The 55,338-nt window shown below is 68.4% G+C and carries 57 protein-coding genes, 1 tRNA gene and 2 pseudogenes (2 of these 60 running past the window's edge); 33 read left to right on the forward strand and 27 right to left on the reverse strand.

Translation table 11 applies throughout. The annotated features are described in order from the left end of the window. Positions 1-1,078, reverse strand: partial view of a trans-acting enoyl reductase family protein gene (locus tag DMC64_RS22690; RefSeq protein ID WP_125735196.1) — the 5' portion only. Its footprint begins 104 nt before the window's first position; the window shows 1,078 of its 1,182 coding nt (coding positions 1-1,078); it begins with the start codon at positions 1,076-1,078; the stop codon falls past the left edge of the window. Between the two features lie 134 nt (positions 1,079-1,212). Here DMC64_RS22690 and DMC64_RS22695 point away from each other — a divergent pair, with 134 nt between their 5' ends. The 4 genes from DMC64_RS22695 to DMC64_RS22710 all read left to right on the forward strand — a co-directional run bounded on the left by DMC64_RS22695 (position 1,213) and on the right by DMC64_RS22710 (position 5,120). Beyond that, positions 1,213-1,722: a TetR/AcrR family transcriptional regulator gene (locus DMC64_RS22695; RefSeq protein ID WP_233629775.1), complete on the forward strand. Its 510-nt coding sequence runs from the start codon at positions 1,213-1,215 to the stop codon at positions 1,720-1,722. Positions 1,723-1,827: 105 nt separating this feature from the next. Next, the gene (locus tag DMC64_RS22700; protein WP_125735197.1) at positions 1,828-2,757 is read left to right on the forward strand and encodes an acetoacetate decarboxylase family protein; all 930 of its coding nucleotides are present in this window, start codon (positions 1,828-1,830) and stop codon (positions 2,755-2,757) included. Positions 2,758-2,764: 7 nt separating this feature from the next. Beyond that, positions 2,765-4,351 (forward strand): succinic semialdehyde dehydrogenase, encoded by a 1,587-nt coding sequence (locus DMC64_RS22705; RefSeq protein ID WP_125735198.1) that lies wholly within the window; start codon positions 2,765-2,767, stop codon positions 4,349-4,351. A 58-nt stretch (positions 4,352-4,409) separates the two neighbouring features. Next, complete coding sequence (locus tag DMC64_RS22710; protein WP_125735199.1) at positions 4,410-5,120, forward strand: type 1 glutamine amidotransferase domain-containing protein; 711 nt, start codon at positions 4,410-4,412, stop codon at positions 5,118-5,120. 67 nt (positions 5,121-5,187) lie between these two features. Here the strand turns inward: DMC64_RS22710 and DMC64_RS22715 are convergent, their stop codons facing one another. Continuing rightward, entirely contained in the window at positions 5,188-6,135 is a 948-nt protein-coding gene (locus DMC64_RS22715) for a LysR family transcriptional regulator (protein ID WP_125735200.1), read from the reverse strand. A gap of 60 nt (positions 6,136-6,195) precedes the next feature. On the opposite strand from DMC64_RS22715, the gene DMC64_RS22720 reads away from it, so the two are divergent. After that, positions 6,196-6,963, forward strand: a complete 768-nt coding sequence (locus DMC64_RS22720; RefSeq protein ID WP_125735201.1) for an SDR family NAD(P)-dependent oxidoreductase — start codon at positions 6,196-6,198, stop codon at positions 6,961-6,963. A gap of 109 nt (positions 6,964-7,072) precedes the next feature. On the opposite strand, the gene sigJ is transcribed toward DMC64_RS22720, so the two are convergent. From sigJ to DMC64_RS22740, 3 genes are all read right to left on the reverse strand, one after another. Then, on the reverse strand, positions 7,073-7,972 hold the full coding sequence (gene sigJ / locus DMC64_RS22725) for an RNA polymerase sigma factor SigJ (RefSeq protein ID WP_125735202.1): 900 nt from the start codon (positions 7,970-7,972) through the stop codon (positions 7,073-7,075). After that, positions 7,969-9,159 carry an NAD(P)/FAD-dependent oxidoreductase gene (locus tag DMC64_RS22730; RefSeq protein WP_125735203.1) on the reverse strand — a complete coding sequence of 397 codons (1,191 nt, stop codon included), beginning with the start codon at positions 9,157-9,159 and terminating at the stop codon, positions 7,969-7,971. Before DMC64_RS22730 ends, sigJ begins: the two co-directional genes overlap by 4 nt. 590 nt (positions 9,160-9,749) lie before the next feature. Then, the gene (locus DMC64_RS22740) at positions 9,750-10,202 is read right to left on the reverse strand and encodes a hypothetical protein (protein WP_125735205.1); all 453 of its coding nucleotides are present in this window, start codon (positions 10,200-10,202) and stop codon (positions 9,750-9,752) included. A gap of 273 nt (positions 10,203-10,475) precedes the next feature. Between DMC64_RS22740 and DMC64_RS22745 the strand changes: the two genes are divergently transcribed. Then, entirely contained in the window at positions 10,476-11,717 is a 1,242-nt protein-coding gene (locus tag DMC64_RS22745; protein WP_125735206.1) for an MFS transporter, read from the forward strand. Positions 11,718-12,277: 560 nt separating this feature from the next. Here DMC64_RS22745 and DMC64_RS22750 read toward each other — a convergent pair. Continuing rightward, complete coding sequence (locus tag DMC64_RS22750) at positions 12,278-12,952, reverse strand: fasciclin domain-containing protein (RefSeq protein ID WP_125735207.1); 675 nt, start codon at positions 12,950-12,952, stop codon at positions 12,278-12,280. Between the two features lie 166 nt (positions 12,953-13,118). Continuing rightward, a pseudogene (locus tag DMC64_RS22755) lies at positions 13,119-13,565 on the reverse strand (ferritin-like domain-containing protein); the annotation flags it as partial. Positions 13,566-13,611: 46 nt separating this feature from the next. Between DMC64_RS22755 and DMC64_RS43540 the strand changes: the two are divergent. The 3 genes from DMC64_RS43540 (at position 13,612) to DMC64_RS22770 (ending at position 15,450) form a co-directional block, all read left to right on the forward strand. Next, complete coding sequence (locus tag DMC64_RS43540; RefSeq protein ID WP_255432686.1) at positions 13,612-13,734, forward strand: hypothetical protein; 123 nt, start codon at positions 13,612-13,614, stop codon at positions 13,732-13,734. 421 nt (positions 13,735-14,155) lie between these two features. Next, complete coding sequence (locus DMC64_RS22765) at positions 14,156-14,902, forward strand: hypothetical protein (RefSeq protein WP_125735208.1); 747 nt, start codon at positions 14,156-14,158, stop codon at positions 14,900-14,902. 56 nt (positions 14,903-14,958) lie between these two features. Beyond that, positions 14,959-15,450, forward strand: a complete 492-nt coding sequence (locus DMC64_RS22770; RefSeq protein WP_125735209.1) for an SRPBCC family protein — start codon at positions 14,959-14,961, stop codon at positions 15,448-15,450. A gap of 63 nt (positions 15,451-15,513) precedes the next feature. Here DMC64_RS22770 and DMC64_RS22775 read toward each other — a convergent pair whose 3' ends face one another. Together DMC64_RS22775 and DMC64_RS22780 are read right to left on the reverse strand one after the other, a co-directional pair. After that, on the reverse strand, positions 15,514-16,503 hold the full coding sequence (locus DMC64_RS22775; RefSeq protein ID WP_125735210.1) for a hypothetical protein: 990 nt from the start codon (positions 16,501-16,503) through the stop codon (positions 15,514-15,516). 151 nt (positions 16,504-16,654) lie between these two features. Continuing rightward, positions 16,655-18,079 (reverse strand): erythromycin esterase family protein, encoded by a 1,425-nt coding sequence (locus DMC64_RS22780; protein ID WP_233629776.1) that lies wholly within the window; start codon positions 18,077-18,079, stop codon positions 16,655-16,657. A 79-nt stretch (positions 18,080-18,158) separates the two neighbouring features. On the opposite strand from DMC64_RS22780, the gene DMC64_RS22785 reads away from it, so the two are divergent. The 5 genes and pseudogenes from DMC64_RS22785 (at position 18,159) to DMC64_RS22810 (ending at position 23,250) form a co-directional block, all read left to right on the forward strand. After that, positions 18,159-19,238, forward strand: a complete 1,080-nt coding sequence (locus DMC64_RS22785) for a serine hydrolase (RefSeq protein ID WP_233629777.1) — start codon at positions 18,159-18,161, stop codon at positions 19,236-19,238. Between the two features lie 741 nt (positions 19,239-19,979). After that, positions 19,980-20,179: pseudogene (locus tag DMC64_RS42995) on the forward strand (transposase); the annotation flags it as partial. Between the two features lie 363 nt (positions 20,180-20,542). Further along, a complete protein-coding gene (locus tag DMC64_RS22800; protein WP_125735211.1) occupies positions 20,543-21,379 on the forward strand; it encodes a CPBP family intramembrane glutamic endopeptidase in 837 nt (278 codons plus the stop codon). Between the two features lie 90 nt (positions 21,380-21,469). Continuing rightward, positions 21,470-22,570, forward strand: coding sequence for a sensor histidine kinase (locus DMC64_RS22805; RefSeq protein ID WP_233629778.1), 1,101 nt, complete (start codon positions 21,470-21,472; stop codon positions 22,568-22,570). Next, positions 22,567-23,250, forward strand: coding sequence for a response regulator transcription factor (locus DMC64_RS22810; protein WP_125735213.1), 684 nt, complete (start codon positions 22,567-22,569; stop codon positions 23,248-23,250). Before DMC64_RS22805 ends, DMC64_RS22810 begins: the two co-directional genes overlap by 4 nt. 619 nt (positions 23,251-23,869) lie before the next feature. Here the strand turns inward: DMC64_RS22810 and DMC64_RS22815 are convergent. Beyond that, a tRNA-Leu gene (locus tag DMC64_RS22815) sits at positions 23,870-23,943 on the reverse strand. Between the two features lie 173 nt (positions 23,944-24,116). On the opposite strand from DMC64_RS22815, the gene DMC64_RS22820 reads away from it, so the two are divergent. Beyond that, on the forward strand, positions 24,117-24,728 hold the full coding sequence (locus DMC64_RS22820; protein ID WP_005157321.1) for an ANTAR domain-containing response regulator: 612 nt from the start codon (positions 24,117-24,119) through the stop codon (positions 24,726-24,728). A 51-nt stretch (positions 24,729-24,779) separates the two neighbouring features. Here the strand turns inward: DMC64_RS22820 and DMC64_RS22825 are convergent, their stop codons facing one another. The 4 genes from DMC64_RS22825 to DMC64_RS22840 are packed head-to-tail and all read right to left on the reverse strand — an operon-like array spanning position 24,780 to position 29,674. Beyond that, a complete protein-coding gene (locus DMC64_RS22825) occupies positions 24,780-25,997 on the reverse strand; it encodes an alkaline phosphatase (protein ID WP_125735214.1) in 1,218 nt (405 codons plus the stop codon). 50 nt (positions 25,998-26,047) lie between these two features. Then, entirely contained in the window at positions 26,048-26,701 is a 654-nt protein-coding gene (locus DMC64_RS22830) for a response regulator transcription factor (RefSeq protein ID WP_037345015.1), read from the reverse strand. Next, positions 26,698-28,212 (reverse strand): sensor histidine kinase, encoded by a 1,515-nt coding sequence (locus DMC64_RS22835; RefSeq protein WP_233629789.1) that lies wholly within the window; start codon positions 28,210-28,212, stop codon positions 26,698-26,700. The genes DMC64_RS22830 and DMC64_RS22835 overlap by 4 nt, the downstream gene beginning before the upstream one ends. A gap of 16 nt (positions 28,213-28,228) precedes the next feature. Beyond that, positions 28,229-29,674 (reverse strand): alpha/beta hydrolase, encoded by a 1,446-nt coding sequence (locus tag DMC64_RS22840; RefSeq protein WP_125735216.1) that lies wholly within the window; start codon positions 29,672-29,674, stop codon positions 28,229-28,231. Between the two features lie 245 nt (positions 29,675-29,919). On the opposite strand from DMC64_RS22840, the gene DMC64_RS22845 reads away from it, so the two are divergent. From DMC64_RS22845 to DMC64_RS22865, 6 genes are read left to right on the forward strand one after another with little or no spacing between them, the layout of a single operon-like run. Continuing rightward, positions 29,920-30,384 (forward strand): Asp23/Gls24 family envelope stress response protein, encoded by a 465-nt coding sequence (locus DMC64_RS22845; RefSeq protein WP_037345013.1) that lies wholly within the window; start codon positions 29,920-29,922, stop codon positions 30,382-30,384. Between the two features lie 41 nt (positions 30,385-30,425). Continuing rightward, positions 30,426-30,602, forward strand: a complete 177-nt coding sequence (locus tag DMC64_RS43000) for a hypothetical protein (RefSeq protein ID WP_016335849.1) — start codon at positions 30,426-30,428, stop codon at positions 30,600-30,602. A gap of 5 nt (positions 30,603-30,607) precedes the next feature. After that, positions 30,608-30,994, forward strand: a complete 387-nt coding sequence (locus tag DMC64_RS22850) for an Asp23/Gls24 family envelope stress response protein (RefSeq protein ID WP_016335850.1) — start codon at positions 30,608-30,610, stop codon at positions 30,992-30,994. Beyond that, complete coding sequence (locus DMC64_RS22855) at positions 30,991-31,518, forward strand: DUF6286 domain-containing protein (protein ID WP_125735217.1); 528 nt, start codon at positions 30,991-30,993, stop codon at positions 31,516-31,518. Before DMC64_RS22850 ends, DMC64_RS22855 begins: the two co-directional genes overlap by 4 nt. Beyond that, complete coding sequence (locus tag DMC64_RS22860) at positions 31,515-32,081, forward strand: alkaline shock response membrane anchor protein AmaP (protein WP_125735218.1); 567 nt, start codon at positions 31,515-31,517, stop codon at positions 32,079-32,081. Before DMC64_RS22855 ends, DMC64_RS22860 begins: the two co-directional genes overlap by 4 nt. 60 nt (positions 32,082-32,141) lie before the next feature. After that, a complete protein-coding gene (locus tag DMC64_RS22865; protein WP_125735219.1) occupies positions 32,142-33,092 on the forward strand; it encodes an SDR family NAD(P)-dependent oxidoreductase in 951 nt (316 codons plus the stop codon). On the opposite strand, the gene DMC64_RS22870 is transcribed toward DMC64_RS22865, so the two are convergent. From DMC64_RS22870 to DMC64_RS22880, 3 genes are all read right to left on the reverse strand, one after another. Then, positions 33,073-33,780 carry an anti-sigma factor domain-containing protein gene (locus DMC64_RS22870; RefSeq protein ID WP_125735220.1) on the reverse strand — a complete coding sequence of 236 codons (708 nt, stop codon included), beginning with the start codon at positions 33,778-33,780 and terminating at the stop codon, positions 33,073-33,075. The genes DMC64_RS22865 and DMC64_RS22870 overlap by 20 nt on opposite strands. Next, positions 33,777-34,373 (reverse strand): ECF RNA polymerase sigma factor SigK, encoded by a 597-nt coding sequence (gene sigK / locus DMC64_RS22875; protein ID WP_016335855.1) that lies wholly within the window; start codon positions 34,371-34,373, stop codon positions 33,777-33,779. The genes DMC64_RS22870 and sigK overlap by 4 nt, the downstream gene beginning before the upstream one ends. Before the next feature lie 94 nt (positions 34,374-34,467). Further along, the gene (locus tag DMC64_RS22880; protein ID WP_125735221.1) at positions 34,468-34,935 is read right to left on the reverse strand and encodes a MarR family winged helix-turn-helix transcriptional regulator; all 468 of its coding nucleotides are present in this window, start codon (positions 34,933-34,935) and stop codon (positions 34,468-34,470) included. Between the two features lie 86 nt (positions 34,936-35,021). On the opposite strand from DMC64_RS22880, the gene DMC64_RS22885 reads away from it, so the two are divergent. Beyond that, on the forward strand, positions 35,022-36,128 hold the full coding sequence (locus tag DMC64_RS22885) for a cytochrome P450 (RefSeq protein ID WP_125735222.1): 1,107 nt from the start codon (positions 35,022-35,024) through the stop codon (positions 36,126-36,128). Positions 36,129-36,173: 45 nt separating this feature from the next. On the opposite strand, the gene DMC64_RS22890 is transcribed toward DMC64_RS22885, so the two are convergent. The 3 genes from DMC64_RS22890 to DMC64_RS22900 all read right to left on the reverse strand — a co-directional run bounded on the left by DMC64_RS22890 (position 36,174) and on the right by DMC64_RS22900 (position 37,863). Further along, the gene (locus DMC64_RS22890; protein WP_016335858.1) at positions 36,174-36,380 is read right to left on the reverse strand and encodes a CsbD family protein; all 207 of its coding nucleotides are present in this window, start codon (positions 36,378-36,380) and stop codon (positions 36,174-36,176) included. Between the two features lie 101 nt (positions 36,381-36,481). Further along, positions 36,482-37,363, reverse strand: coding sequence for an alpha/beta fold hydrolase (locus DMC64_RS22895; protein ID WP_125735223.1), 882 nt, complete (start codon positions 37,361-37,363; stop codon positions 36,482-36,484). Further along, positions 37,363-37,863, reverse strand: coding sequence for a hypothetical protein (locus tag DMC64_RS22900; RefSeq protein WP_037344996.1), 501 nt, complete (start codon positions 37,861-37,863; stop codon positions 37,363-37,365). The genes DMC64_RS22895 and DMC64_RS22900 overlap by 1 nt, the downstream gene beginning before the upstream one ends. Positions 37,864-38,001: 138 nt before the next feature. Between DMC64_RS22900 and DMC64_RS22905 the strand changes: the two genes are divergently transcribed. Together DMC64_RS22905 and DMC64_RS22910 are read left to right on the forward strand one after the other, a co-directional pair. Next, positions 38,002-38,613 carry a LysE family translocator gene (locus tag DMC64_RS22905; RefSeq protein ID WP_037344995.1) on the forward strand — a complete coding sequence of 204 codons (612 nt, stop codon included), beginning with the start codon at positions 38,002-38,004 and terminating at the stop codon, positions 38,611-38,613. A gap of 11 nt (positions 38,614-38,624) precedes the next feature. Beyond that, on the forward strand, positions 38,625-39,272 hold the full coding sequence (locus DMC64_RS22910) for a B3/4 domain-containing protein (protein WP_125735224.1): 648 nt from the start codon (positions 38,625-38,627) through the stop codon (positions 39,270-39,272). On the opposite strand, the gene DMC64_RS22915 is transcribed toward DMC64_RS22910, so the two are convergent. Further along, positions 39,259-40,188: a Ku protein gene (locus tag DMC64_RS22915; RefSeq protein ID WP_125735225.1), complete on the reverse strand. Its 930-nt coding sequence runs from the start codon at positions 40,186-40,188 to the stop codon at positions 39,259-39,261. The genes DMC64_RS22910 and DMC64_RS22915 overlap by 14 nt on opposite strands. A gap of 441 nt (positions 40,189-40,629) precedes the next feature. On the opposite strand from DMC64_RS22915, the gene DMC64_RS22920 reads away from it, so the two are divergent. The 3 genes from DMC64_RS22920 (at position 40,630) to DMC64_RS22925 (ending at position 44,874) form a co-directional block, all read left to right on the forward strand. Next, positions 40,630-43,542, forward strand: a complete 2,913-nt coding sequence (locus DMC64_RS22920; protein ID WP_125735226.1) for a BTAD domain-containing putative transcriptional regulator — start codon at positions 40,630-40,632, stop codon at positions 43,540-43,542. Between the two features lie 81 nt (positions 43,543-43,623). Next, complete coding sequence (locus DMC64_RS43545; RefSeq protein WP_005155025.1) at positions 43,624-43,746, forward strand: hypothetical protein; 123 nt, start codon at positions 43,624-43,626, stop codon at positions 43,744-43,746. A gap of 54 nt (positions 43,747-43,800) precedes the next feature. Beyond that, the gene (locus DMC64_RS22925; RefSeq protein ID WP_125735227.1) at positions 43,801-44,874 is read left to right on the forward strand and encodes a SagB/ThcOx family dehydrogenase; all 1,074 of its coding nucleotides are present in this window, start codon (positions 43,801-43,803) and stop codon (positions 44,872-44,874) included. 145 nt (positions 44,875-45,019) lie between these two features. Here the strand turns inward: DMC64_RS22925 and DMC64_RS22930 are convergent, their stop codons facing one another. From DMC64_RS22930 to DMC64_RS22945, 4 genes are all read right to left on the reverse strand, one after another. Then, entirely contained in the window at positions 45,020-46,201 is a 1,182-nt protein-coding gene (locus DMC64_RS22930) for an HNH endonuclease signature motif containing protein (protein WP_125735373.1), read from the reverse strand. A gap of 218 nt (positions 46,202-46,419) precedes the next feature. After that, positions 46,420-47,007, reverse strand: coding sequence for a DUF305 domain-containing protein (locus DMC64_RS22935; protein WP_125735228.1), 588 nt, complete (start codon positions 47,005-47,007; stop codon positions 46,420-46,422). A gap of 47 nt (positions 47,008-47,054) precedes the next feature. Next, the gene (locus tag DMC64_RS22940; protein WP_125735229.1) at positions 47,055-47,426 is read right to left on the reverse strand and encodes a DUF6153 family protein; all 372 of its coding nucleotides are present in this window, start codon (positions 47,424-47,426) and stop codon (positions 47,055-47,057) included. A gap of 19 nt (positions 47,427-47,445) precedes the next feature. Further along, a complete protein-coding gene (locus DMC64_RS22945) occupies positions 47,446-47,817 on the reverse strand; it encodes a metalloregulator ArsR/SmtB family transcription factor (RefSeq protein ID WP_037344985.1) in 372 nt (123 codons plus the stop codon). Positions 47,818-47,892: 75 nt separating this feature from the next. On the opposite strand from DMC64_RS22945, the gene DMC64_RS22950 reads away from it, so the two are divergent. Together DMC64_RS22950 and DMC64_RS22955 are read left to right on the forward strand one after the other, a co-directional pair. Further along, a complete protein-coding gene (locus tag DMC64_RS22950; protein WP_199755063.1) occupies positions 47,893-48,879 on the forward strand; it encodes a cation diffusion facilitator family transporter in 987 nt (328 codons plus the stop codon). After that, on the forward strand, positions 48,876-49,922 hold the full coding sequence (locus tag DMC64_RS22955; protein ID WP_125735230.1) for a winged helix DNA-binding domain-containing protein: 1,047 nt from the start codon (positions 48,876-48,878) through the stop codon (positions 49,920-49,922). Before DMC64_RS22950 ends, DMC64_RS22955 begins: the two co-directional genes overlap by 4 nt. Here DMC64_RS22955 and DMC64_RS22960 read toward each other — a convergent pair. Further along, positions 49,915-51,072, reverse strand: a complete 1,158-nt coding sequence (locus DMC64_RS22960) for an epoxide hydrolase family protein (protein WP_125735231.1) — start codon at positions 51,070-51,072, stop codon at positions 49,915-49,917. The two genes, DMC64_RS22955 and DMC64_RS22960, sit on opposite strands and share 8 nt — an antisense overlap. 78 nt (positions 51,073-51,150) lie before the next feature. Here DMC64_RS22960 and DMC64_RS22965 point away from each other — a divergent pair, with 78 nt between their 5' ends. Continuing rightward, positions 51,151-51,543, forward strand: a complete 393-nt coding sequence (locus tag DMC64_RS22965; RefSeq protein ID WP_125735232.1) for an NUDIX hydrolase — start codon at positions 51,151-51,153, stop codon at positions 51,541-51,543. Here the strand turns inward: DMC64_RS22965 and DMC64_RS22970 are convergent. Beyond that, positions 51,521-52,726, reverse strand: coding sequence for an MFS transporter (locus tag DMC64_RS22970; RefSeq protein ID WP_125735233.1), 1,206 nt, complete (start codon positions 52,724-52,726; stop codon positions 51,521-51,523). The two genes, DMC64_RS22965 and DMC64_RS22970, sit on opposite strands and share 23 nt — an antisense overlap. Before the next feature lie 80 nt (positions 52,727-52,806). Here DMC64_RS22970 and DMC64_RS22975 point away from each other — a divergent pair, with 80 nt between their 5' ends. The 3 genes from DMC64_RS22975 to DMC64_RS22985 form a co-directional block, all read left to right on the forward strand. Further along, positions 52,807-54,228 (forward strand): PLP-dependent aminotransferase family protein, encoded by a 1,422-nt coding sequence (locus tag DMC64_RS22975; RefSeq protein ID WP_125735234.1) that lies wholly within the window; start codon positions 52,807-52,809, stop codon positions 54,226-54,228. Between the two features lie 155 nt (positions 54,229-54,383). Beyond that, positions 54,384-54,827, forward strand: a complete 444-nt coding sequence (locus tag DMC64_RS22980) for a single-stranded DNA-binding protein (RefSeq protein WP_037344974.1) — start codon at positions 54,384-54,386, stop codon at positions 54,825-54,827. A gap of 84 nt (positions 54,828-54,911) precedes the next feature. Then, on the forward strand, positions 54,912-55,338 hold the 5' portion of the coding sequence (locus DMC64_RS22985; RefSeq protein ID WP_233629780.1) for a polyprenyl synthetase family protein. 602 nt of this gene lie beyond the right edge of the window; 427 of the gene's 1,029 nt are visible here — the first part of the coding sequence; it begins with the start codon at positions 54,912-54,914; the stop codon falls past the right edge of the window.

Raw genomic sequence — 55,338 nt, forward strand, 5'->3', positions numbered from 1 at the left:
CGTCGAAGGCCAGGCACAGCGCCGACTCGGCCAGCATCTTGGCTGTCTCGGTGTAGCCGGGGTCTCCGCCGCTGACCTGGGTGTGCACGGTCTCACCGCCGCCCTCGCCGAGGAAGTCGACGGTGAACCACGTGCGGTCGCGCCGCTCCGCCGACGGCCCCTCGCCTTGCGGGATGCGCCGGCCGATGGCGCGGCGCAGGGGCGGGATCTGTACTGCCGCCAGGGCGGCGGCGAAACCGGCGACCGCGCCGCCGACGGTGGTGGCGCGCCGGACCCCGGCGTAGTGGGAGTAGGTGAAGTCGGGTCCGTAGTCCAGGCGAGCGAGCGCGGACCGCCGGACGACGTCGGGGTCGATCGTGGGCAGCGGGATCAGCCAGGTCCCGAGCACGCGGTCGCGATGGGGGCGGCCGACGCGCGTGCGAACCTGTCGTCCCCGCGGTCGCGGCTCGAGCCGGCGGCGCCGGGCCGCGGCCAGCAGCATGGCGCGCGGTCGCGACAGCTGGCCGAGACCGGAGTGCAGCGTGCCGCCGGAGATGGTGGCGTTCGTGCGGACCACGCCCCGAAGGGTCACCGGCACCCCGGACGGCAATTGCTGGACGGTGAAGAGCGCGCCGAGATCATGCGGGATCGAGTCGAAGCCGCACGCATGGACGATACGAGCGCCGGTCCGCTCGGCCGTCGCGTGGTGCTCGACGTACATCCGGTCGACGAACTCGGGCTCGCCGGTGAGGTCGACGTAGTCCGTGCCGGCCGCGGCACAGGCGGCCACGAGCGGTGCGCCGTACTCCAGGTAGGGGCCGACCGTGGTGATCACGACCCGCGCGGACTCTGCGACGCGGGCCAGGGACCGAGGATCCGAGGAGTCCGCGTGGAGAAGCGCGATGTCCTCCCCCCGCTGGTCGATCCGGAGGAGACGGTTGCGGACGCCCTCCAGCTTGGCCTGGTTGCGCCCGGCGAGCGCGAGCCTCCCTTCGCGAGGGAGACGGGCGGCGAGGTACTCGGCGGTCAGGCCGCCGGTGAAGCCGGTGGCGCCGAAAAGCACGACGTCGAAGGGACGCGGGTTCGTGGGAGCGGACATCGGCCTCGATTCCTCCGGACGCGGTATGTTTACGGTGCTCACAACAGCGTAGGAGGGTGAAGTAAGCGGTGTCAACATCAGGGAAGGGTGGCTACCATCACGGCGATCTGCGAGCAGCGCTGCTGTCGTCCGCCATGGAGATGCTCGAGGCCGGCGAGCCCTTTTCGCTTCGCGCCATCGCACGTAGGGCCGGCGTGTCACAGACAGCGCCATACCGTCATTTCAAGGATCGCGACGCACTGGAGTCCGCTCTGGCCGTCGAGGGCTTCCGGGACCTCCTGGCAGACCTGGGCGACGGGCGCACGCCGCCCACCTCACTCGCGGACTTGGCCGAATTCGCGGTCACCTATGTCGCCTTCGCGTTGCGGCGCCCCGCCCTCTTCCGGGTGATGTTCGGCAAGCCGTGCGACGACGCGGATGACGAACGGGTCAAGGCCGCCGACGCCTTGCACGAACTGCTGGCCGACGCACTCCATCACGTCTTTCCCGAGGCGGACGCCTCGGCTCTGGCGTCCGCCGGATGGGGGCTCGCACATGGACTGGCCTGCCTGTATCTCGACGGCAAGCTGCAGGCGGCCTCGGACGACGAGGTTGCCGAGCGGGTGCGCGGAGCCTTCCTCGCGATCGCGTCGGTCACCCCCTGAGACCTGCCGAGCGTTCGTCGCGGGCCTCACACCCTCCGGTGTTGACAGTGCTCACATGTCGTGCAACCCTCGGTGTTGACGCCGCTTACATTGAGGAGAGCGCTCATGACACCGTCCGGCAAGCTGACCGACCGCACCGTCGAGGTCGACCTCGGAGGCCGTCTCGTCACCGTCCCCGAGGGCGGCCTCTACGACCGGTTCCGGATGGACACCGACCTCGACGAGGTCGCGCGGGATCCGAGGGTCGGCAGCGTCGACTTCTTCCGCCGGATGCCGAAGACCCGCGTGGACTCCCGCATCGGGCCCACGCTGACGCCGAACTTCTACTACCGCATCTCCACGACCCGGCTCACGATGCTCGCGCCGACGAAGGCGATCCGGGACCGCCTGCCACAGGAGCTGGATCCGCTCGAGGTCGCCCCGGGACTCGGGATCGTCTCGGTGATGGCCTTCCGGTACGACGTGTGCGACATCGACTTCTACACCGAGGCCGCCGTCGGCATCGCCGTCAAGCCGGCCCGGCACAGCCGCGGGCTGGGCCTGCTCGACCTGGTCACCGCACTCAAGAACGACTCCCTGCACTCCTACGTGCTCTCGCTCCCGGTCAACACCGAGATCGCGCAGGTCCGCGGCCACGACGGCTACGGCTTCCCCAAGTGGGTCACCCGGCTCGACGTCGACATCGACACCGAGCGCACCTCCGCCAGGGTCGCCAACGACCAGGGCGGCCTCGACCTCGCCCTCTCGGCGCCCACCCCGAAGCAGACCGCCCGGCCCACCGGCGAGCACGTCTCCACCCTGACCTCCTACACCACGATCGACGGCGCCTGGCACGCCACGACCAGCCAGATCAACATGCTCTCCGCAGGCACCACGCGATTCCCCCGCGGCCTGGACCTGCGGCTCGGGGAGGGCCGGATGAGCCAGGACCTGCGCTCGCTGAAGCCGATCCGGACGATCCAGCTCGACGTCACCACCGAAGGCCAGCTGGCACTGCACATGCCGGTGCCCACCTCCGTCCAGGACCGGAGCTGAGGACGAGATGACCACCACGAAAACGCGCCACGCCGACACCACCCTTCCGGCTTCGCTGACCGCGGCCCGGGTCGAGCGCCTGGCCACCCTGGTCACCGCCGGCGCCGAAGCCCAGCGGGTCACCACGACCGCGCCCTACACCGGCGCACCGCTGGCGGACCTGCCCGTCTCCACCCCCGACGACGTCGAGGAGGCCTTCGCCCGGGCCCGTGCCGCACAGGCCGGCTGGGCGGCCACCCCGGTGGCCGAACGCAAGCGCATCATGCTGCGCTTCCACGACCTCGTCCTCCAGCGGCAAGAGGAGGCTCTCGACCTGATGCAGGCCGAGAGCGGCAAAACCCGCCGCGACGCCTTCCTCGAGGTCAGCGACATCGCGATCACCGCCCGCTACTACGCGCGCAGCGCACGGCGGCTGCTCTCGCCGAAGCGCCGCAAGGGCGCGATCCCGGTGCTGACGCACACCACCGAGCTGCACCACCCCAAGGGCGTGGTCACCGTCATCTCGCCGTGGAACTACCCGCTCAGCATGGCCGCCGGTGACGCCATCCCGGCCCTGATGGCAGGCAACGCCGTCGTGCAGAAGCCCGACACCCAGACCGCCCTGACCGCGCTGTGGGCCATGGAACTGATGCGCGAGGCCGGGTTACCGGCCGACGTCTGGCAGATGGTGGTCGGCCGTGGCAGCTCCATCGGAGGCGCGCTCATGGCCGGTGCGGACTACCTGATGTTCACCGGCTCGACCGCCAGCGGGCGCCGGATCGCGCGCGACGCGGGCGAGCGGCTCATCGGCGCGTCGCTGGAGCTCGGCGGCAAGAACGCGATGGTGGTGCTCGCCGACGCCGACATCGACAAGGCCGCCGCCGGTGCGGTCGCCGCCTGCTTCCCCTCGGCCGGGCAGCTGTGCGTGTCCATCGAGCGGCTCTACGTCGCCGAGGAGATCCACGACGCGTTCGTCGCCGCGTTCGTCGAACGCACCCGGGCCCTGCGCCTGGGCGCCGCCTACGACTTCTCGATGGACATGGGCTCGCTGACCACCCCCTCGCAACTCGAGACCGTCAGCGCGCACGTCGGCGACGCGGTGTCGAAAGGCGCGACCGTGCTGGCCGGCGGCAGCGCCCGTCCCGACCTCGGCCCCCTGTTCCACGAGCCGACGATCCTGGCCGACGTGACACCGGAGATGACACTGTTCGACCACGAGACGTTCGGGCCGGTCGTCTCGATCTTCCGCTACCGGTCGGTGGACGAGGCCGTGGCGATGGCCAACGCCACCCCGTACGGCCTCAACGCGAGCGTCTGGGGCCGCGACGGCGCGGCGGCCCGCGAGGTCGCGCGACGGCTGCACGCCGGCACCGTCAACGTCAACGAGGCGTTCGCCGCCGCCTGGGGCAGCATCGACGCCCCCATGGGCGGCATGGGCGACTCAGGCCTCGGCCGCCGTCACGGCGCCGACGGACTGCTCAAGTACACCGAAGCCCAGACCGTGGCCCACCAGCGGCTCCAGGGCTTCACCCCGCCCCGCGGAATCGAACACGAGCGATGGGCGCGAATCCTGACCCGGGCGTTCAAGACACTGCGGGCACTGGGTATCCGATGACCACGAGCCACACCGGCCCGCCACACCGCCATCCGCGCCGCAGGAAGGAAGAACAGCCATGACCAAGCACGTCCTCCACGTCGTCACCAACGTCGGTCACTACGACGACCCGTCCCACGCCACCGGGCTGTGGCTCTCCGAGCTCACGCACGCCTGGCACGTGTTCGACGAGGCGGGCTTCGAGCAGACCCTGGTGAGCCCAGCGGGCGGCGCCTCGCCGCTCGAGCCGCGGTCGCTGAAGTTCCCCACCTACGACAAGACCGCCAAGGCCTGGCGCGCCGACCCCGCGAAAATGGAACTCCTCGCGACCACGAAGAGTCCCGAGGAGATCGACTCCGCCGACTTCGACGCCATCTACTTCACCGGCGGCCACGCCGTGATGTACGACTTCCCCGGCTCCGAAGGCCTGCAGCGCATCACCCGCGAGATCTACGAGCGCGGCGGCATCGTCTCCTCGGTCTGCCACGGCTACTGCGGACTGCTCGACACCCGGCTCTCCGACGGCACCTACCTCATCGACGGCAAGCACCTGACCGGCTTCGCCTGGCAGGAAGAGGTGCTCGCCCGCGTCGACAAACTGGTGCCCTACAACGCCGAAGAACGTGCGAAAGAGCGCGGCGCGCTCTACGAGAAAGCCACGCTCCCCTTCGTCTCCTACACCGTGACCGACGGCAACCTCGTCACCGGCCAGAACCCGGGCTCGGCCAAGGCCACCGCGCGCAAGGTCGTCGAAGCCCTCGCGGGCAACACGTCGCAGACCCACCCCTGAGGCGCACCCGTTCCGTGGAACGCAGGCCGACGCCCGGGACGATCGATCCACGGCCCGCGGCCCTGGCTCAACGATCTGCTGACTCCGCAAGCGGCTCGGTGCCCCCCTGTTCCCGACGGGAACTGTCGCCACAGAAGCAGCCGATGCAGGCGTTCACGAAGACACGCACCGCGTCCCGGCGATCCGGGCTGCGCCAGACGACCGCGAGTTCGCCTGGTGAGAGCCCGGTAACCGGACGGCAGACCACGTCGTTTCGTTGGTAGATCTCGACATTTCCGGCGGCGAGGAGCGCAACGCCGAGCCCGGAGGCGACCGCCTCATAGGACTCCTCGACGGTCTCGGCTTCGGCCGCGACGTCGGCCGGGCGCGGACGGCTTGCGGTCGCCAGCCAGAACTCGCGCAGCGGCCCAGCCGACGAGGGGAGCGCGATGAACGGCTCGTCGATGAGTTCGGCGAACGGGATCACCTCGCGGCTGGCCAGGCGATGGCCCGGCGGTACCGCCACCCATCGCTGCTCGGAGGCGACCACCCGCCAGGAAAGCCCGGTGTCATCGGGAATGGGCAGCCAGGCGATGGCCACATCCACATCGCCGGCGGCCAGCCCGATCGACGGATCGCTCCAGGGTACTTGGCGGAACCGCAGTCGCCAGCTCGGCAGCGACTCGCTCATTCTCGCCGTGACACCAGGAATGAGGCCCCGGCCGATTCGGGTCTGGAAGCCGACTGTCAGCGTGGCCAGCTGCGTCGAGGATGCCTCGGCCGTTTCCCGGCGTGCCCGCTCCCATAGCTGCACGATCTGCTGGGCACGGGGCAGCAATGCCTTACCCGCGGCGGTCAGCGCGACGGCGCGGCGGTCCCGGTCGAACAGCGTCACCCGCAGACAGGCCTCCAACTGGCGGATCTGTTTGCTCAGCGCGGGCTGCGAGATGAACAGCCGATCGTTCGCCGCCCGAGTGAAGCTCAACTCCTCGGCGACCGCGATGAAGTACCGCAGATCCTGGACCCGAACATCCATAGCCGCAGGTTATAACGACAGGTATTGGACGCGCGTGCGGATCGGTCACAAGATCAACGCATGGAACTGACCGGAAAGACGGCGCTGGTGACGGGTGCGTCGCGAGGAATCGGAAGAGCGATCGCCACCCGGCTGGCCGCCGATGGAGCGCTGGTCGCCGTGCACTACGGACATGATGACGCCGCGGCGCGGGAGACCATGGCCGCGATCGAGCGCGTCGGCGGGGCGGCCTTCGCCGTCCGCGCCGAGTTCGGCGTGGACGGCGATGTGGACACTTTGTTCGCCGGAGTGGAGCAGGGGTTGACCGGCCGGCCGCTGGACATACTGGTCAACAACGCGGCCGCCTTCGCCGGCACGCTCGACCAGGTGACGCCCGAGGAGTTCGACCGGCTCTTCGCGATCAACGTGAAGACCCCGTACTTCGCGATCAAACGGGCGCTGCCGCTGTTGCGGGACGGCGGCCGGATCGTCAACGTCTCCTCCGCCGCCACCAGGATCGCCATGCCCGAGACCGCGTACGCGATGACGAAGGGAGCGGTGGACGTGCTCGGCCGGAACCTGGCGCAGCGACTCGGCCCGAGGCGCATCACCGTGAACACCGTCGCTCCCGGGGTCACCGAAACCGATATGAACTCCTGGATTCAGGACGCCCCGCACCTGGTCGAGCAGAGCACGGCCATCACCGCACTGGGTCGGGTCGGGCAGCCGGAGGACATCGCCGACGCCATCGCATTCCTCGTCTCCGAGGACGCCCGCTGGATCACCGGCCAATGGCTCGATGTCACCGGCGGCCTGTTGCTCGGGCCTGGCGAGTTCCGGAACTATTGAGGGGTAAGGCAAACGTGTCGTGGTCGCGGACGGGGTCGATGCTGGGACTTCGTTGTCGTTCGAGTTCGCCTTTCGTTCTCCTTGGAAGTCCGTGAACTTCATGCATCGCTTACCGTCGGCTGATCTGACGCGGATCCGTCACCGCGAGGAGTTTGTCCGGGTTGCGGATGGCGTAGAAGTGGGTGATCTTCCCGTCGGTGGTTTCGACCAGGAAGACACCTTCGGGCTGGTCGCCGCGGTAGGAGATCAACGCGGGTGTGTTGTTGCAGTTGACCATCTCGATCCGCAGGTCCGCCGTCCGCCGCTCGGGGCGGAAGAGGTCCATGACGAGTGCGGCGACCTTCTCCGCACCCACGATCGGCCGGCGTGCCGCGATGGTTTTGCCGCCGCTGTCGGCGGTCCAGGTGGCTTCCGGCGCGAGCAGTGAGAGCAGCTCTTCCAGGTTTCCGGTGGCCGCGGCGGTCATGAACTTCTCGGTGATCCGCGCGGTGGTCACGGCGTCGGCGGGTGCGAAACGCTTGCGCCGCGCCTGTACGTGCTCGCGGGCCCGGTGCGCCACCTGGCGCACCGCCGCCACCGATTTGCCCACCGCCGCGGCGATGTCGTCGTGGTTGAAGCCGAACACCTCACGCAGCACGAACACCGCGCGCTCGTCCGGAGTGAGGGTTTCCAGCAGCACGAGCATCGCCATCGACACCGACTCGGCGAGCACCGCGTCGGCCGACGGGTCGGTGTCGTCGAGCAGCAGCGGCTCGGGCAGCCATGGGCCGATGTAGTCCTCGCGACGGCGCGTGTTCGCCCGCACCGTGTTGAGCGCCTGCCGGGTCACCAACCGGGCCAGATACGACTTGGTGTCCCGCACCGTCGCCAGATCCACCTCGGCCCACCGCAGATAGCCGTCCTGCAGCACGTCGTCTGACTCGGTCGCCGAGCCGAGGATCTCGTAGACGATCGTGAACAGCAGCGGGCGAAGGTGGGTGAACCGCTCGGCGTGTTCGTCGGTGGTCACAGGGACGCGACTCCTTGTGCGGTGGTGATCTGCCTGCCGGGGCGAGGGCCGCCCCTGGGCCAGCCCATGGCCCCCGGCTCGCGAGCCTCCCGGCGAATCCTTTTCGACACCACGAACCTGCAAGTCACTTCCTTGATCAACGCGCCAATGCGGCCGCCGATGTAGAGGTTCACCGTACTGTCGTCCTTCCGGGCGAGCTGCCGGATGCCGGCGTGGCGGCCGAGGCTGACGCACGCGCCGCTGAAGGCCAGGTCGATCAACGCCGGTTCGGTGCCCGCGATACGGCTCAGCACGGTGTCGGCGGCCTGTGCCCCGAGCGGCCCGGCGGCATAACCGCTCATCCGCAACGGCCGGCCCGACGGTGCGGCGGCGTCGCCCGCCGCGACGACGCGGTCGTCGTCGACGCTGGTCAGCGTTTCGTCGGTGAGCAGCCGCCCTAGATCGTCGGTGCGTAACCCGCTGGCACGGGCCAGCTCGGGCACACCGAACCCTGCCGTCCAGACGGTCAACGCACTCGCACGGACCGCACCGCCGGCCAGGACGACCGCGTCCGGCCGGACCTCGGTCACCACGTCGGCCTCGATCACGGTGACACCGTGCCGGCTCATCCACCTGGCGACCGACCGGCGGCCCGGCGCGCTCAGATAAGGCGCCAGGGCTCGGCCGCACACCAGCGTGACCGGGCGTCCCTGCTCGGCCAGTTCCGCGGCCGTCTCGATGCCGGTCAATCCACCGCCGACCACCGTGATCGGCGCGGCGGGCGGCAATTCGTCCAGCCTGGCGCGCAGCCGCTGCGCGTCCTCGAACTCGGCGACGGGCACACCGAGCTCGACGGCGCCGGGCACGGCCGACGGTGTCGCCGCGGTGCTGCCGACCGCGTAGATGACGTAGTCGTAGGCCAATCCGCCACCCGAGGCCAACTTCACGGTGCGCGTGGCGGTGTCGATGCGTGCGACGCTGTCGACGACCAACTCGATGTTCTCGCCGAGCAGCGTGCCGTAGTCGATCGTCGCATCGCCGCTGCGTGCCGCGAACTGGTGCAGCCGGATCCGCTCGACGAACTCCGGGCGGGGATTGACCAGCGTGATGTCGACGTCGGCGCGCATCCGCAGCCGGTTGGCCGCGAGCGTTCCGGCGTAACCACCACCGATGACCACGACCTTGTGACGTGTCTTGTGTTCAGGCATGCCTCTCAAGACACCGCGGACCACCGAGAACGTGACACGACCCGCCGTGACCCGCGTCACCGCGCGACAGCACGGGCTCGGTGTTCGCGTGTCCCGGCCGGGTCGCCGTCGGTCTGGTCACCGGCGACCCGGCCGACAAGCTGCCGGAGATTTGCGAGATTCCTGTGGTGCCCCCCGGCGCGGTTCCAACAACAACCCCACGAATCGAAATTCGAAACGTGAGCTGCGGATCTCCGCGACGACCGTGATCGAGCGGCACCGCCGGAAAGCCCGGTGACCGCCTTGAACAACCCGAACGAAGCAACACTGCCCACGGGCCGACGCGACTTCGCGCTGGTCGTACAGTGCGCCTGCACCGCCCTCGTGGCCATCGGCGCCGCCTACGCCTCTCACCGACACGGACGAGACTTTGCTCTGCAGTTCGGAGCGGACCACACCACCGCCGCCGCCATCTGGCCACACGAGGACGACCGGACGCGACCCGCTAGATCTCACGCCACAAGCTCTGCTGTGGGGGAAAGCCAGCGACAAACACTTGAATCGACCACTACGACGATGACCTGCCCACTCCACACCAAGTTCCTTGCGGACTAGAACATCGTGCTCTCCGTGTCCGCGAGCCCGAGGGAGCGAAAGGAGGCATCCAACGCGCGGGACACATCGTCCTGAGCGCCGGCCTCGCTGATGGTTGCGTAGAGGAACGCACCTGGTTTTCGTTCGGGGTCGGCGGGCATCACCATCAGAATCCCAGGATCGTACCCGGCACTGAAGGATAACCCTGCTTTCTCTACGCCGGCGAGAAACTCTTCGGTTGACAGTGCACCCCAGTTTGGAGAGGCGCTAACTTGCCGAATTAGCCGCGACGAGTCGCCGAGAATCCCGTCGGCCGCGAGCTTGTGGAGGTGCGTGCCGGTCGTGGCCCTAACGTTCACCTCCGTGTACACGACCGCGCCTTGTGCGGTGACCACCGCGTCGACGCAGAAATTTCCTCTATATCCGAGTGTTTGGTAGATTTTGGCTGAGCTTCTCAGCTTCTCTGACACATTCCTGTGCGCGACTGTCAGAGATTCCAACTGTTTCGCACTGGATTCGTCCGTTGTCGTAGGACAACGTGCCCATGCCGTACAGATCCCAGCCGTTTTGATCGACGACCAGCTCGACATACCATGATTCGCGAACGTCGAGTAGTTGTTCAACGATGACAGGGTGCTGATCGTTCTGGGACGCCCACGCCCGGCGTGGGGCTTTGTTCGGCAAACGAAGCCCGCTGGGACGCGCACACCTGCGCTTGCGGCGATGGCTCTGAAGGGGCGGCGATGGCAAACACCTCCGGCACTGATCCAGGGCTCCGAGATCAGGTCGACGGGCCGCTGAGCGCACGTCCGTTTCGGTGGTTCTTCATCGGTCGCGTCGTGTCGGTGCTCGGAAGTTCGATGACTCCGGTAGCACTCGCTTTCGCTGTACTGGAAGCAACATCCAGTCCGGCATATCTCGGCTTCGTCCTGGCCGCTGCGATGCTGCCTGAGATCGTGTTCGTCATCATCGGCGGTAGCGTGGCCGATCGTTGGCGACGTGACGTATTGCTGCGGATCACCAACGTCGGCGCCGGACTTTCCCAGGCTTGTGTCGCGTTCTGCGTGCTTACGAAACAGGATCCGCTGTTCCTCATAATCCTGGCACTGGTCAACGGCACGCTGCAGGCCTTCATCAGCCCGGCGATGCAAGGCATCGTTCCGCAGCTCGTCGACAGCGCGAACATTCAAAAAGCAAACTCGATGCTCAGCGCCTCCCGGAACGCGGCCCGCATCCTGGGCCCTTCAGCGGCCGGTGTCCTCGTCGCGGTCGCGGGCGGCGGGTGGGCGATCGCACTGGACGCCGCATCGTTCCTCATCGCCGCGGCGTGCCTGACCCGCGTTGTCTTGCCAGCAAAGGCGAAGTCGACCTCCGCCAACCTGCTGCGAGACCTCCGCGAAGGATGGACCTACTTCAGCTCGACGCCGTGGATCTGGTCGATCACCCTCGCTTTTATGTTTCTGAACGCGATTCAGATGGGCGTCTGGCAGGTACTCGGCCCCTCCATAGCCTCGACGACAATCGGCGCAACAGGCTGGGGTCTGGTGGCCAGCGTCAAGGCAGCAGGGCTGGTCATCGCCAGCTTGGCGATGATCAAAATCGCGGTGCGGCGGCCCCTCCTGATCGGCCTGATCGCCATGTCGGCGACGGCGATCCCGCTCGTACTGCTCGGCACCGGCTCGAACCTCATCCTGCTGGCCACCGCGACCTTCGTCTCCGGGCTTGGTTCCGCGCTCTTCGGCATCGTCTGGGACACAGTGCGCCAACGGAACATCCCGAACACCATGATCTCGAGAGTGACCTCATACGACGACTTCGGCTCCTACGTGGCCATACCTGTCGGGCAACTGGCAGTAGTACCCATCGCGTCAGCAACAGGCATGCCACAGGTCGCGATACTGGGCGGGATCGCCTACTTCGTGATCGCGCTCCTGCCACTGACCCTGCACTCTGTCCGAAGTCTCACCGCGACCGGCGCCAGCTGATGTCGGAGGAACCTGGATCCAGTAGGACACCCTCCTGCGTGCAATCGGTGCCGCCAGACACCGCGAGTCGGCCGCTGGTTTCTGGCACCGGCAGCCTCCTCACATGACCGCCAATTCTGGTCAGCCAGATCCCTGCTGGCCGTGCGGTGACCTGAAGGAACACGTTCGCCACCACGAACTCCGAAGTCGACATGATCGCCTCCCAGCTACTAGCCGGCCCCACCGAGTCAGAGGGCACCCTGCGAGATGTCGAGTCCGCAATGACCGCACATGCCCGCCAGACTGTTGTGCGCCCCACGCGCCCACCAGATCACGGTCGGGAGCCGCTGTTGCCTCGATGATGCCGAGGGCGTCGATGCACTCCGTCGAGCGCATTGAAATGCGGCGTTGACCCGCACTGGCCGCCGCCGCATCGGCTTTCCCCGAGGCGAATGTCCCTGCTTTCGCCGCCGCGGGTCCGCGGTGAAGGCGGCCGCCGCGGCTCGGAGTCCGGTAGCCGCGGCGGCCGCTGTTGCCGGGCCACCCGATCAGGGGATTCCGTAGCGGCCCGGACGACAGGGTCAGTTCTTGTTGGTACCCGGGGTCAGCACTTTGTCGATGACGAAGACGGTGGCGTTCTTGGTGGGGATGTTGCCGCACAGGATCTTCGCGCCGTTGACGGTCATGTTCTCCCCGGTGCCTTCGATCTTCACCGGCCCGCCCGCGGTGTTGAGTGTTTCCACCGAGCCGACGGTGGCGAGGCCTTTGGCGTCGTAGCGCTTGCCGGCGACGTGGTACTGCAGGATCGGCGCCAGCTGGTCCGGCTTGCCGGCGAGTTCGGTGAACTTGGCCTCGCCCAAGGCTTCGAAGGCCGGGTCCGCCGGAGCGAACACGGTGATGGCCTGCTGGCTGTTGAGCGTGTCCACCAGGTTGGTGGCCTTCACCGCGGCGACCAGCTTGGTCAGCAGCGGGTTGGTCGAGGCGGCACTGGCGACCGGCTGCGGGCCCATCGAGTCCAGCGAACCCGGCGCACTGCCCTGCGGCAGCTGCGAACACGCCGGACCGAACACATCGGAGTTCGTGGTCACTCCATCCGGCGAACCCGCTGTCCCGGAACTCGACATCGGGGCCGAGCTGGACGGGGCCATCGAACCGGCGTTGTTGCCGGACGAGGCGGTGTCGTTTCCGCTGCACGCCGCCAGAGCCAACGCGGCGGCCGCGGTGAAACCGATACCTACGACACGGAACTTACTCACGAGAAATCACTCCAGTGTGCTGTGCGGGCGAACGACCCGCCGGTGCGGGCTTGTTCCTTGCGAGGCATTCGGTGCCGCCGGTCAAAGAGCTGGGCGGCCGAAGCGCCACGTTCGGGTGACAAGTGCCGCGGGACGGACGCCATGGGCGACCGTCCCGCGGTTGTGGTCAGCCGTTGGCGTCGCTGGTGTTGACGTCTCCGTTGACCCCCTTGGGGAAGAAGCCGCCGGAGGTGGCCGCTTTCGGGGTCAGGTAGACGATGTTGAGAACCTGGCCGGGCGTGCGGCTGAAAGCGATGCCGTTGGCGTCGGTCGGGACGATGTTGGCCCGGCCCTGGCCGTCGACCACGCCTTGATCGAGGTCGCTGGAGCCGTCGAGGCTGTCCTGGGCGTTGGACAGCTTGACGCTCGCCTCCCGCAGGTCACGGCCCAGCAACCCGAGGCCGAGAATGCCGCCGCTGTGCTGGTAGAGGGCGCTGCGGATGTTGCCGGCGTGGTAGGCCTCGACGGCGAGAATACCGGCAGCGGCTTCGAGGTAGGTCTTGTTGGTGATCAGTGGTGCGGCCCCCTTGTAGGCGGTGACGCCGACATCCTCGAAGAGGTACGCGGCCAGCAGGTGTTCACCGCCGACCGGATGATCCACCCCGGACAACGAACGCCGCATGGCCCAGCTGATGAATCCGCGTCAGATCATCGAACTCGACGCCGGCCACGCCTCGCTCGCGTCACAACCCGGCCCGGTCACCGACCTCATCAACACCGCGGTGGACGATCTCGCCGGTTGACGGCTCGGATCGGCGAAGGGGCGCAGGCATCACCTCTCCAGGTGCCTGCGCTCCGCCACCTCGACCGCCACCACCGTCTCACGAGGCCGAGAGCGCTCCTCGTGATGCACCGGCTCTTGGACCGTGGTCCTCCACCAACTCTCGCGGATCGCCCCTGAACACTCCCCCTTATAGGCTTGTTTCAGGGAGGTCTCATGGCGCTCGAACCCGCCTTTTCCGCCGAAGTGTTCCGCAAGGCCGCTTCGCTGCCGGACGTGCCGCCACGAGCGCGGAGGGTCGCACGCGTACAGCCACGGAGTAGTCCGATGAACGGCGGCGTGTCCGCTGGCCGGTCATATGGCCCTGCGGTAGGACCTTGGTTCCAGCTCGTCAACGCCGGGTCGTTGCGACCGGCTCGGCTACGAGGAAGGGAACGAGCACGATGACCGAACCGAGCCAAGTCGGTTCCGAGCAGGCCCCACCGCGAACGGTCGGCCCTCTGTGGGTCATCTCGCTCTTTCTCGGGCTGTCCGAGGTGACCGTGGCAATCGCGACAACCCAGGCCACGGGCTGGATTCAGGCGATGCTTGCCATTTTCGCCGTGGCCTTCCCTGTGCTCGTTTCGAGCGTGTTCTTCATTCTCTTGTGGCGCAACAACAAGGTGCTCTACGCACCACGCGAATTCGCCGACGGCACCACCGTCCACGACTTCGTCGATGCGATGAGCGGAAACACTCGTCGCAGCGCCAGCATCGTGGAGTCGACTTTCCAGTCGTTGACGACGCGGCTCGAAGCCCATCTCGAAGCGTTGGGCACGACGGAAGCCCAGCGCACCGAGATCATCGATTGGGTCGGCAACGCCGCCCGAAGCGCGGTGGTCACAGTCCACCTATCGGTTTTCTCGCAAGACCCTCGTTCGATGCAGGTGCCGATCGACGAGAGCACCACCGTCACCGAGTTGCTGGACGCCGTGTACTTCGCCATCTTCGACAAGGTTTCCAACTTCTCCTACAGCAAGACCTGGTTACTGCGCGACACGACCACAGGACACCTGTTCGACCACATCGGCAGGCCATACGCGCGTCGACATCTGGGAACGGATCGTGACTTCCGCCTGCTGGCCGAAGTCGGCATCGAACCAGGATCGACGCTGTCCGCCGTACGCCTGCCACCATCCGGGCTGGACTGAACGCGGCCGCGGTGGAGGCCACCGCGGCTCTCTACCCCCTCCGAAGGCAGCCAATGATGAAGTACACCGTCTCGATTGAGATCGCCCTGCCGCGCGAGCAGGTGGTTCAGCTGATTTCCGACCCGGCGCACATGCCGAAATGGCTGCGCGGCCTGGTGCTGCACGAGCCGCTCAACGGCGCGCACGGCCGGCTCGGGACCACTTCCCGCGTCGTGTTCCAGACGGGCAAGCGGCGGATGGAGGCGACCGAGACCATCACGCGCGTGGATCCTGAGGACCTGCACACGGCCCCGAGCTCGGTCGTCGTGCACTACGACCGCGAGATCACCGGCAAGGGCATGTGGCAGGCCCAACGCGACCGCATCATCGACGCCGGTCCGAATACGACAGTGTGGGAGAGCCAGAGCGAGTTCCGGTTCGACGGGCTCATGATGCGGCTGGTGGCGCTGTTCATGCCTGGCTTGTTCCGCAAGCAGTCGCGGCGGCACATGCAAGACTTCAAAGCGTTCGCCGAACACGGAACGGATGTCCGTCAAAACCCGAACTGATCGTCCACCGGCGATCGACCCGTGGCGGCCCGGTGACGCGAGAATCGCACGTCGACCGACGTGTCACGTCTCCGACGACGAGGTGCCCTCCGGCGAGACCCGGGCTCCGAGGGCCATCACAGGTACCGGGTACCAGCCCTGCCTCAACGGACCGTGCTCGAACAGGACGACCATCGAGGAGTCCGTGCCACCGACCCAAGCCGAGAGCAGGCGCTGCCCCTCTTTGTGCCCGGCACGATAGGTCGACTCGACAGTGCGGACTTCGATCACGCTGCCGTCCTCGAACTCGACGGTGATCACGGACGGTTCGAACGGAGTACCGTAAGGCCTTCGCACGGTGACCGACTTCGTGGCACGCCAGCCCGTTTGCCGTACCGCCCGATACCTTCTCGCCCAGCCTTTCATCGCCGCCGAACTCATCGGTACCGCGAACACCGAGACCAGCACGGCGAGAAGATGAACCGCTGCCACGACACCGTTGAAACCGGCCGCGCCGGTGACGATGCTCGTGGCCGCCAGCAGGAAGGAAAAGCCCCAGAACGCGGCGAAGAAACCCGCGTTCCGGCTCAAGGCACGCAGCCGCAGGGTCGCCGCCTCGATCGCCACTCCCCCGGTTCCACTCAACCAGGTCGTCACCGGCGCCTGCCGGATCTGCCGCTGTTGCTTCATCGCGGCGAGCCCGGTGACCACGGCCAACAGGGCCGACGCCGACATCAGCATCACGTCGACCACGAACTCGGTCCCACCCACCCAGAACCGGCCGGACCGGTTCAGACCGGACCACAGCATCCCGCCGAAGACCACGACACCCAGGACGCCGCCCACGGTGGCGTAGAACAGATGGAACCGGCGCAGCATCACCCCTTCCACCGCGCCGGCACCCACCATCACGCCGTCCGGGGACGGCGAACGCGAACCCCTGGAGACGTCCCCGCCTACCCGAACCCCGACGATCCGGGAACCGTCACGGCCGCCTCGACCAGGCTCGGGCATCCGCTGCCGCGCGGCCCGTCTCTGCCGGCGGTTCATCGGCCTGCCCTGCTTCTCGGTCATACCCGAAACACGTCCCACCTCGACCGTCGGTTGCCTCAAAAGGGCAAAACGGCATGTCCCTGTCGCGATGGAACCAGCCCGGTCAGGGCCGACCTCAACGGCCAGCGACGTACCGCACGACCATCCACGGCTCCTTACGCCGGACGCACCGTCACGAGCGCTTGACGGCCGCGGTCACGTCATGAAGGTGGATCACGACGTCGAACGTCTGGGTCAGTTTGACGTTCTGGATCTTGGTCGGATACTGAGTGCCGACGAACCGGGTCGGGTGCGAGGCCTCCAGCCATGCCCGTGCCCGTGTGGGCGCGGTGCGGAGGTCGAGGTAGAAGTCCTCATACGCGACCCGGTCAAGCGTGGCCTCCGCCGTGTCCGGCGCGGCGGCGCCCACCGTGAACTTCTGCCAGTCGCCCCCGCCGACCGACTCGTTCGTCGACAAGAACGAGCCACGGTCGAAGGTGAAGCCGATCGGAATGTAGTCGCGACCGAAAACGTCACGCAGAAACGCCCCTTGCGTTTTCGGGTGTACCGGGTAGTCGGCCGCGAGGTACCCGACGTGGTTGTTGTGCGCCGATGTGAGGATCTTGCCTCCGAGCTGCCGCTGCCACCACTCGACGTTCTCCGCCATCACCCGGTCACGCAGACGCGTGAACTCCGGCAACGTGGCTTCGTCGGCCGCGTCGACGCTGAGGAATTCGGCCGTCCGGGCGATGTTGCGCGCGTGCTGCACGACCCACGGATCGCTCATGCCACTGACCAGATCGAGTGCTTGCTTGGCCTTGCCCGCGAGCTGTCGTCGTTCCGCCAACGGCTTGTTCAGGTACGCGAACGCGTCGATCGGGCGCAGTCCGGAGTAGAGCTCCTTGAGCTGCGACAGCTTCTCCGGATGCTCCCTGCGCACGTACCCGGTGACCCGCTCGAAGAACGCGTCGTCCACTGCGGGCGCACCGATGTCGTGCCCCAGGAAGTGCACGGTACGGCCGGGATGATCGCGGTTATAGGCACGCATCCACTTCAGCAGGCTCACGAACTCTTCACGATCCCACGGGCTGCCCGCCAGGTTCTTGGCGACGACCTCGCGGACATCACCCTTCCCGGTCTGCAGGTACTCATCGATACTCACACCTGCCGACCAGCTCACCTCCAACGCGAACGCGGAGAACCCCTTCTGCTCGACCAAGTAACGGAACACCCGTTCCTTCATCGCGAAAAACTCGTGCGAACCATGCGTCGCCTCGCCGAGCCCGACCACCTTCGCATTACCGATCATCTGCCCCAGCGCACGCAAATCGGCCGTCGGCCGACCAGGCTCGGTCCACAGCAACGGACGGGCCACCTGCTCCAACGCGCGAACCGGATCAGCCTGCCGGTCGGCCGGCGCCGCCTGCGCGACCGCCGGAATGAGAAACGACGTCGCCAACGCCGCCGCCATCACCGTTCTCCTCTTAAGCTCCATGAAAAAATCCTCGCAAATCACGCCCGGCAGCACGATGGCGCCAGCATCCACATCCGTGGTAGCGCAGGCACCACCATCCCCAGCGGAGTTCCGCGCGACAAAGGGTGGCGCCTGCGCTACCACGGAAAGTAGCGTTCAGTAGATCGCCGATAGACGTCGAAGTCAGTAGCCTCGCCGCATGCGAAAAGCTCTTATCGCCGCGATGGCGGCAACTCTTCTGACGGCAAGTGTGGCGCAGGCATCACCCCATGATCTGCAGCGTGATCTGGACGCCATCCGAGATTCCGGCGCCGTCGGCGTCCAAGCACGGCTGGTATCACCAGGCAAGGAAAGCGCCGGCAGCAGCGGCACTTCCGTGCGCGGCCACAACGTACCGGTGGCGACCAATGGCCACTTCCGGATCGGCAGCGACACCAAGACCTTCACCGCGACCGTGCTGCTACAACTCGTCGCGCAAGGTCGTATTTCTTTGGACGACAGCGTCGAGAAATGGCTGCCGACTCTCGTCCAAGGACACGGTAACGACGGCAACCTGATCACGATACGCAACCTGCTCCAGCACACGAGCGGCATCTACGACTACCCGCACACCGTGGAAATCGAAATGCAGACCGAAGCAGGATTCCGCAAACACCAGTTCAAGCAAATGGCCCCGGAAAAGGTCGTGGAACTGAGCGTCGCGCATCCGCCGGTATTCGCACCTGGCAGCAAGTGGGAGTACTCGAACGTCAACTACATCATCGCCGGCATGATCATCGAAAAGGTCACCGGACGGTCGTGGCGTGACGAGGTACGGGACCGCGTCATCCAGCCGCTCGGCATGCATGACACGACCTTGCCCGGCGACTGGCCCTTCCTACCGTGGCCGCACGCCGAGGGATACACGCTGACCGACGGCGGAGCGTTCCGAAGCACCGAGGTGAGTCTCGGGTGGGGCGGCGCGGCAGCGGAGATCGTGTCGACCACCAAGGACCTCGGCAAGTTCTGGCGCGCGCTGCTCGGCGGCAAGCTGCTCCCACCCGCCCAGCTGGCCGAAATGAAGACCACGGACCCACGCGGGCTCTATGACGGCTACGGACTCGGCGTACTCCGCCACGTGACGAACTGCGGCATCGTCACCTGGTTCCACGACGGCGGCACCCCCGGCTTCGCCACCGGTGGCGCCGTGACCGACGACGGCCGGACCAGCGTCATCGTGTCGCTGTCGAACGACGGCAAAATCAAGGACCAGATGGCCGCCAAGATGCGCTTGGTCGACAACGCGATCTGCCGATCACGCTAAGACCCAACCAAGAGGGCGGGCTCCAACCCGCCGCAGCCCGAACCGGCCGGTCCAGGCCTTCCGACGTCGCGCCGAGGTTAGGACGCAGACTCCGAAGTAAGACGTAACGGGTCGTGCCATTCCGAGCGGACCGGACGCGTCAGGGCGCGGGAGCGCGCTGTGCCGATGCAACTCTCGATGTCGGCCCGCCGCCTGCTTCACCCGCTCGATCAAGTCGTTGTCCAGACCTGACGAAGTTTCGTTCGATGACTCTGAGGAGTCCTCCGCCATCGCGTTCTGCGGCACTGACTCCGCAGGATGTTCAGCACTCTCGCGAAGGTTGGCGAATGCTTTCAGCAAGCCCGGACCGACCTCGGACCAGCCGATCAGTAACACGGGTCCCACCGCGTCGAACAATGCTTTGCCGATCTCTCCGGTGATCAACGGCTCGGCCACGTTCGACGGCAGCGTCACTGCGCTCGCACGACTGTCAGGTCCACCGCGGGCGCGACCCACACCGGAACACCAAGCCGGAGAGCGAGCGCGAACACATTGCCGAACCCCCATCGTCATCGTCCCAACCACCCGGCAACGCAGGCATTTAAGGCAACTGGGTCAGGCGACATACTCCGACACTGCCGATGCGCGGTGACCAGACGAAAAGGTCTTGTTCGACATCACTCGACACCATCAGACACGGAGGGTCGCTGGTTCTTAACCAGCTGGTTGCCGACCCGACCTCAGCCCTGTCGGCAGAGGTAACCCGGCTCGAAAATCCACGTCCAGTCCGACCGTGCTGGCCTTCCGCTCACGGTCGGGATCTCCGCCGCGAACACCCACGACTCGCTCGCGCTCAACCCCTGGTGACGGCGATCCCCGCAGTCAGCTCCCAGCGCGGCCCGCGACGCCGCAAGCCCGCCAAGCTGCACGCCGACAATGCCTACGACCAACTCGCGCTCCGACGCACCTGCTCCAGCTTCGACCCGAGCTTCGACCGGGCGCTGGTCGGGAACGCCGTGCACGTCGCGGAGGCCTGCGCGAATCCGGTGCGACGTGCTACCGAATCTGGGCAAACGGCTGCTCGGCGGCTCCGCGTATCCCGGACAAGCTGCGCCGGCTGGCGAGCGGCCGTACCGAGGCCTCGAGAAACCCGCGCTGCGCGCAACCCGCTGCGACGGCGGCCGCACGTGATGTCCCGGCACGATCGGTCCCCCGTGAGAGCTACTCGGATCGTCCGCTCAGTGGTGATTCGCTGATGTCGGTGCGCTTCTAGCGTTTCCGTCGGGTCGCGCAGCCCTGCGGCCGTGGTTCTTCTGGAGGGCACGATGCACACGAGTCCGATCGCAGCGGCAGATCATCAGCCTGGGCGAGCGGGCCGCATTTTGCGGTTCCCGCTCGTCTGGACGCTGGCCGGAATAGTCGGTGTCGGCGGGGTGTCGGCGCTGTCCTCGGGTGGGCCGCCGGTGCTGGCGGCCGTGGGCGCGGTGGCCGCGGTCGCCGTCTACTGGGCGGTGATGCGCTACGTCGCGCGGCGAAGCACACCGGAGATCGCGAAGACCCGGGCCGGCAGCCTGGCGTTCCTCGGCATCGGGCTCGGCTTCCTGTTCATCGCCGTGTCGATGCTCATAGTGATCACCGAGTTCTCGTTCACCTGGGCGCCCGGTAGCGCCGTGGTGACCGTCATGAGCATCATGGCGGTGCAACTCGGTGCGGCGGTGACCGAGGAACTGCTCTTCCGCGGCCTGTTGCTGCAGGGGCTGGAACGGCTGGGCGGCAGCTGGTTCGCGCTGGTGAGCACCGCGGTGCTGTTCGGTGCGATCCACTTGGCCAACCCCGGTGCCACGCTGTGGACCGGGTTCGCGATCGCCGTCGAGGCCGGTGTCCTGCTGGGCGCCACTTTCCTGTGGCTGCGCAGCATCTGGGCGGCCGTGGGTCTGCACTTCGCCTGGAACACCACCGTCGGGCTCCTCGGCCTCCCGGTCTCTGGTCACGCGTCGCCGGGTTTGCTGGTCGCCCGACCGATGGGCCCGGAGTTGGTGACCGGTGGCCAGTTCGGCATCGAGGGATCGATCGTCCCCGTCGTCGTGAGCCTGCTGCTCGCCGTGCCCATGCTCGTCGCCGCTCACAAGCGCGGCAACCTCGTGCCCATGCGGCGGCGCTAAGCTCGCCGAATGCTTGCCGGAGCGGCATCCCGCCTCAGCACCGCACTCAGCGGGTGGCGCGACCTCCCATCGTCCACAAAAGACAGTCTGTTGGCGGCGACGCTGACCGTACTGGCCTTCGCGCCGACCGTCGCCCACATCGGCCCGGAGATCGGCGATCTCCCCCAGCGCGAGACGAGCGGCATCGGTGCGGCGCTGACGCTGGCGATGTGCCTGCCGCTCGCGGTACGCACCCGCATGCCCGCCGTGTGCCTGTCGGTCATCGGTACCGCGTTCGCGATCGGTCAGGTGCTGGGCTACCCGGACACGTTCGGCAAGGTGGGGATCCTCCTCGCGTTGTACGCCGCCGGCGCGCACCTGACGCGGTTCCGCCGGGCGCTTGCCGCGACGCTGACCGCGGGCTACGCGGCGCTCGCGGTGGTACTGCACAATCTTGGCTCGCCGCAAAGGTTTCCGGACTTTCTCGCGTTCTATTTCGTCTTGGTGGTGATCTGGCTGGCCGGCACCGGCATGCGCCGATGGCGCGCGGAAGAAGCCGAACGGAGACGGCTGGCGGCCGAGGTGGCCGCGGCCACCGAACGGGCACGCATCGCCCGGGACCTGCACGACGTGGTCACCCACCACGTGACCGCGATGGTGGTCCAGGCCGACGCGGCGCAGTTCCTGCTCGACTCCGCGCCGGATCGGACCGGGACAGGGCTGCGCGCCATCAGCGACACCGGACGCCGGGCGTTGACGGAACTGCGGACCCTGCTCGGCATTCTCGAGGCGACCGGCGACTCAAAGACGGCCGACCGGGCACCGGCCCTGGGAAAGGTCGCCGATCTGGTCGAACAGGCCCGGCTGGCGGGTCAGCCCGTCGAGTGGACCGAGCAGGGCGATCGACAGCCGCGGTCGGTCGACGTGGAGCTGGCGACCTACCGCGTGGTGCAGGAGGCGCTCACCAACGCGCTCAAACACGCCACCGGAAACCCGACCCAGGTCCGGATCCGACACGGCAAGGACCACATCGAAGTCGAGGTGATCACCGTCGGTCCCACGGCAGGCAACACGGCCATACCATCCGGTGGCCGGGGCTTGACCGGACTGCGGGAACGGGTGCGCATGCTCGGCGGGGACCTGGTGTCCGGCGGCCTGCCCGACGACGACGGCTTCCGTGTCTGGGCCATGATTCCAGGGAGTCCCGCATGACCGAGCCGATCCGGGTACTGATCTGCGAAGACCAGGAACTGGTGCGCACCGGGTATGTCACCATCTTCTCCGCGATGCCCGATATCGAGGTCGTCGGCGAGGCAGCCGACGGTCGAGAGGCGGTGGAGGCAGCGCGGCGGTTGCGCCCCGACGTGATCGTGATGGACATCCGCATGCCCGTCCTCGACGGCATCGAGGCGACGCGCCAGCTGGCCGGCCCCGGCGTCGAAGCACCGGTGAAGGTACTGGTCGTCACCACGTTCAACGTCGACGAATACGTCTACGAAGCACTTCGCGCCGGCGCCAGCGGATTCCTCCTCAAGGACACGCCACCCGCGCAACTGGTCGACGGCGTCCGCACGATCGCCCGCGGCGAGTCCCTGCTCGCCCCCGCGGTCACCCGAAGCCTGATCGGCCACTTCGCCGAACGGCTCCGCCCCACCGACACCTCCCGCCCGGCACGAGACACCGTCGTGCGGACACTGACCGCCCGCGAGCTGGAAGTACTCGAACACCTCGCCGCAGGCCTGTCCAACGCCGAAATCGCCGCGGAACTGGTCATCTCCTCCGAGACGGTGAAAACCTACGTATCCCGGATCCTCACGAAACTCGACCTACGGGACCGCGTTCAAGCAGTCGTCCTCGCCTACCGGATCGGCCTGATAACCAGCACAGACTGACACTCGTAGCCGATCGTGAAACACCGTAGACCCAGCGTCGCCGACATCCTGAAGAACCCGAATACACCGGATACCAGGTCTGCAACCGGCGAGCCCGCCGCAGCCGCGGCGCACGGAACCGGCACAACCCTCCAGAGATGTGGATCTGGTCCACCGAACCCGCACACGAACCGCTCATCCCCAAGTGGATGTTCGACGAGATGACCGCCACCAGAACGCCACGCACTGCTAGTCGCCCGTCGACGGCAAGCACTCCAGAAAAAGGTCGCCGACGCCACCCGCAAACAAGACAACCTGCTACGCCAAGCAGAGGACGCGGACCCCTTTACCCAAGGCCTCAGGTAGCGCTATAACGAGGTCTTCAACGAGCGTAAAACACTCCTCGACGCGCTAAGCCGAATCACTGACGATGGAGATGCCTCAAGCCCATCGAACATGGACCGAGCGAACCTGCTGGACGCCCTGCCGTACCTGAAGGCCAACCTGCGCCACGCTCCAGCGGACCTGCTTCACCGCCTGCTAGACCTGACACAGTTCACGATCAGAGTCCACTACAAGGACGGCCAAGCGACCATCGCGGCAACAATGCCCAGGTCAGACTCAGTGTGCATCCTGCGAGTGCCCCCGGTGAGATTCGAACTCACACTGGACGGGTTTTGAATCCGTTGCCTCTGCCAGTTGGGCTACGGGGGCGGCGCGCGGTGAACTTTACGGGATCACGGGAGCGCGCCGTACGCCGGGCCCGGGAGTGTGACGACCGTCTGACGTGGTGAACGCCATCTAGCCGTCTGGATCGTTCCCGGTAGGCTTCAGGTTCGCGGACAGCCCGCGAGTCGAACTGCCCGACGACCTTCAGGAGGACCCCGGTGACCGAGCAGGCTGCCGAGGCCAATGGTGCCGTCGCCGCACCCCAGCGGCGGGTGCTCGTGGCCGAAGACGAGGCCCTCATCCGTTTGGACCTCGTCGAGATGCTCCGCGAAGAGGGCTACGAGGTCGTCGGTGAGGCCGGGGACGGCGAGCAGGCCATCAACCTGGCCACCGAGTTGAAGCCGGACCTGGTGATCCTCGACGTCAAGATGCCGAAGCTCGACGGCATCGAGGCCGCTTCCAAGATCACCGGCGACCGGATCGCGCCGGTCGTCATCCTGACCGCGTTCAGCCAGCGCGACCTCGTCGAGCGGGCCAGGGACGCGGGCACGATGGCGTATCTGGTGAAGCCGTTCGCCAAACGCGACCTGGTGCCCGCCATCGAGCTGGCCGTGAGCCGGTTCGCCGAGCTGCAGGCACTGGAATCCGAAGTCGCGGGCCTCACGGACCGGCTCGAGACGCGCAAGGTCATCGACCGTGCCAAGGGGCTGCTGATGAGCCGTCAGGGGCTCACCGAGCCGGACGCGTTCCGGTGGATACAGCGCACCGCGATGGACCGCCGGACCACGATGAAGGCGGTCGCCGAGGCCGTCGTCGAGAGCATCGGCTGACGAAACCCGCGAAAGAGGCCACCTCCATTGTCGGAGGTGGCCTTTTCGTGCTCAGAGGCCGCTCGCCAGCCGCATCACCCAGTAGACGTCGGTGTTCTCGACGGTGCCACCCAGACGAGTGGCGCCGGGACCTTCGGCGGTGACCGGGGTGTCGGCGCCGGTGTGGTCGTGCGTCGTCCAGTCCACAGTGAACTGAAGCTTCGAACCCGGTACGTCGAAAGGACCGTCCTGATCAGGGTCGGTGTCGGACGCGTCGTAGTTCTCGATGCTCAATCCGCCCGTTTCGTGGTCGCCGCCGATGATCACCAGCGTGTCGGGGTGCGTGCGGACGAACCGCAGGACCTCGGCGACGGTGGCGTCGAGCGACCGGCCCGCGTCGATCACGCCGTGCGCGTTGTTCTCGTGCGACATGCCGTCGGTCCCTTCTTCCTCCAGGAACAGGAAGAAACCGCGCGGGTTCTTCGAAAGGGTGTCCAGCGCCTTGCGCGCCATCTGCTGGAGCGGCACCCGCGGCGCGTACTTCCCGACGCCGTCGGGGCCGTAGTCGACCATGTCCTCGTTCGCGAACAGGCCGAGGATCCGGTTCGCCCGCGTGGTCCGCAGTTCGTCGCCGTCGCGCACGTAGGTGTAGCCCGTCCGCTGCGCGCGTTCGACCAGGTTGCCGTAGGGACTGCGGCTCTCCTCCCCCGGCTTGTCCGGCCAGAGCCCGGGATTCCCCTTGGGATACCACCAGTCCTCGCCGCCGCCGAGCAGGACATCCGGACGGCTGTTCTCGATGTACTGCTTCGCGATGTCGCTCTGCGAGTCCCGGCTGGGCACGTGCGCCGCGAAGGCCGCCGGAGACGCGCCCGTCACCTGCGCGGTGGTGACCAGGCCGGTCGACTTCCCCGCCCGCTTCGCCCGTTCGAGAATCGTCTCCAGCGGGCGCCCGTGAGCGTCCACCCCGACCGCGCCGTTGCGCGTCTTGTGCCCGGTCGCGAGGGCGGTGGCCGCCGCGGCGGAATCGGTGACGATCTCGTCGGGATCGTCCGAAGCCGTCCGTACGAGCCCGGTGGCCGCGAGCCCGTCCATCGCAAGCCTGCCGTTCTTGCCCTTGAGCGCCAGCCGGAGCAGGTCCCGCTGGCCGAGGCCGAGGCCATCGCCCTGGATGTAGATGATGTTGCGCGCCGAGCGCGCCCCGGACCCCGCCGTCGTCGTGTCCGCGACGGCGGCCGAGCCACCGCACAGGACCACCAGAACCGTCGCCGCCGCAAGACCACGTCCGCGCACATCGCCTCCAGTTAGTTAGGAACCTTTCCTAACAGAGATCAGAGGCTGGTTCAACCACGCAGAATGCCCGCATCGTGCGCGAGGATCGCGGCCTGGACGCGGTTCGCGCAGCCCAGCTTGGCGAGGATGCGGCTGACGTGGATCTTCACCGTGCCGTTCGAGAGCCGCAGCTCCTCCGCGATCTCCGCGTTGCCCAGGCCGCGCCCCACCCGCACCAGGACGTCGAGCTCCCTCGCGGTCAGCGCCTCGATCCGCCGCCTGGCCCGTGCGGCGTTGTCGGCGTCCGCCGCGTCGGCGTCGCGGAACCGGTCGATGACCTGCTTGGCGATCCGCGGTGACAGCACCGCCTCGCCGGCGGCCGCGGACCGCACGGCCTGGATGAGCTGCGCCGGATCGGTGTCCTTGAGCAGGAACCCGGCCGCTCCAGCACGCAGGGCACGGGCCACGTAGGCCTCGTCCCCGAACGTGGTGAGCATGATGACCCGCACCTCACGCGCGATCTCCTCCACCGCGGCGAGCCCGTCCGTCCCGGGCATCCGGATGTCCATCAGCGCGACGTCCACGGGTATCCGCCGGACGACGTCGATCGCCTCCGCCCCGTCCGAGGCCTCGGCCACGACGTCGATGTCGCCCGCCTGCTTCAGCAAGAGCCGCGCGCCCGCACGGAGCAGCGGTTCGTCGTCGGCGAGCAGGACCCGGATCATGGCGCCTCCTCCGGTACGGGGACCTCGAACCAGGTCTTCTCCACCAACCCCCGGTCGCCGAAGCAGAACCGGAAGATCGCGGCGGTTTCCGCGTCGGGCGGGTCGGCGGCCGCGACGTAGACGCAGTAGCTGTCGCCGGGTATCGGCGGCTCGTGGCCCTCCGCGGCGGCGTGCGCGGCGGGTTCGTTCGGGCCGAACCACGCCTCGACCTCTTCGGGTGTCATCCCGATCTTCACGCTGGCCAGCGGATCCTCGTGGTCGGCGGGGGTGAGCGGCGGCACGAAGGCGAGCGTGGTCAGCAGCAGCGCGGCGACGGCGGCCAGACCGGTCGTCAGAAGCAGACCGGACTGGATCCGGCCCGGCCGCTCTTCACCCGTCTCTTCCGCGAGGGGCGCGTTCGCCCGTTTCGGCAGGCCGGCCGTGACGGCGAAGCCGCCTTCCGGATCCGGCCCGGCGGTGAACGTCCCGCCGAGGAGACGGACCCGTTCACGCAGGCCGCCCAGCCCGCGTCCGGTGCCGGGCAGCCGCTCCGCCGCCACCTGCTCGGCGCTGTTGCGCACCACGACCTTCACCAGGTCGTCGCCATGGTCGACGACGACGGTCACCGACGCGCCGGCGGCGTGCTTGTGCACGTTGGTCAGCGCCTCGCGCACCAAGCGGTGCACGGCCCGGCGGACCGGTGGCCGGACGCCGTCGAGGTCGGAGCCCCGCCAGTCGAACGCCACTTCGAGGCCGGCATCGCGCGACGACGCCACCAAGCCCTCGATATCGGCCTTCGTACCGGCGGCGTCGGTGGCTTCGGCGGGTTCGGCCGGTTCCCCGCCCGGCCGCAGGATGCCGAGCGACTCCCGCAGTTCTTCGAGCGCGATCTTGGCCGTCGACCGGACGTGCCCGGCCGCCTGCCGCAACTCGGGATCCTTGCCCTCGGCGGCGACCTCCAGCGCCCCGGAGAACATCGTGATGAGGCTGAGCCGGTGCCCGAGCTGGTCGTGCATCTCCTCGGCGAGCCGCGACCGTTCTTCCAGGCGGGCGCGGTCGCGCAACGCCACCACCAGCCTCGCCTGCTGCGCCTGCATCGCGCCGGCCAGCGCGGGCAGGACGAGACACGAGACCGTCGAAACGGCGATCACCACGAGGACGTACTGCCAGCGGAAGGCCGGCTGGGTGAGCAGCACGACCGCGGCAGGCAGCAGCGCGGTGAGACCGAACAGCGGCCACCGCCGCCCCCGGACTCCCGCCGTATGCGCGACGACCGCGAGCGCGACACCGGTCGCGGGGAACAGCCCGAACAGCACGGTCGCGGCGAGCAGCGCGGACACCGTGAACCGGCGGCGCAGCAGCACCAGCACGACGGCGCAGGCGATCACGGCGGCCAGCACCGGCGCCGACGGCGAGAACACCTCCGGCCAGCCCCAGGCGGGCAGCAGATCGGAGAGGAAGACGGTCACGCCAGCGACGAGTCCGGCCAGGAGTACCTCGGCGAGCACCGCGCCGAGCCGCCGGTCGAGCATCTTCACGCTCCCAGCATCACACGGGACCGCCGGTACAGCGGGCCGGGGCGGCGGGAATCGTCGAATCGACCAGATACCGGCTCACCGCATCGTCCACACAGGACGATCCGCCGCCGAAGACGGCGTGCCCGACGTCCTCATTGGACAGAAGCACCGCGGATTTGAGGCTTTCCGGCAGCCGCCGCGCCCAGCCATACGGCGTCGCTGCGTCCTTCGTGGTCCCGACGAGCAGGATGGGCGGCGCGCCGTCCGCCCGGATCGTCCTGGACGGAGCGGCGCCGGTGGGCAGGAAGGCGCAGCCGAGCGCTTCCGTGCCGGACGAGAGCCGGGAAACGCGGCGAAGCTCTCGCGCGGCGTCCTCGTAGGCCGCCAGATCGGTGGGATGGGTCCGGTCGAGGCAGTTGACGACGGTGAGCGCGTCGGTCGTGTCGGTCGAGGTCTCCGGCTCGTCGGCGGGCTCGTCGGACGCGCCGTCCGAGGGAGCGTCGGCGCCGAGGATGATTTCCGACAGCTCCGCCCAGTCCGCCGGAAAAGTGAGCTTCGCGGAGATCTCCGAACGAAGAGCGCTCCCTTCACCCGCTTTGTCCGCTTTGGCCAGCACTCGGTCCACGGTGGCGAGGATTTCGGTCTCGTCGCGGCCGGGGCACGGTTTGCCGGTCCTCGTGGCACATTGCTTCGCGTAGGTCAGCAGGGTGTCTTCCACGCCTTTCGCCTGCTCGACGGTGTCGGCCCGCCAATCGAGATAGGTGTTGTCGACGCCGTCGAGCACCATGGCGCGGATCTTCTTCGGGAACCGGTCGGCGTACAACTGGCCGATCCGCGTGCCGTAGGAGTAGCCGAGGTAGGTCAGTTTCTCCTGGCCGGTGACCACCCGCAGGACGTCGAGGTCGCTGACGACGTCGTCGGTGCCCAGGTGCCGCAGCACGTTCTCCCCGGTGTTCTTCAGGCACGCCTCGGCGTACTGCCGGGTGCTCGGGACCTCGCCGCCGATCAGCGGCAGGCCCTCGGGAGCCTTCGAAGCGGGTTCTCCCTCGGTGTCGCAGCGGAGCCGCGGTTCGCTGCCGCCGATCCCCCGCGGATCGAAGCCGACCAGGTCGAACCTGGCGCGGACCGGGGCGGGCCAGGTGCCCGCGATGTCCTTCACCATGGCGACACCGGACTGCCCGGGGCCGCCCGCACCGGCGACGAGCGTGCCGATCCGCTCCCCCGGCCGGGTCGCCGCGGCCTTGATCACCGGCAGCGTGAACTTCGGCCCGTCCGGCCGCCGGTAGTCCACGGGCACGGTCAGCTTCGCGCACTGCAGGGCTTCGCAGGGGCGCCAGTCCAGGGTCTGCCGGTAGAACGACGTCAGCGACGCCTCGTGCTCCGGTTCGTCCACTTTGGTCACCGTCGCCGGAGTTCCTTGCGACGTGGTGCATCCGGCGACCAGCGCGATCGACACCAGCACGCACTTCCAGCTCACCCGAAACCTCTTTCTTGGAGACACCTGACGATCCAACCCCGCGGCCCGTCGCGCGCGCGACCCTCGACGGGAGGGAAAAGGGCGACGGCGTCGGCCGCGGGGACTAGGCCGAAAGACATACCCGCCGGCTGTGAGATCCAGACCACACGATCGGGTCGTGACGATCTTCGCGCGGCTGGGTCTATTGAGTGTGGAAGCGAAGAACTTCCACCGCAGGCAACGGAATCCGAATTGAGGAGATCGCGATGACGAACACCGCCACCACCGCCAAGCCGAACTCGAACTCCACCGCCCCCGCCGAGAACAGCGCGCTCGTCTCCACCCAGGGCGTGACCACGATCGCCGACACCGTCGTGCAGAAGGTCGCGGGCCTCGCGACCAGGGAGATCACCGGTGTCCACGCGCTGGGCGGCGGCGCCGTGCGGGCGTTCAACGCGCTGCGCGAGCGCATCCCGGGCGCCACCGCGTCCGCCGGGCAGGGCGTCTCCGTCGAGGTCGGCGAGCGCCAGGCCGCGGTCGACCTGCAGATCGTCGTCGAATACGGCGTCGCGATCGCGGATCTCGCGAAATCGGTGCGCCGCAACGTGATCGGCGCGGTCGAGCAGATGACCGGGCTCGAGGTCGTCGAGGTCAACATCAACGTGTCCGACGTGCACATCCCGGGCGACGACGACGCCGACGACAACGCCGAGTCCGGCCGAGTCCAGTGACCATCGGCGCCGGTCCGCGCCAGACAGCAAGGAGAACGTTCATGAACGCCACCCAACTCGGCCTGTTGACCGGTCTCGTGCTCGGCGTGGCCGGCGCGTTCGGCGGCTTCGGCGCCTTCCTCGTCGTGCTCGTGCTCGCCGCGCTCGGCCTGCTGGTCGGCAGGTTCCTCGACGGCAAGCTCGACCTTTCGGCCCTGGCGGGCCGCGACAGGGGCTGATCGCCATGACGACCATGACCGCCGCCGCGCCCGGAACGGACGGGCGCGGCGGGCTGACCGTGGCCGACGGCGCCGTCGAACGGATCGCCGCGCGGGCGATCACCGAGGTCGACGGCGTCGGCGGCGCGGCTTCCCGGGTGCTCGGGATCGCGGTCGGCGGCGAAGACCTCGACCAGGGCGCCAAGGTGAGCGCGCACGTCACCGGTTCGACGACCACTTTGGACGTCCGGCTTTCGGTGAAGTACCCGCTTTCGGTGCGCGCCACCACCGAGGCCGTGCGCGAGCATCTGATCCGCCGCGTCGGCGGGCTCTCGGGCCTGACCGTCACGCGGGTCGACATCACCGTCACCGCCCTGCATTCCGGGGAGACCGAGACGAGGAGGGTCCGATGAAACGGCGCCCACGCCGCAGCGTCCCGGCCGTGCTGGTCGCCCTCGTGGTGCTCGCCGGCTGTGTCCTGGCCGCCATCGTCGCGGTCCAGACGATCATCGGGGAGAAACCGTGGATCAGCTACGACGCCCTCGCGTCCGCACTGCACGACCTCCGATGGAGTGATCCTCTTCCGGCGATCGCCGGCGGCGTGGTCGCGCTGCTCGGTCTGCTGCTCCTCGTGAGCGCGGTCGTCCCGGGGAAGCCGACCGTGCTGCCGCTCGAAGGCGGCACGGATTCAGGCGCCTCCCGCCGCAGCTACCGATCGACCCTGCGCACCGCCGCATCCACTGTGGACGGTGTCTCGGCGGCGAAGCTGAAGGTGAAGCGGCGCGCGATCGTCTCGGTGGTGACCACCGGGCGGACGAACACCGCGGGGCTCGCCGACGCCGTCCGCTCCGCCATCGAGCACCGCCTAGCCCAGATCGGCCCCGCCACCGTTCCCGCCGTGCGGGTCCGGGTCAAGGCCACCAGGAGCGCGTCATGACCGACCTCAACCGTCCCGCCCGGCTGAACCGCACCCTGCTGGTGCTGACCGGGCTCGTGCTGATCGCCGGTGGCGGGTTCGCCGTCGGCACCCATTTCGGCCGGATCCCGCTGCTGGATCCCGGCACCACGCTCGTCCCCGGCACCGCCATGCCGCCCCCGTGGGTCTGGTACGCCGTCGCCGGGGGCGCGGTGCTCCTCGGGCTGCTTGCCCTGCGCTGGCTCATCGCGCAGCCCGTCCGCAAACCCAAATCCCACACCTGGCGTTTCGAGCAGGACACCGGCCGGACCGCGCTGGCCGCGAACACCGCGGTGGAACCCTTCACGGCGGAGGTCGCGACCTATCCCGGCGTCCACGCGGCGCACGCCACGCTCGGCGGCACCCAGGACGCGCCGGTGCTGGCCGTGGTGCTGAGCGCCGAACAGGACGGCGATCTGGCCGCGATCCGCGCACGGATCACCGAGGAAGGCTTGCCGAGGCTGCGCCAGGCACTGGATCTCGACGAGCTTCCGATGACCATCGAGTTCCGTTTCTCCGCGAAGGCCGGGCCCCGCATCCGGTAAGAGGTTTCCGCGGCACCCTCGCCGGGAAGTCGCGTACCACGACCGAGGAGGAGCATCCGCATGTCCACCGTGACCCGCGCCGCCGACACCGTGCTCGACCGGACCCTGCTCGGGTACGGCAACATCGGATACCTCCTGCGCCGGACCTGGTGGCCGGAGGATCCCGCGCCGGACGCGCTCGCGGGCAAGGTCGCCGTGGTGACCGGCGCGAAGGCGGGCCTGGGCAAGGCCACGGCCATCGGCCTGGCGAAGCTGGGCGCGACCGTTCGCATCGCGATCCGCGGCGACGGTGACGCCGCCCGCGCCGAGATCGAGCGCGCCGTCCCCGGTTCGCGGATCATCGCCGACCACTGCGACGTCAGCCTGATCTCGTCCGTCCGCGACTACGTCAAGAACCTCGACGGCGAGGTCGACGTCCTCGTGCACAACGCCGGGGTCATGCCCGCGGAACGCACGGAGACGGCCGAGGGCAACGAACTCATGCTGGCCACGCATGTGCTCGGGCCTCATCTGCTGACCGCGTCGCTCCGGCCGAAGTTCGCCGACGGCGCGAGGGTGATCTGGGTCAGTTCCGGCGGCATGTACGGCCAGCCGCTGCGTGCCGACGACCTGCAGTACCGCCGTGACGAGTACAAGCCGGCCGCCGGCTACGCGCGCACCAAACGGATGCAGGTGGTGCTCGCCGAACTCTGGGCGGACCGGCTGGACGGCTCCGGGGTCACCGTGCACAGCGCCCATCCCGGCTGGGCCGACACGCCCGGGGTCGCGACCTCCCTGCCGACGTTCCGGAAGCTGACCGGCCCGCTCCTGCGGAACCCGGAGCAGGGCGCGGACACGTTCGTCTGGCTCGCCGCCGCCGCGGAACCGGGCCGGTACAACGGCATGTTCTGGCACGACCGCGTCCAGCGCCCGACGCACTACCTCGGCAAGACCCGGGAAACCGCCGCGCAGCGCCAGGAACTCTGGCAGGCCTGCGAGCGGCTGACCGGCGCTAGGACAGATCGACCATGACGACCGCCGGAACCGTCGGCGCGGGCGAACCTCCGGCCGGTTCCGCGGTGATGCCGACCCGGTCGATCCCGCCCGGCAGCTCCGCGAGCACCGGCTGAGTCCGATGTGGACCGTCCGGCGCCAGCAGACCGGCGGAATGCACCCCGCTCGCCCCGATGAGCCACACCTGATACGCCTTGCCCGCCGCGAGGGGCGGGAGTTCACCGGGCAGTACGACGATCTTGCCCTGCCTCCGCGACGTCACGACCGTGGTCGTCCCGCGTTCGGCACCCTTGACCGTCGAGGCGTCGGGCGCGGTGAGCACGGCGTTGACGGAGGCCAGCTGCTGTTGCGCGGGGTCGGCCCCTGGATCGGTGGTCGTGGTGACCAGGCCGAACACCAGCGCTCCGACGGCGGCCGCCGCGGCACCCCAAAGAGCGACCCGGGTCTTCACGACCCCGCCGCGACGCGCGAGCGAGGGCGGCCACTGACGGGTGTGGGCGACCCGCGTGAGTGTCGCTTCCCTCAGACTCGGTGGTGGCGCGGTGGCCAGCGCCCTCCCCAACCGCGCGGCGGTCTCCCGGAGTTCCCGGACCTCTTGGCCGCACGCGGGACAACCCCGCAGGTGTCGTTCGAACGCCGCGGCCTCTTCCGCCGGGACGGCGTCCAGGGCGTAAGCCCCGGTCAACGTGTGCAGCTCGGCGGTCATTGCCCCACCCCCAGGCAGTCGCGCAGCCGGATGAGGCCGTCGCGGATGCGGGTCTTCACCGTGCCGGGCGCGGTGTCGAGCACCTCCGCGACCTCCGGGTACGTGTAGCCGTTGTAGTAGGCCAGCACCACCGATTCGCGTTGCAGGTCGGTCAGCGCGGACAGGCACTGGCGCACCCGCTGCTGCTCCAGGTTGCTGATCGTGGACTCGGCGACCTCGTCGAAGGGGCGCCGGAAATCGAGCCGGCCCGCACGGTCGTCCCGGTCGAGCGCGGCCTGATGCGATCGCACCCTGTCCACCGCCCGCCGGTGCGCGATGGTGAGCACCCAGGCCAGCGTGCTCCCCTTGCCCGGTTTGAACCGCGCGGCCGTCCGCCACACCTCCACCAGGACCTCTTGGGTGACCTCCTCGGCGAACGTGCCGTTGCGCACGACCCTGTTCACCACACCCCACACCGGTCCCGCCACGACGTCGTACAGGTCGGCGAACGCCTGTTCGTCGCCGGCCGCGACCCGTTGCATCAAACTCGTCTCGGCGGGCTCCGTTCCGGTGCCGCCGCTTCCGCGCGGACTCGTCCGCACACCCTCGACCATCAAGCTGCCTCCACCTCACCCGACGCCCGGCTACGCGGTTACCAGGGCGTCCGGGAGGGATTCGGTGCCGAGAGCGGATCGGACTGGTCCGGCGTCAGGCCTGTTCTTCGAGCACGTTGTCCATTGTGGACTTCAGCTGGCGGAGGAAGCCCTCGAAGCGCTCGATCTCTTCCGGCGGGTACTGCGCCACCAGGGCCGCGAGCCCGGCGCTGAACGGGCCGAAGAACTCCCGCGCGGGCGCCTGGATGTCGGCGCCGCTGCGCAGCGTCACCACCCGACGGTCGGTGTTCTCCCTGGTCCGCACCACATAGCCGAGGTTCTCCAGCCGGTTGAGCAGGTTCGTGGTCGCGCCGGAGGTCAGGGCGATGCGTTCGCCGAGCCGGGCCGGGGACAGCGGCGAGCCGGTGTCTTCGGCGTAGAGGATCTCCACCAGTGCGGCGGCATCGGTGGCGTGCAGGCCGAGCCAGTCCGCGAACCGCCGGGTGAACTCGGTGTAGTTCGCCCCGAAACTCCGGAGGCCGTCCAGGAGCGACGCGCTCCGCGCCGCGACATCGTCCGCCATGGCCCCTCCTCGATTCGGTGCTTTGACAACCTACCGGCCGCAAATATACCTTCATAGTGAAGCTACTTTCTCATGAAGGAGTTCTTTTGCTCCCCGATCCGTTCGCCGCGTCGACCCGCGGCATCACCGAACCCGACCCCGTCCGTCCCGCGCTGAGAGCCGCCGGCCCGCTCGTGGAAGTGGCCGCCCCCGAGGGCGGAAGCGCGTGGATCGTCACCGAGGAGAAGCTGGCCCGCGAAGTCCTCTCCGATCCCCGCATCGCCAAGGATCCGGCGCTGGCCCCCGCGGGCTGGACGGCACTCGAACAGACCGCCGCCGAACAGCCGTCCCTCACCACGCTGGACGGGCCCGAACACACCCGTCTGCGGCGAGCGCACGCGCCGCTGCTGAGCGCCAAACGGATCCAGGCGCAGGCGGACCGGATTCACCGGATCGCGCGCGCCCTGCTGACGGACCTCGGTAACGAGACCGTCGATCTCATGGACGGGTTCTCCACCCGGTTCCCGTTGACGGTGCTGCTGGACCTGCTCGGCATCCCGCTCCAGCTGCTCGACGCGGCCGTGGACGCCTGCCGCCGCATGTCGGATCCCGAACCGGGTGCACAGGGCAAGGCCATCGCCGCGATCGCGGATCTCGCCGCCGCGGGGCTCACGCCGAACCGGAACGGGCTCGCGACCGAACTACGCGACAGTCTGCCGACCGGAACGTCCGAAAAGGACCTGCGGTATCACCTGTTCGCGTTGATCTTCGCCGGGCAGCTGACCACCGACGCCTCGATCGGCTTCCTGATCTCGCGGCTTCTGAACGGGGACAAGGCATCCGTGAACGACCTCGTCCGCGAAACGCTCAAGGACCATCCGCCCGCGCCGTTCACGCTGTGGCGGTTCACCACCGTGGAGCTCGACCTCGCCGGGATCCGGCTTCCCGCCGGGGCGCCGGTGCTCGTCGACATCCAGGGCATCAACACGGACCCGGCGAGGAAACCGGGCCCGGATCTGACTTTCGGGGCGGGGCCGCACTTCTGCGTCGGCGCCCAGCTCGCGCAGCTCGAATTGCGCGCGGTGGCGACGGTGTTGCGCACGGACTTCCCCGAAGCCCGGCTCGCCGTGCCGTACGGCGAACTCCGGCAGACGTTCCTCGGCGGCATCCAGGGCACACGGCTCACGAGCCTGCCGGTGCGGCTGCGCACCTGAACCGGGCCGGGGCGCGGGAAACCGCCGCCCCGGCCCGAAAGACCGCTACTTCTTGAAGGTGTCGCGGATCTTGTCCGCCGCGTCGCCGACGGCGTCCTTCACGTTCTCGACGGCGCCCTTGAGGCCGGCCTTCGCCTGGTCCGCCTGACCTTCCGCGCGCAGTTCGTCGTTGCCGGTGGCGTCGCCGGCGGCCTCCTTGGCCTTACCGCCGAACTCTTCGGCCTTGTTGCTGATCTTGTCGCCCAACGACATCGGGTCCTCCTCCGTCCGTGGCGCCCGGATCGTGCGCCCTACGTCCGAAGGACAGACGAAGATCGGGATTCGTCACGCACACGGACGGGTGATCGCCCTCACTAAAGCAGAGACGTCACCGCGGCGGCGAACGCTTCAGGTGCCTCCTGAGGAACGTTGTGCCCCACCCCCGGGAGCACCCGATGCGTGTACGGCCCGGTGAAGTACTCGCGGTCGCCCTCCGCGCTGGGCCCGCCGACGCCGTCGTCCCCGCTTTCCAGCACGACCGACGGCACCGTGATGGCGGGCTCCCGCGCGATCAGGTCTTCGAGCGCCTGATACCGCGGATCACCCTCCGCGAGACCGAACCGGTGCCGGTACGAATGGATGACGACGTCGACGAAATCCGGATTGTGGAGGCTCCGCGCGCTCGCCGGGAACGCCGCGTCGGCGCCGGCCCAGGTCGGCGACCAGGTGCGCCACAACAGGGCGCACAGCTCGTCGCGGTTCTCCGTCAGCCCTCGGCGGCCGCGCTCGGAATGGAAGTAGTACTGGTACCAGTACGTGCGTTCCCATTCCGGCGGCGCCGGTTCCCCGGCGTAAGCGAGGTTCTGGACGTTGTAGCCGTCCACCGACACCAGTCCGCGCACGCGCTCGGGCCGGAGCGCCGCCACGATGCACGCCGCGCGGCCGCCCCAGTCGTATCCGGCGACGACGGCGTTTTCCAGCCCCAGCGCGTCCATGAAGTCGAGCAGATCCTGCGCGAGCGCGGCCTGCTGCCCGGAGCGGGGCGTGGCGTCGTCGAGGAACCGCGTCCCCCCGAAACCGCGGAGATACGGGACGTACACCGATGCGCCGCCCGCCGCGAGGACCGCGGCGACCTCGTCATAGGCCCGGACGTCGTACGGGAACCCGTGCAGCAGGACCACCGGCGGCCCGCTCGCCTCGCCGAGGTGTTCGTATTCGATCTCCAGGACCGGGGTGGCGACGCGGTTCGTGGCCATCAGCCGGACCAGCCGCTCAACCTCGTCAAAAGCCGTTCCAGGACTTCGGGATCGGCGCCAACGGGCTCACCGGAGACCGGTTCGTCCACCAGCGTGCGCCGGTCGCCTCGCCTCGGCAGCCGGACCTGTCCGGCCGACAGGCCGCCGGGCAGTGGCAGCTCGCACCAGACGGTCACGCCGCCGGTCGCACTCGGCGCCACCCCGGTCCGCTCGCCCGGCGCGGGCGTCGGCACCGGAAGGCCGTCCAGTTCGTGGTCGACCTCGATGACCAGCACGTCCGACCGCAGGCGCAGTCTGAGCGTCAGGAACGGCGGTTCCTTCGGATCGGCCGCGTCGACCAGCGTGCCCACCAGTCTGGCGGCGGCGGTCTTCGCCTGATCGAGCAACGGCCGCAAGGACCAATCCGACAAGATGAGACGGACGAAGAGCTCGGAACACAACACGGCGTTCGGTTGTGCCACCAGCCGGAGGTCGTCCACCTGGGAAGTGCGCGCGCTCAAACCAAGGCCTTCCTCGTCGACGTGCGAGCGTGCATCATGCCACTCCATCCGGTGAACCCGTCGATCAACCCTTTGGTCCAGTGAAGCGGCACGGGTTTGGCTCTGTCCACGAGGCCAAACAACGCGCACAGTGACCTCGTGAGCATCGCCTTCCTGATCACCACGCTGGTCGTGGTCGCCACGCCCGGCACCGGCGTGGTCTACACCCTTTCCGCCGGGCTGGCCAGGGGAAGACGCGCGAGCGTCCTCGCCGCGACCGCCTGCACCCTCGGCATCGTCCCCCACATGATCGCCGCGATCACCGGCCTCGCCGCGCTGCTGCACGCCAGCGCGGTGGCGTTCGAGATCCTCAAGTACCTCGGTGTGGCGTACCTGCTCTACATGGCGTGGGCGACGCTGAAGGACCGGGAAGCCATCGTCGTGGAGGGCGATCCCGAACCCACGTCGGCGCTGCGGACGATCACCTCCGGCGTCCTGATCAACGTCCTGAACCCGAAGCTGACACTGTTCTTCTTCGCGTTCCTGCCCCAGTTCGTCCCGGCGGGCGAGCCCGGTTCGCTCCTCCGGATGCTGCTGCTGAGCGGGGTGTTCATGCTGGCGACGTTCGTGGTGTTCAGCGTGTACGGCGTCCTCGCCGCCGGCGTGCGGCACCACGTTCTGTCCCGGCCGCGCGTGCTCGCCTGGCTCCGGCGGATCTTCGCCGGTTCCTTCGCCGCGCTCGGCGCCAAACTCGCGTTCACCACCCAGTAGACAGGTCCAGCATGCGACTCCAGCACCACCCGGACATCCGATCCGCCCACCCCGGCCTCGCCGTCGGCACGCTCCGAGCCACCGGGATCACCCCGGAGCTGCCGGTCGATCTCGAAAAGTTCGTCGCGCGGGCGACGCGGCGGCTCGCCGACGGCCCGGAATCGGAGTTCCCCGAAATCCAGGCGTGGCGGCGGGCGTTCGCCAAAATGGGCCTGAAGCCGACGCAGTACCGCTGTGCGTCGGAGTCTTTGCTGCGCAGGCTGCGGAAGGAAGGCACGCTCCCCCGCATCCATCCGGTGATCGATCTCTGCAACGCGGTTTCGGTCGCCTACGCCATCCCGGTCGCGGTGCTCGACATCGCGAAGATCAGCGGCTCGCTGGAAGTCCGGCACGCGCGCGGCGACGAGAAGTACGTGACCTTCACCGGCACGGTGGAACAGCCGAACCCCGGCGAGGTGATCTTCGCCGACGAGGACGGTCAGGCCCACGCGCGGCGATGGACGAACCGGCAGAGCGGGCACTCCGCGGTCTCCGCCACGACGTCCGATGTGCTGATCGTGTCCGAAGGGCTGCACGCGACGGCGGCGGAGGACGTCCGGCTGCTGATCGAGGCGATCGCGGGCGAACTCTCGGCAGCTGGCGTCGTCACGAGGCCTTGAGCGCCTTCTCCAGGCTCGCGCGGTTCATCTTCGACCGGCCCTTGATGTCCCGTTCCCTGGCCAGCTTGTCCAGTTCCGCCTTCGACAGCGAAGAGAGATCCTTCTTCGCTGCCGGCTTCTTCGCCCCGGACTTCTTCTTGGCCTTCCCGCTCTCCACGCTCTTCGAAAGCGCCTCGAACAGGTCGACGACCTTCGTCGGCTCCCCGGGCTCGGTGGCGGGCGTGATGGTGTCGCCCTTCTTCTTGGCCTTGATCAGCTCCCGGACACGGTCGGTGTAGGTGTCGCGGTACTCCTCGGGCCGCCAGTCGTCGCTCATCGCGTCGATCAGGTTGACGGCCATGTCGAGTTCCTTGCCGCGCGCCTTCGCCTTGCCGGGGAGGTCCGGCAGCTGCTCGACGGGATCCCGCAGGTCGGCCGCGAAATGGAGAGTGTTGAGCACCATCACGCCGTCACCGGAGCGCACCAGCGCCAGGTATTCGCGGCCGCGCATGACGAATTTGGCGATCCCCGCCTTGCCCGACGAGTCCATCGCCTCGAGCAGCAGCGCGTACGGACGCTCGAACTCGTCCTTCGCGGGCGCGAGCCAGTAGGTCTTGTCGAAGAACATCGGGTCGATGGCGTCCAGCTCGACGAAGCTCTCGATGTCGAGCGACTTCGACCGGCCCGGCGCGATCTCGTCCAGTTCCTCCTGCTCGACGACGACGTACTCGCCACTGTCGAGCTCGTAACCCTTGACGATGTCTTCGTAGTCGACTTCCTTGCCGGTGCGTTCGTTCACCCTCCGGTACCGGATGCGGTCTTCGGTGCCGCGCTGGAACTGGCGGAAGTGCACCGTATGGTCTTCGACCGCGCTGTACAGGCGGACCGGGACGGTCACCAGACCGAGCGAAAGCGAACCGCTCCAGACCGGGCGCATGGGGCACACTCCTCTCCTCCACCGACCTGGTACCCATGATCGCGGAGGATCACACCTGGTCATGGACGCGGAGAAGGGGGCTACCAGGGCGGTTGGCCACCCCCAGTACGAAGGCCAACCGCCGCGGAGCCCCTACCCGCGGTTCGGCGCGCTGCCCCGTCGGGCCGAGCCGCAGCTGTGCCTTCAGCTTTCCAAGGGCCTGCATCGGAATTACATCGGCTCTCCACCGCCGGACATCCGCGCAGTTCAGGGGCCGCGGGGCGTAGAATCGGAAAGGTTTCAGGGCGGGCCCGCGCACGCCTGTTAGGCCGAATGCAGTACGGCGTGCCCCGCGCCGACCTGGCTGGAGGCCGAAGCGGTGGGCTAGGGTGCCGATCAGCCGGCGAACGGACTGGAGGTAGTGCGTGAGCACGCTCACGGCCTCGGACGACATAGTCGCATATGACCGCTGATCGTCTACCCGATTCGGCGGGATCGCCTCGAACCGCCGTCCAGAGTTCCCAGCTCGGCTTCTCCGTTCTCGGCCCGCTCGAAGCCGAAGTCGACGGCGTCCCCGTCCGGCTGGGCGGGCGCCGCGAACAGCGTCTCCTCGCCGCTTTGCTGATCAACGCGGGCCGGCTGGTCCCGGTGTCGTACCTGATCGGCACGATGTGGCCCGAGAATCCGCCGAAGACCGCGGTCCGCCAGGTCAGCAACGCGATCGCGCGGCTCCGGCACGACCTCGGCGTGGCCCGGTCCGCCGTGGTCACCACCGGTTCGGCGTACCGCGTCGTCATCAGCAGCGCCTCGCTCGACTCAGTCCGCTTCGAAGCCGACTACAACCAGGGCGCCGAACTCCTCGCGGCCGGGCTGATCTCGCAGGCGGCCGCCAAACTGGCCGACGCGCTCGCGCTCTGGCGCGGCCCGGCGTTCGACGGTCTCGAGGGCGACGCCATCGAGCAGACGGCGCGACGCCTCGACGAAGAACGCCTCGCCGCCAGTGAGCTCCTCATCGGCGCCAGGCTCCGGCTCGGCGAGACCGAGGCGGCGGCTCGCGAGGCCTTCGACCTCGCCGCCTGGCATCCCACCCGCGAGACCCTGCAATGCCTCACCATGCTGGCGCTCTACCGGGCAGGCCGCGCCGCCGACGCGCTCCGGACGTTCGACCGGACCAGGATCGCGCTCGCCGAGGAACTCGGCGTCGACCCGAGTGCCGAGCTGAGCGCGCTCCACCAGCAGATCCTGCGCGCCGACGCCGAGCTGATGGAGGACGGCGCCCTCGTCCGGTACGGCGTCGGCGGGCTCCGGGCCGGGATGGACACCGGCGGGCGACGCGAGGACGCGGACGCGCAGAAGGCGCTCTTCCCCCGTCCCGCGCAGCTTCCCGCGGACCTCCCCGCGTTCGGCGGCCGCGCCACGGAACTGCGGACCGTCCTCGAAATCGGCCAGGACGACTCCTCGGCGGGGCCGCGGCTGATCGCGATCGACGGCATGCCCGGGGTCGGGAAGACCGCGCTGGCCGTCCACGCCGCGCACCGGCTCGCCCCGTTGTTCCCGGACGGGCAGCTGTTCGTGAACCTCGAAGGGTTTTCGCCCGCCGGAGACCCCGTCGACCCGGGGACCGCGCTCGAGGCGCTGCTGCGGTCGCTCGGCATCCAGGGTTCGGACATTCCCGCCGGGACCGAGCAGCGCGCGGCGCTGTTCCGCAGCTGCCTCGCCGGCAAACGGGTGCTCCTGGTGCTGGACAACGCCATCGGGGCGGCGCAGGTGAACCCGCTGCTGCCCGGTGCGGCGAGCTGCTGTGTGCTGATCACCAGCCGTACCCGGCTCGTGGACCTCGACGGCGCCGAACTGCTCTCGCTGGAACCGTTCAGCCGGGCCGACGCGGTGGACCTGCTCGGCCGGATCGTCGGGCCCTCCCGGTTGAAGCGCGAATCCCCCGACGCGGCCGATCAGGTCGCGAGCCTGTGCGGCGATCTCCCGCTCGCGCTGGCCGTCACGGCGAGCAGGCTGCGCGCGCGGGCGTCGTGGACGCTCGACTTCGTCGCCAGGCAGCTGCGCGACGAGCGGAACCGGTTCGGCGAGCTCACCGCCGGCGAACGCGACGTCGCGGGCGCGTTCCGAGTGTCCTATCTGAACTTGACCGAGACCGAACGGCGGGTGTTCCGCCGGTTGAGCCACCATCCCGGTGCGGCGTTCGATCTGCACTCGACGGCGGCCTTGGCGGAAGTCGACCTCGCCGAGGCCCGACGGCTCGCCGAACGTCTCGTCGACGTGAACCTCCTGCGTCAGCCGTCGATGGACCGCTACGAGATGCATGACCTCCTCCGCAGCTACGGTCGCGAACTCCTGCTCGCCGAGGAGCCCGAGCACCAGCGCGAGGCGATGATGCGGCGGCTGTTCGACTACTACCGCAGCACCGTCGCGGCCGCGATGGACTTCATCGACCCGGATTCCGAGGAGGAACCGGGCGGCCTCGAGGTGCCGAAGAGCGAGTTCGGACAGTCCTTCGCCGACTACGACCAGGCCGCGCACTGGATGGACGCGCAATGGCAGAACGTGCTGCCGGTGGCCGTCGCGATGAACAACCATCAGCAGTACTCCGACCTCGTGCCCTTCTGTTCGGCGGTGTGGCGCTACTTCGACAACCGCGGCTACTACCGGCAGGCCAGGGAGCTGGAGACCCTCGCCCTGTCCGCCGCGCGGGTCACCGGGAACGTGGTCCTCGAGTACCAGGCGCTGCACATGTACGCGCTGACCCTGTGGCGGCTCAACGAGTTCACCGAGGCGAACCGGCTGTTCAACGAGGTGTTCGAACTGGCCGCGACCACCGGCGACATCCGGATGCAGTGCCGGGCCAGGGGCAATTCGGGGGTCACCCACTGGCTCAAGGGCGAGTCGGACGAGGCGATCGAGCACCTCGGCTGGGTCCGGGAGACCGCCCACGCGCACGGCAGCGTGCTCATCGAAGCCCGCGCCAGGCACCGGATCGGGCTGATCCACACCGAGAACAGGCGCTATCCCGAAGCCGCCGAGGAACTCGACCAGGCGCTGCGGCTGGCGCAGGAGAACGAATCGCCCGATCTCGAGGCGGAATGCTTTCTCGCCCTCGGTATCAATTCGCGCGGACTCGGTGACGGCGCGCTCGCGGTCAGTCAGTTGACGACCGCGGTGGAAGTGCTGGAATCGACCGGGAATCGCAGCATGCTGCCCATCGCCCACAAGGAGATGGCGTTCGCGTTCGACATTCTCGGTGAGCGACTGAATGCGGACCGTCATCGCCGGTTCGCATTGCGCCTCTACACCGATCTCGGCATTTCGGAGTCGCCAGAGGTTCGCGAACTCAAACAGCGCCTGAACGATTACTCGGCGTAATTAGCCGTTCTGCTCCGGTACTCTGTTGGCGTAGGTATATTCGCTTGACCGGAGTAACCGTTCACGGAGAGGATCGACGGCATGCACGATGAGGACGACGACGAGTTCTTGTACGAGCTCGAAGCGGAGTACAAGGCACAGAGCACCTGGGGCGGGTTCGAGCCGCCGCCGAACGGCGGGCCTCCTTTCCGCTCGCGACACTGAATCACCTGAAGTATTCGGAAAGTATTTACTGGGGACTGGGGCACAAGACATTCGATGCTGGTCAGGGTTTCCTCTTGCGGAACGCTCTATTGGTCCGATGGTGACGTCGTCTGGGACGATCACCTCGGACATCGCCAGCTCAAACTCGCCGATGGAACCGAACGCGTCCTGCGCTGGTTCAGTTCTTGGCGAGAACCGGAATCGGTCCGCGAAGCGGATGAGAATCCCGAGATCGGGGAAAGGCTCGTCCGTATCGCGCGAGCGATGATCCGGTACGAAGTACTGGTGGTCAAAGGTTCTCACCGGCAACAACGCGAAGAAGAGATCCTTCGGGATTGGGGCCCTTGGGGAACGTCCGCGCGGGCGTTTCACTTCGGCACGCGTTCGTTGCGCGAGACCGAGTTCACCACCAGCGAAACGACGGCGAAAACCTTGCTGGAGAAGGCGAAGGTCAGCCCTCCGCCTTCTCCGGTGAGGCCGGCGGGCGAGCACGACACGATCGCGTTGCCCGAACCGTCACCGGAACCACTGAACACGATCGGGCTCGGCGAGGCGCTGAGCCGGCGCAGAAGTGTCCGCGAGTTCGGTGAAGAACCCGTGCGGCTGCGCGATTTGAGCGCGCTTCTCACCGCGGCCAGGCCGACGAGGCCGGAAACGCATCCCGACATCCCCGCCACCGGGAACGTCTTCAAGACGAGCCCGTCGGGCGGGGCGCGGCATCCGACAGAGGTGTACGTCTACGCGAGGAACGTCGAGGACCTGGCCCAGGGCGTCTACCACTACGACGGCTTCCGGCACGGCCTCACGCCGCTGGACGGCAAGATCGACGACGACCAGCTGATCGCGCTCGCCGGCGACCAGCAGTGGACCGGGAACGCCGGCGCACTACTGATCTATACGAGCGTCATCGAGCGGAACCAGTGGAAGTACCCGGTGAGCCGCACGTATCGCGTGCTGCTGATGGACGTCGGCCACCTCAGCCAAACCGTGTACCTGCTGGCGACCGCGCTGGGCCTGAACGTCACGTTCACCGCCGCGCTCCGCGACGAACTGGTCGAGGACCTCATCGGGTGCGATCCGGCGAACGAGCTGGTGCTCGGTATGTCGGTGGTGGGCAATCGCCTGTGATGGCTTCGGTGATGGGGTGTGGCCGGATTTCGGCGACGAAGCCAGAAGTGGTTCCCAAGGCAGTCCCGCCTGGTCGGGTCTAGCCACGCAATCGGGACCTCGGGTGACTCACGCGCGCGAGCCGTGGCCATTTTCTGGCGAGGGCTCAGAACGGTGGCGCTTCGTCGCGGGGTTCGTGCAGCGGTGGAGGCGTGCTTTCGTAGCGCTGCCCCGTGGGCGTGGTGATCGTGAGAGTCCCGTCAGAACCCAACCGGTAGTCCCAGCCGGGTTCGTCCTTCAACCGATGATCACGGCGGCACAGATCGATCAGCTCGGTATCCGACGTATGGCCGCCGTGTTGCCAGGGCAGGGAATGGTCGAGGTCGCAAGCCTGGGCCACACGATGACACCCGGGTCTTCGGCACTCACGGTCCCGCACCCGCACGAACTCGCCCAATCCCGCCGTAGGCCGATACCGATCCCGGCCAAGATCGAGAACCTGCCCCGAGAGTGGGTCGGTGATGATCCGCCGCAACACCGTATTCGACCCGGACGCGATCTCCCGCGCCAACGACGCCGGAATATGCCCATGCCCGGCCATCTCAGCGGGATCATCGTTCAACCCGAGATAGGTGTTCAGGTCCATATAGAGAAACACTTCGGACCGTTCGCTCTTCCCGCCCTGACCACCCAGCAGAAGATCAAGGGCGACATCAGCACGCAACTGATCCAGGGTGCGCGTTTCCCCACCGGCCCGCAGGGCACGGGCTTCACGATCGACCCGCGTGTAGGCGGCAGCCACCTTCTCGGCGGGCCCGTCTTCGACTTCGATGGACGCCACCCCGGTGTCGCCCTGCCGTACCGTCAAACGACGTCCGCCGCGGTTCCGTTCGGCCCGGCGGGAGGCGCCGTCATGGTCGGCCATCATCGCCGCATGATTCGCCGCTTTCCGGATCTGATCGGAGTTCCGGCCCGGGATCCGATCTTCCAGGACCGCGTCCACCGCACGGGCGTCCTCGTCCGACAGCCAAGCAGTGGCCGTGGCGACTTTCATCGCCCCATAGCCGCCGACCTTCCCCTGATCGAGCAACCCCAACGTGCGCGGCAGCCGAGTCGTCAACGCCTCAGCCGTCGAGACCAGACCGGCAGCATGACCGTCCACAACGGACAGAGCGAACGCGACTTCCTGCACGACACTGGAAGCTCCATCGCGATGGCGGCTTAACCGACCCAAAGCACGGAACCGAACAGCCTCCAGCCGAGCGATCCCTTCTGACGCCGCGACGGCGGCATCCACGGCATCCTGATCCCCCAACGAATCCAGCGAAGCATTGACCTCCTTGAACAAATCCGACGAGGTGATTTCCTTCAAACGCGCCACAGTGGCGTTGAGTGTGTCCACACGCAGAACGTACAACCGACCACCGACAGTTTCCGAAACACAAGACGATCAAACCGCCCCTGAAATCAGAAACTGCGACACAACAACAACTTCTACCGGATCGCGATCACCCTGCACGCGAAGGAGGTGGCACGGGCCGATCCAAACCCGTGCCACCGCCCAACTCAGCCGAGCAGCGCCCGCATCTCGGTGATCTCGGCCTGCTGTCCGTCGATCACCTTCTGTGCCAAGGCCTTCACCTCGGCGTTACTACCCTGCTGCAGCGCGGTCTTCGCCATCTTAAGCGCGCCTTCGTGATGTTTGACCATCATTTCCAGCCACTGCTTGTCGAAGGCGGCGTCCTTGGCCTTGCCGAGTTTCGCGAGGTCGTCCTCGGTCATCATGCCGGCCGCAGAACCGTGCCCGGAGTGCTCACCCGACGGCGCCACTCCCCAGCCCTTCAACAATCCGTTCAGCTGCTGGATCTCCGGATCCTGCGCCTTCTGGATCCGGGCGGCGAGGTCGACGACCTTCGCGTTGCGAGTGCGGCCGTCGACGAGTTTCGCCATCTCGAGCGCCTGTTCGTGGTGCGGGATCATCCCTTGCGCGAACGTGACGTCGGCCTGGTTGTGGCCGGCCTGCTGAGGGTCCGGCGCCTTCACCGTGGACATGTCGTGCCCGGTGGAAGCGGTGTCGGAACTGGCGCATCCGGTGAGCACGGCGAAGGAGGCCAGAGCGGCGAGCGCCGCTCCGACCAGTTTCCTGCTGGTCATGGTTCTTCCTCGAGTCGGTTTCGGGTAGGGCGGGACGAACCCGCCTGTCACACCCGCAACACGCAAAGGAAGGACAACTTCTCCGGTACCGGTCTCCAGCGCGGCGGATCACGGCCCGCGGCCGAACCGCCTGCCCGCCGCGACTTCCACGTCGCCACCGTCCGTCCATTGCGGACGAGCAGCCAGGTGACGATCAGCAGCACTCCCGCGGCGAGCACCGCGAGACACAGGTGCAGTCCACTGTGTCCACCGTCGTCATGGGAAGGCGTGTCCGCGCAACACGGATCCGCCATCGCGACGGCGGAGTGCCCCGCGCCGTGGCCGGACTCGGCGACGACGTGGTGCATGCCGACGAGCCCCAGCGCCACGACGCACAGCAGCAGCCACCGCAGGGCCGCCGGGCACGAGGACTGGGTCACGGCTCCACCGTAGCCGGATTCAGTGCGCCGCCGGACGGTGGGGTTTCGCCGCCGAATGCAGTGCCGGGATGTCGCGATCGATGTGGTCGGCATGGAACAGCGCCTGCGCGAGCAGACCGCGGACGTGATCGTTGGCCGCCGAGTAGTAGACGAACGTCCCCTCACGCCGACCCTTCACCAGGCCCGCGAGCCGCAGTTTCGCGAGGTGCTGGCTGACCGCCGTCGGCGCCGCGCCCGCCAGCTCCGCGAGACAGGCGACCGAAGACTCGCCCTGCAGGAGCGCCCAGAGGACCTTCACCCTCGTCGGATCCGCGAGCAGCCGGAACGTCTCCGCGGCCAGGTGGACCTGCTCCTCGGTGGGCATCTCGAAATCCGGAACCGACTCGTGCATGCCAGGAGGATAGCCGCTATCCTTCTGCCTGCGTACCTGCATGACTGCGCAGGTAGCATGACAGTGAGGTGGAAGATGCCAGGGCATGGACACAGTCATGGCCACCAGACGGCGAAGAGCCGTCTCCGGCACCTCCTGACTCCGCACAGCCATGACAGCGCCGACCGTGTCGACAGCGCGTTGGAGACCAGCAAACGCGGCGTCCGGACGCTGATCTGGTCGTTCGCCGCCCTGTTCGTCACCGCCGTCGCCCAGCTCGTGCTCGTGCTGATCACCGGCTCCGTGGCCCTGCTCGGCGACACGATCCACAACTTCGCCGACGCGCTCACCGCGCTCCCCCTCGGCATCGCCTTCGTGCTCGGCCGCCGCGCCGCCACCCGCCGCTACACCTACGGGCTCGGCCGCGCCGAAGACCTGGCCGGCGTGCTCGTCGTCCTGCTCATCGCCGCCTCGGCCTTCCTCGCCGGGTACGAATCCGTCCAGCGGCTGCTCGATCCGCGTCCGGTCCAGCATCTGTGGGTGGTCGCGGCGGCGGGTGTCATCGGCTTCGCGGGCAACGAACTCGTGGCCAGGTACCGGATCACCGTCGGCCGCGAGATCGGGTCGGCCGCACTGGTCGCGGACGGCCTGCACGCCCGCACCGACGGGTTCACGTCGCTCGCGGTCGTGCTCGGCGCCGCCGGTGTCGCGTTCGGCTTCCCGATGGCCGACCCGATCATCGGTCTCGCCATCACCGTCGCGATCCTGTTCGTCCTGCGCGACGCGGCCAAGGAGGTCTTCCGCCGCCTGATGGACGCCGTCGACCCGGCCGACGTCGATCGCGCCGAACGCGCGGCCGCCGAGGTCCCCGGCGTGCTCGGCACACGGGACCTGCGGATGCGCTGGATCGGGCACAGCCTGCGCGCGGAGCTGGCGGTGTCGGTCGAGGCCGGGCTGACCGTCACCGAGGCGCACCGCCTCGCCCATCGTGTCGAGGCAAGGCTGCGCGAGGTCCTCCCTCGGCTCGCGGAAGCGGTCGTGCACACCGAACCGGTGAACGCCCATGAGATCGTCAATGGGTGACGCCGTCCGACAACGACATCCGCGCCGTCCGTGCCCACGCGCAACTGCTGACCGTTCCGGCGACGGACGTGCTCGCCGTCGCCCGATCCATCGCCGCCGTCCAGGCGCAGTCGACGCCTGCCGCGCGGCTCGCGTTCCGGGCCCGTAGCCGGGGCCTGACCGCCAAGGACATCGACACATCCCGCGAGGTCACGCGCACCTGGCTGATGCGCAAGACGCTCCACTTGGTGCCGACGGCGGATCTCCGCTGGCTGAACCGGCTGTTCGGTCCGCGTAACGTCCAGGCGGGGCAAGGACGCCGCCGTCAGCTGGGCCTCACCGACGAACTCTGCGAACGCGCGCTCACGAAGCTCCAGGATCTCTTGCCCGGCAAGGCACTCACTCGGCAAGAGATCCTCGACGGCCTGGCCGCCGACGGCATCGCGCTCGACGCGAAGTCCCAGGCCCCCGCCCACCTTCTGGCGTACGCGGCCAATCGCGGACTGCTATGCCGAGGCCACGACTCCGGAACGGAGCCGACGTACGTCCTCCTCGACGAATGGGCCACCGAAGGCCACGATCCGGCGGAACCGCATACGGAACTCGCCCACCGGTACCTGACCGCGTACGGGATCGCGACCGTCGAAGACTTCGTCGCTTGGTCCGGGCTCCCACTCGGCCTCTGCCGCAAGGCTTTCGCCGCACTGGACCTCGTGCCCGCCGGCGGCGGCTTCACCCTGTCGCAGACCGAGTTGTCCGCTCCCCCATGCCCTCCGCGTCTGCTCGGCGCCTTCGACACGTACCTGCTGGGCTACCGCGACCGCGCTCTGCTCCTCGACCCGGCCGAGGCGAAACGCGTCAACGCCGGCGGCGGGATGATCGCGCCGACCGTACTGGTCGACGGCAGGATCGCCGGAACCTGGCACACCAAGCGGACCGCGAAGCAGACGAAGGTCGTCGTGGAGCCCTTCGCCGTGCTTTCGCGATCCGCCATCACCGGCCTGGAGTCCGAAGTGGACGATTACGGCCGCTTTCTCGGCGAGACGGCCGTCCTCGTCATTTGAGGGACCGGAAGAACTCGCGAACGTCCGAGACCAGGATCTCGGGCTCTTCCAACGCCGCGAAATGCCCGCCGCGATCGACGTCGGTCCACCGCACGATCGTGTGGGCGTGCTCGGAGTACCGCCGGATCCCGACGTCGTGCGCGAAGATCAGCGCCGCCGTCGGCACGCCGGAATTCTTCTCGACGGCTCCCCAGGTTTCAGCCTGCGCGTAGCCGACGTACGCGGACGAAGCCGCGGTTCCGGTCAGCCAGGTGAACATGACGTTGGTCAGCAGCCGGTCCTTGCCGATGATCTCCTCCGGCAGCGTGGGGCGCGGATGCGTCCACTCGCGGAATTTGTCCATGATCCAGGCCAGCTGGGCGACCGGGGAGTCGACGAGCCCGTAGCCGAGGGTCTGCGGCCGCGTCGACTGGATCGCGATGTACCCGAACTCCTCCCGCATGAATGCCCTGATCCGCTCGATGCGATCGCGTTCGAGGTCGGTGAGCGAAGCGAGTTCCTCGTCCGACAACGACATCGGGGGCATCGGTGTCAGCCCGCCGTTGACGTGCACGCCGATCACCTTGTCCGGCGCGAACCTCGCCACCTCCGGCGACACCGAGGCGCCGAGGTCGCCGCCCTGCACGCCGTAGCGTTCGTAGCCGAGCCGGCGCATCAGTTCCGCCCATGCCCGGCCGATCCGCGGCATGGTCCACCCGGAATCCGAGACGGGGCCCGAAAAACCGAAGCCCGGAAGCGACGGGATCACGAGGTGGAACGCGTCCGCCGGGTCGCCGCCGTAGGCTTTCGGGTCCGTGAGCGGCCCGATGACGTCGAGGAACTCCACCACCGAACCCGGCCAGCCGTGCGTGAGGATCAGCGGCGTCGCGCCGGCTTCGGGCGAGCGGACGTGCAGGAAGTGGATCCGCTGCCCGTCGATGACCGTGGTGAACTGCGGATGACGGTTGATCTCGCGTTCGGCGGCGCGCCAGTCGTAGCCGTCGCGCCAGTATTCGGCGAGTCCGCGCAGCCAGGCCACCGGCACTCCGGTGTCCCAGCCGTCGCCGGGGAGCGGTGCGGGCCAGCGCGTGCCGTCGAGCTTCGCGTGCAGCTCGTCCAGCTGCTCCTGGGGGACGTCGAGGCGGAAGGGGCGGAGCTCGGTGTTTTCCATAAAGCCCACGTTACGAGCCATTGCGGACAGTTTCGGTCCTCGATCGGGAAGGTATTCCGAGTACGGGAAGATTCGCTCGTGACGGACAAGTACTTGGCATACGGCAGGCTCATCCGCGACGGGAAGATCCTGTTCATCCGGCGGCAGCCGTCGTCGTTCCTGGGCGGCCGCTGGGAACTGCCGGGCGGGACCGTCGAGCCCGGCGAGCGACCGGCCGAGACCGTGGTCCGCGAGTTCGCCGAGGAGACCGGGCTGACCGTCCACGTCACCGGCGAACGCGGCACCCACAGCTGGGACGACGTCGCGGGCAGGCCGATGCGGATCCACGCCGCGGTGTACGCGCTGGCCGAGGAGATCCCGGGCGAAGTCGTGCTCGATCCCGAGGAACACGACGCCTTCGTCTGGTGCGACCGGGAAGAAGCCGCGGGGCTCGATCTCGCGGAGCACTTCAGGCGGGCACTGGAGGACTGACTTCGAGGGCGGTCTCCGGCCTGGTCCGCTCGGCCCAGCGGACGGCGGGCGCGGTGAGCGTCCCCGCCAGCAGGAACAAGCCGCCCAGCACGATCCAGCCGGCCGTCCCGCCGACCAGGATCAGACCGGTCAGCAGTACCGGGCCGAGCATCCGGGCGATGGCCGTCCCCGCACCGAAGAGTCCTTGGTACTGCCCCTGTTTGCCGTCGGGCGCGAGACCGAAGCCGATCTCCCAGGAGCCCGCCGCCTGCGCCATCTCCCCCACCACCTGCAGCGCGGCGCCCGCGAGCAGCACCAGTGCCGCCGCCCACGCGGAATCGCCCATGGCGGAGAACGAGAAGATCAGGCAGGAGACGAAAAGCAGCAGTCCCGCGTGCCGGACGTAGCGGGAGGCGCCACGCAGACCGGTCACACCGCGCGCCACCCGCACCTGGAACACCACCACGCTCGCCGTGTTGAGCACCAGCATCGCCGAGACCAGCCAGCTCGGCGCCGCGGTCCGGGTCGAGATCCACAGCGGAAGGACCAGGCTGAACAGCGGCATGTAGAGCAGCATGATCATGTTGAGCAGCGCCAGAAGGGCGTACGGGCGGTCGCGGAGGACGGCCACGGACGGCTCGCCCGCCCGCATCGGCACCGGAGCCACCGAAGGCACCTTGCGGAGCACGAGCGCCGCGGCGACGAACGCCAGCGCGTCGACGACGAACACCGTCAGGAACGCTTCCCGCGTCCCGATCGCCAGCGCGATCCCGCCGAGCGCCGCGCCGATGGCGATCCCCGCGTTGGACATCGCCTGCAGCCGCGCGCGGAACGTCGTGCGCCCGGCGGGGTCGATCAAGCCGGCGAGCAGCGCCTGCCGTGCCGCGCCGAGACCGCATTGGAAACAGGCGTAGACGCAGGCCGCGATCACGAACGCGAAGACCGAGTCCACGAAGAGGAACGCCGTGACCGACGCGGCGGTGCCCAATGCCAGCAGGACGGCCGTGCCCTTCGGCCCGCGGCGGTCGGCCAGCTGCCCCAGCGCGACCCCGGCCACCGAGCCGACCGCCCAGCCCACGGTGAGGCCGAGCCCCACCTGCGCGGGCGAAAGCCCGACGATCAGTGTGAAGTACAGGGCCGAGGTGACGTAGTAGGCGCCGTCGCCGACGGAGCTGATCAGCTGGGCCGAGGTCAGTCGCTTCATATGCTCAAACTAAGCACCGGATTGGCCACATCCCAGCGCCAATATCCGCCAATCGGGATGGGCCAATATAACCTCGGGACGTGCCGTTCCACATCAGCCTCGACGGCCACACCGACCTGGCCGCCCGGATCTACCGCCAGCTCCGTGACGGCATCCTCGACGGACGCCTCCGCGCTGGGGAACGCCTGCCTCCGACCAGGGAACTGGCCCGCGAGCTCGACGTCTCGCGCAATACCGTCGCGGTCGCCTACGAACGGCTCACCGCCGAAGGTTTCCTCGACAGCCACGTCGGACGCGGAACCTTCGTCAGCCCCGGCTTCGTGGCGCGTTCGAAGCGCGCCGCGCCCGCGGGCACCGGGGTGCGGCCCGTCGCGCGGTGGAGTTCGCTGCCGGACTCTCCCGGCGACGTCCGGCCCGCGTTCGACTTCCGGGTCGGCACCCCGGATCCGGCCCTGTTCCCGTTGCGGACCTGGCGACGGCTGGTCAGCCAGGCGCTCCGGCCGTCGCTGCTGCCGCCGTCGGGGTACGCCGATCCCGCCGGGCTCGAAGCATTGCGGGTGGCGATCGCCCGGCATATCCGCGCCGCCCGATCCGTGCGAGCCGGCGTCGAGGACGTCCTGGTCACCCAGGGCGCGCAACAGGCCCTCGACCTGATCGGCCGGGTCCTGATCGAACCCGGCACCAGGGTCGCCGTCGAAGATCCCGGCTATCCCCCGGCCGAACGGCTTTTCGCCGCCCACGGCGCCCGGATCGTGAAGGTGCCGGTGGATGCCGAGGGTCTCGACGTCACCGCGCTCGCGAAGGGCACCCGGTTGATCTATACGACGCCCTCGCACCAGTTCCCGCTCGGCACGCCGATGTCACTCGCCAGGAGGACGGCGTTGCTGGCGTGGGCGGAACGGAACGACGCGGTGATCATCGAGGACGACTACGACAGCGAGTACCGCTTCTCGGATCGGCCGCTCGAACCGCTCCAAAGCCTGGACCACGACGGCAGGGTGCTCTACGTCGGATCCTTCTCGAAGACGCTGCTTCCCTTGCTGCGATTGGGTTTCCTCGTCGCGCCCGCCTCGCTGCGGCCGGCGCTGCGGCAGGCGAAGCAGCTCATGGACTGGCACGGCGACCTCGTCACCCAATCGGCCCTGGCGAGCTTCATCGACGAGGGACTGCTCGCCCGGCACGTACGCAAGGCCACCCGGGAGTATTCGGTGCGACGGGACCGGATCCTGGCCTTCGTGCGCGACGAATTGCGCGACGTGCTGGAAGTCGTCCCGTCCAGCGCCGGACTCCATTTGTGCGCGCCGGTCTCTCCACAAGCGACGGTCACTGTGGACAGTGCGGTCGCCGATGCGGCTCGGGCCGGGGTGGCCGTCGAAAGCCTGTCCACGTACGGAGGAACGCGCGGCGGTCTGGTGATCGGTTACGGCCTGGTCGGCACCGACCGCATCGACGAAGGGCTCGCCCGGCTCGGCGAGTGCGTTTCGGCCGCCAGGATGTCATGAAAGGGTCGTTCAGGACACTTTCCGTCTTGAACGACCCTTTCCTGACATCCGTTCGCCGCGGGACGCCGAAAACTGTCGTACCCCGGTGGTCTCCTGTTCCCAGGCGACAGCGGGCCCGTCCGGGTTCGCGCGCGGAAGCAGAGGAGGAAAGTCCCATGGCCGGAGAAACGGTGCTCACGGTGATCGGCAACCTGACGACCGACCCGGAGCTGAAGTTCACCCCGTCGGGAGCCGCGGTAGCGAACTTCACGGTCGCGTCGACGCCACGCGTCCTGGACCGCGCGAGCGGGGAATGGCGTGACGGAGACCCGCTGTTCCTGCGCTGCGCACTGTGGAAGCAGGCCGCGGAGAACCTGGCCGAATCGCTCACCAGGGGGACCAGGGTGATCGTGCAGGGCAGGCTGAAACAGCGATCGTTCGAAACCAAGGACGGCGAGAAACGCACGGTGGTGGAGCTCGACGTCGACGAGATCGGCCCGTCGCTGCGGTATGCCACGGCGAAGGTCAACAAGGCCGGCCGGAGTTCGGCGGGCACGCCGTCGGACGGCGCGTGGGAGCGAACGCCGGTCGCCGCCGGAAATCCGGAGCCGCCCTTCTGACCGGGCGGTTTCCCTCTCGGGAGGGAGCGATCTCCCTCCCGCGCGTCAGGCGGTCGCGCGCCTCCGGCCCGAATGCTGGAGGGCGTGAACGCGACCACGATCGTCACGGAACTCGGGCTGGACCCGGCCCTCGAGCGGCACATGCGGTTCGCCGCCGAACTCCGCACCGGGCTCGCTCTGGTCGAGGAAAGACTTCAGGAGGTGTTGCGCAGCCCAGGTCATCCGGAACTCACCGAAGCCGCCACTCATCTCGTCCGCGCGGGCGGGAAGAGGTTGCGCCCGTTGATGGCGTTGGCCGGAGCCGCGTTCGGCGACGGCCGGGACGAGGCGATCTCGGCGGCCGTACTCGTCGAGCTCGTCCACGTGGCGACGCTCTACCACGACGACGTCATGGACGAAGCGCCGATGCGGCACGGGGTCACCAGCGCGAACTCCTTGTGGGGCAACAAGAAGGCCGTCTTGCTCGGAGACTACGTGCTCGCCTGCGCGGCGCGGGTGGGGGCCGGGCTCG

This window comes from Amycolatopsis sp. WAC 04197 (assembly GCF_003947475.1).
Lineage (GTDB): Bacteria > Actinomycetota > Actinomycetes > Mycobacteriales > Pseudonocardiaceae > Amycolatopsis > Amycolatopsis japonica.

Excerpts from the sequence above, each read along its gene's own strand:
- DMC64_RS22715 (WP_125735200.1), bottom strand. The coding sequence starts at position 6,135 with ATGGATGTTCGGGTCCAGGATCTGCGGTACTTCATCGCGGTCGCCGAG.
- DMC64_RS22960 (WP_125735231.1), bottom strand. The coding sequence starts at position 51,072 with ATGGAAAACACCGAGCTCCGCCCCTTCCGCCTCGACGTCCCCCAGGAG.
- DMC64_RS22890 (WP_016335858.1), bottom strand. The coding sequence starts at position 36,380 with ATGTCGTTGGGCGACAAGATCAGCAACAAGGCCGAAGAGTTCGGCGGT.
- DMC64_RS22730 (WP_125735203.1), bottom strand. The coding sequence starts at position 9,159 with ATGCCTGAACACAAGACACGTCACAAGGTCGTGGTCATCGGTGGTGGT.
- DMC64_RS22770 (WP_125735209.1), top strand. The coding sequence starts at position 14,959 with ATGAAGTACACCGTCTCGATTGAGATCGCCCTGCCGCGCGAGCAGGTG.
- DMC64_RS22785 (WP_233629777.1), top strand. The coding sequence starts at position 18,159 with ATGGCGGCAACTCTTCTGACGGCAAGTGTGGCGCAGGCATCACCCCAT.
- DMC64_RS43000 (WP_016335849.1), top strand. The coding sequence starts at position 30,426 with ATGAACGCCACCCAACTCGGCCTGTTGACCGGTCTCGTGCTCGGCGTG.
- DMC64_RS43545 (WP_005155025.1), top strand. The coding sequence starts at position 43,624 with ATGCACGATGAGGACGACGACGAGTTCTTGTACGAGCTCGAAGCGGAG.
- DMC64_RS22855 (WP_125735217.1), top strand. The coding sequence starts at position 30,991 with ATGAAACGGCGCCCACGCCGCAGCGTCCCGGCCGTGCTGGTCGCCCTC.
- DMC64_RS22830 (WP_037345015.1), bottom strand. The coding sequence starts at position 26,701 with ATGATCCGGGTCCTGCTCGCCGACGACGAACCGCTGCTCCGTGCGGGC.
- sigK (WP_016335855.1), bottom strand. The coding sequence starts at position 34,373 with ATGGTCGAGGGTGTGCGGACGAGTCCGCGCGGAAGCGGCGGCACCGGA.
- DMC64_RS22710 (WP_125735199.1), top strand. The coding sequence starts at position 4,410 with ATGACCAAGCACGTCCTCCACGTCGTCACCAACGTCGGTCACTACGAC.
- DMC64_RS22705 (WP_125735198.1), top strand. The coding sequence starts at position 2,765 with ATGACCACCACGAAAACGCGCCACGCCGACACCACCCTTCCGGCTTCG.
- DMC64_RS22745 (WP_125735206.1), top strand. The coding sequence starts at position 10,476 with ATGGCAAACACCTCCGGCACTGATCCAGGGCTCCGAGATCAGGTCGAC.
- DMC64_RS22850 (WP_016335850.1), top strand. The coding sequence starts at position 30,608 with ATGACGACCATGACCGCCGCCGCGCCCGGAACGGACGGGCGCGGCGGG.
- DMC64_RS22880 (WP_125735221.1), bottom strand. The coding sequence starts at position 34,935 with ATGGCGGACGATGTCGCGGCGCGGAGCGCGTCGCTCCTGGACGGCCTC.
- DMC64_RS22945 (WP_037344985.1), bottom strand. The coding sequence starts at position 47,817 with ATGCACGAGTCGGTTCCGGATTTCGAGATGCCCACCGAGGAGCAGGTC.
- DMC64_RS22860 (WP_125735218.1), top strand. The coding sequence starts at position 31,515 with ATGACCGACCTCAACCGTCCCGCCCGGCTGAACCGCACCCTGCTGGTG.
- DMC64_RS22920 (WP_125735226.1), top strand. The coding sequence starts at position 40,630 with ATGACCGCTGATCGTCTACCCGATTCGGCGGGATCGCCTCGAACCGCC.
- DMC64_RS22695 (WP_233629775.1), top strand. The coding sequence starts at position 1,213 with ATGGAGATGCTCGAGGCCGGCGAGCCCTTTTCGCTTCGCGCCATCGCA.
- DMC64_RS22835 (WP_233629789.1), bottom strand. The coding sequence starts at position 28,212 with ATGCTCGACCGGCGGCTCGGCGCGGTGCTCGCCGAGGTACTCCTGGCC.
- DMC64_RS22925 (WP_125735227.1), top strand. The coding sequence starts at position 43,801 with ATGCTGGTCAGGGTTTCCTCTTGCGGAACGCTCTATTGGTCCGATGGT.
- DMC64_RS22765 (WP_125735208.1), top strand. The coding sequence starts at position 14,156 with ATGACCGAACCGAGCCAAGTCGGTTCCGAGCAGGCCCCACCGCGAACG.
- DMC64_RS22980 (WP_037344974.1), top strand. The coding sequence starts at position 54,384 with ATGGCCGGAGAAACGGTGCTCACGGTGATCGGCAACCTGACGACCGAC.
- DMC64_RS43540 (WP_255432686.1), top strand. The coding sequence starts at position 13,612 with ATGGCCCAGCTGATGAATCCGCGTCAGATCATCGAACTCGACGCCGGC.
- DMC64_RS22865 (WP_125735219.1), top strand. The coding sequence starts at position 32,142 with ATGTCCACCGTGACCCGCGCCGCCGACACCGTGCTCGACCGGACCCTG.
- DMC64_RS22870 (WP_125735220.1), bottom strand. The coding sequence starts at position 33,780 with ATGACCGCCGAGCTGCACACGTTGACCGGGGCTTACGCCCTGGACGCC.
- DMC64_RS22845 (WP_037345013.1), top strand. The coding sequence starts at position 29,920 with ATGACGAACACCGCCACCACCGCCAAGCCGAACTCGAACTCCACCGCC.
- DMC64_RS22810 (WP_125735213.1), top strand. The coding sequence starts at position 22,567 with ATGACCGAGCCGATCCGGGTACTGATCTGCGAAGACCAGGAACTGGTG.
- DMC64_RS22800 (WP_125735211.1), top strand. The coding sequence starts at position 20,543 with ATGCACACGAGTCCGATCGCAGCGGCAGATCATCAGCCTGGGCGAGCG.
- DMC64_RS22700 (WP_125735197.1), top strand. The coding sequence starts at position 1,828 with ATGACACCGTCCGGCAAGCTGACCGACCGCACCGTCGAGGTCGACCTC.
- DMC64_RS22915 (WP_125735225.1), bottom strand. The coding sequence starts at position 40,188 with ATGCGCCCGGTCTGGAGCGGTTCGCTTTCGCTCGGTCTGGTGACCGTC.
- DMC64_RS22970 (WP_125735233.1), bottom strand. The coding sequence starts at position 52,726 with ATGAAGCGACTGACCTCGGCCCAGCTGATCAGCTCCGTCGGCGACGGC.
- DMC64_RS22910 (WP_125735224.1), top strand. The coding sequence starts at position 38,625 with ATGCGACTCCAGCACCACCCGGACATCCGATCCGCCCACCCCGGCCTC.
- DMC64_RS22935 (WP_125735228.1), bottom strand. The coding sequence starts at position 47,007 with ATGACCAGCAGGAAACTGGTCGGAGCGGCGCTCGCCGCTCTGGCCTCC.
- DMC64_RS22895 (WP_125735223.1), bottom strand. The coding sequence starts at position 37,363 with ATGGCCACGAACCGCGTCGCCACCCCGGTCCTGGAGATCGAATACGAA.
- DMC64_RS22775 (WP_125735210.1), bottom strand. The coding sequence starts at position 16,503 with ATGACCGAGAAGCAGGGCAGGCCGATGAACCGCCGGCAGAGACGGGCC.
- DMC64_RS22720 (WP_125735201.1), top strand. The coding sequence starts at position 6,196 with ATGGAACTGACCGGAAAGACGGCGCTGGTGACGGGTGCGTCGCGAGGA.
- DMC64_RS22950 (WP_199755063.1), top strand. The coding sequence starts at position 47,893 with ATGCCAGGGCATGGACACAGTCATGGCCACCAGACGGCGAAGAGCCGT.